This window comes from Cerasicoccus arenae (assembly GCF_014651635.1).
Lineage (GTDB): Bacteria > Verrucomicrobiota > Verrucomicrobiia > Opitutales > Cerasicoccaceae > Cerasicoccus > Cerasicoccus arenae.
Genome location: NZ_BMXG01000020.1, coordinates 1 through 56,344 on the forward strand (window position 1 = coordinate 1; position 56,344 = coordinate 56,344).

The 56,344-nt window shown below is 51.9% G+C and carries 59 protein-coding genes, 1 tRNA gene and 1 pseudogene (1 of these 61 cut by a window edge); 48 read left to right on the plus strand and 13 right to left on the minus strand.

Translation table 11 applies throughout. The annotated features are described in order from the left end of the window. Nucleotides 1-181: 181 nt before the first annotated feature. From IE065_RS14030 to IE065_RS14065, 8 genes and pseudogenes are all read left to right on the plus strand, one after another. Nucleotides 182-445, plus strand: a pseudogene (locus IE065_RS14030) (integrase core domain-containing protein); the annotation flags it as partial. A gap of 276 nt (nt 446-721) precedes the next feature. Continuing rightward, nucleotides 722-1,213: a flavodoxin domain-containing protein gene (locus IE065_RS14035; protein WP_189516180.1), complete on the plus strand. Its 492-nt coding sequence runs from the start codon at nt 722-724 to the stop codon at nt 1,211-1,213. 2 nt (nt 1,214-1,215) lie between these two features. Further along, the gene (locus tag IE065_RS14040; RefSeq protein WP_189516183.1) at nt 1,216-2,184 is read left to right on the plus strand and encodes a ChuX/HutX family heme-like substrate-binding protein; all 969 of its coding nucleotides are present in this window, start codon (nt 1,216-1,218) and stop codon (nt 2,182-2,184) included. Nucleotides 2,185-2,735: 551 nt separating this feature from the next. Then, nucleotides 2,736-4,565, plus strand: coding sequence for a polysaccharide biosynthesis protein (locus tag IE065_RS14045; protein ID WP_189516185.1), 1,830 nt, complete (start codon nt 2,736-2,738; stop codon nt 4,563-4,565). A 176-nt stretch (nt 4,566-4,741) separates the two neighbouring features. Beyond that, nucleotides 4,742-6,721, plus strand: coding sequence for a cyclic nucleotide-binding domain-containing protein (locus tag IE065_RS14050; protein WP_189516187.1), 1,980 nt, complete (start codon nt 4,742-4,744; stop codon nt 6,719-6,721). Nucleotides 6,722-6,770: 49 nt separating this feature from the next. Beyond that, nucleotides 6,771-8,696, plus strand: coding sequence for an acyltransferase family protein (locus tag IE065_RS14055; RefSeq protein ID WP_189516189.1), 1,926 nt, complete (start codon nt 6,771-6,773; stop codon nt 8,694-8,696). Nucleotides 8,697-8,845: 149 nt separating this feature from the next. Next, nucleotides 8,846-10,330, plus strand: a complete 1,485-nt coding sequence (gene gntH, locus IE065_RS14060; protein ID WP_200163440.1) for a guanitoxin biosynthesis MBL fold metallo-hydrolase GntH — start codon at nt 8,846-8,848, stop codon at nt 10,328-10,330. A gap of 3 nt (nt 10,331-10,333) precedes the next feature. Next, nucleotides 10,334-11,386, plus strand: a complete 1,053-nt coding sequence (locus IE065_RS14065; RefSeq protein WP_189516191.1) for a CobW family GTP-binding protein — start codon at nt 10,334-10,336, stop codon at nt 11,384-11,386. Here IE065_RS14065 and IE065_RS14070 read toward each other — a convergent pair. The 5 genes from IE065_RS14070 to rho form a co-directional block, all read right to left on the minus strand. Then, nucleotides 11,351-11,851 carry a hypothetical protein gene (locus IE065_RS14070; protein WP_189516193.1) on the minus strand — a complete coding sequence of 167 codons (501 nt, stop codon included), beginning with the start codon at nt 11,849-11,851 and terminating at the stop codon, nt 11,351-11,353. The genes IE065_RS14065 and IE065_RS14070 overlap by 36 nt on opposite strands. 96 nt (nt 11,852-11,947) lie before the next feature. Continuing rightward, a complete protein-coding gene (locus IE065_RS14075) occupies nt 11,948-12,604 on the minus strand; it encodes a hypothetical protein (RefSeq protein ID WP_189516194.1) in 657 nt (218 codons plus the stop codon). A gap of 72 nt (nt 12,605-12,676) precedes the next feature. Continuing rightward, nucleotides 12,677-16,108 carry a hypothetical protein gene (locus IE065_RS14080; protein WP_189516196.1) on the minus strand — a complete coding sequence of 1,144 codons (3,432 nt, stop codon included), beginning with the start codon at nt 16,106-16,108 and terminating at the stop codon, nt 12,677-12,679. Between the two features lie 230 nt (nt 16,109-16,338). Continuing rightward, entirely contained in the window at nt 16,339-17,370 is a 1,032-nt protein-coding gene (locus IE065_RS14085; protein ID WP_189516198.1) for a LacI family DNA-binding transcriptional regulator, read from the minus strand. Nucleotides 17,371-17,936: 566 nt separating this feature from the next. Further along, nucleotides 17,937-19,091: a transcription termination factor Rho gene (gene rho / locus IE065_RS14090; protein WP_189516201.1), complete on the minus strand. Its 1,155-nt coding sequence runs from the start codon at nt 19,089-19,091 to the stop codon at nt 17,937-17,939. 263 nt (nt 19,092-19,354) lie between these two features. On the opposite strand from rho, the gene IE065_RS14095 reads away from it, so the two are divergent. From IE065_RS14095 to guaA, 35 genes are all read left to right on the plus strand, one after another. After that, the gene (locus IE065_RS14095) at nt 19,355-19,855 is read left to right on the plus strand and encodes a DUF3859 domain-containing protein (protein WP_189516202.1); all 501 of its coding nucleotides are present in this window, start codon (nt 19,355-19,357) and stop codon (nt 19,853-19,855) included. A gap of 86 nt (nt 19,856-19,941) precedes the next feature. Continuing rightward, nucleotides 19,942-21,009, plus strand: coding sequence for an acyltransferase family protein (locus tag IE065_RS14100; RefSeq protein ID WP_189516204.1), 1,068 nt, complete (start codon nt 19,942-19,944; stop codon nt 21,007-21,009). Nucleotides 21,010-21,052: 43 nt separating this feature from the next. Further along, nucleotides 21,053-21,382: a hypothetical protein gene (locus IE065_RS14105; RefSeq protein WP_189516206.1), complete on the plus strand. Its 330-nt coding sequence runs from the start codon at nt 21,053-21,055 to the stop codon at nt 21,380-21,382. A 96-nt stretch (nt 21,383-21,478) separates the two neighbouring features. Then, nucleotides 21,479-21,862 carry a 30S ribosomal protein S12 gene (gene rpsL, locus IE065_RS14110; RefSeq protein ID WP_189516208.1) on the plus strand — a complete coding sequence of 128 codons (384 nt, stop codon included), beginning with the start codon at nt 21,479-21,481 and terminating at the stop codon, nt 21,860-21,862. Between the two features lie 12 nt (nt 21,863-21,874). Further along, nucleotides 21,875-22,348: a 30S ribosomal protein S7 gene (gene rpsG / locus IE065_RS14115; RefSeq protein ID WP_189516210.1), complete on the plus strand. Its 474-nt coding sequence runs from the start codon at nt 21,875-21,877 to the stop codon at nt 22,346-22,348. A 48-nt stretch (nt 22,349-22,396) separates the two neighbouring features. Beyond that, on the plus strand, nt 22,397-24,556 hold the full coding sequence (gene fusA / locus IE065_RS14120) for an elongation factor G (protein WP_189516212.1): 2,160 nt from the start codon (nt 22,397-22,399) through the stop codon (nt 24,554-24,556). Between the two features lie 35 nt (nt 24,557-24,591). Further along, nucleotides 24,592-24,900, plus strand: coding sequence for a 30S ribosomal protein S10 (gene rpsJ, locus IE065_RS14125; RefSeq protein WP_189516214.1), 309 nt, complete (start codon nt 24,592-24,594; stop codon nt 24,898-24,900). 141 nt (nt 24,901-25,041) lie between these two features. Beyond that, nucleotides 25,042-25,683: a 50S ribosomal protein L3 gene (gene rplC / locus IE065_RS14130; protein WP_189516216.1), complete on the plus strand. Its 642-nt coding sequence runs from the start codon at nt 25,042-25,044 to the stop codon at nt 25,681-25,683. 25 nt (nt 25,684-25,708) lie between these two features. Continuing rightward, complete coding sequence (gene rplD / locus IE065_RS14135) at nt 25,709-26,338, plus strand: 50S ribosomal protein L4 (RefSeq protein WP_189516218.1); 630 nt, start codon at nt 25,709-25,711, stop codon at nt 26,336-26,338. Between the two features lie 25 nt (nt 26,339-26,363). Beyond that, the gene (rplW, locus tag IE065_RS14140) at nt 26,364-26,654 is read left to right on the plus strand and encodes a 50S ribosomal protein L23 (RefSeq protein WP_189516220.1); all 291 of its coding nucleotides are present in this window, start codon (nt 26,364-26,366) and stop codon (nt 26,652-26,654) included. A gap of 24 nt (nt 26,655-26,678) precedes the next feature. Next, entirely contained in the window at nt 26,679-27,536 is an 858-nt protein-coding gene (rplB, locus tag IE065_RS14145; RefSeq protein WP_189516222.1) for a 50S ribosomal protein L2, read from the plus strand. Between the two features lie 38 nt (nt 27,537-27,574). Continuing rightward, nucleotides 27,575-27,844 carry a 30S ribosomal protein S19 gene (gene rpsS, locus IE065_RS14150; RefSeq protein WP_189516224.1) on the plus strand — a complete coding sequence of 90 codons (270 nt, stop codon included), beginning with the start codon at nt 27,575-27,577 and terminating at the stop codon, nt 27,842-27,844. Between the two features lie 20 nt (nt 27,845-27,864). Beyond that, nucleotides 27,865-28,422 carry a hypothetical protein gene (locus IE065_RS14155; protein ID WP_189516226.1) on the plus strand — a complete coding sequence of 186 codons (558 nt, stop codon included), beginning with the start codon at nt 27,865-27,867 and terminating at the stop codon, nt 28,420-28,422. Between the two features lie 14 nt (nt 28,423-28,436). Then, on the plus strand, nt 28,437-28,790 hold the full coding sequence (rplV, locus tag IE065_RS14160) for a 50S ribosomal protein L22 (RefSeq protein ID WP_189516228.1): 354 nt from the start codon (nt 28,437-28,439) through the stop codon (nt 28,788-28,790). Between the two features lie 21 nt (nt 28,791-28,811). Then, nucleotides 28,812-29,447 (plus strand): 30S ribosomal protein S3, encoded by a 636-nt coding sequence (rpsC, locus tag IE065_RS14165; RefSeq protein WP_189516229.1) that lies wholly within the window; start codon nt 28,812-28,814, stop codon nt 29,445-29,447. Nucleotides 29,448-29,532: 85 nt separating this feature from the next. Further along, nucleotides 29,533-29,961, plus strand: coding sequence for a 50S ribosomal protein L16 (gene rplP / locus IE065_RS14170; RefSeq protein ID WP_189516231.1), 429 nt, complete (start codon nt 29,533-29,535; stop codon nt 29,959-29,961). A 36-nt stretch (nt 29,962-29,997) separates the two neighbouring features. Then, the gene (gene rpmC / locus IE065_RS14175) at nt 29,998-30,195 is read left to right on the plus strand and encodes a 50S ribosomal protein L29 (RefSeq protein WP_189516233.1); all 198 of its coding nucleotides are present in this window, start codon (nt 29,998-30,000) and stop codon (nt 30,193-30,195) included. Nucleotides 30,196-30,287: 92 nt separating this feature from the next. After that, nucleotides 30,288-30,572, plus strand: coding sequence for a 30S ribosomal protein S17 (gene rpsQ / locus IE065_RS14180; protein ID WP_189516234.1), 285 nt, complete (start codon nt 30,288-30,290; stop codon nt 30,570-30,572). Nucleotides 30,573-30,624: 52 nt separating this feature from the next. Then, entirely contained in the window at nt 30,625-30,990 is a 366-nt protein-coding gene (rplN, locus tag IE065_RS14185) for a 50S ribosomal protein L14 (RefSeq protein WP_189516235.1), read from the plus strand. Nucleotides 30,991-31,023: 33 nt separating this feature from the next. Further along, the gene (rplX, locus tag IE065_RS14190) at nt 31,024-31,269 is read left to right on the plus strand and encodes a 50S ribosomal protein L24 (protein WP_189516237.1); all 246 of its coding nucleotides are present in this window, start codon (nt 31,024-31,026) and stop codon (nt 31,267-31,269) included. A gap of 63 nt (nt 31,270-31,332) precedes the next feature. Next, nucleotides 31,333-31,926 carry a 50S ribosomal protein L5 gene (gene rplE / locus IE065_RS14195; RefSeq protein WP_189516239.1) on the plus strand — a complete coding sequence of 198 codons (594 nt, stop codon included), beginning with the start codon at nt 31,333-31,335 and terminating at the stop codon, nt 31,924-31,926. A gap of 26 nt (nt 31,927-31,952) precedes the next feature. Next, entirely contained in the window at nt 31,953-32,258 is a 306-nt protein-coding gene (gene rpsN, locus IE065_RS14200; protein WP_189516241.1) for a 30S ribosomal protein S14, read from the plus strand. Nucleotides 32,259-32,302: 44 nt separating this feature from the next. After that, nucleotides 32,303-32,701 carry a 30S ribosomal protein S8 gene (rpsH, locus tag IE065_RS14205; RefSeq protein WP_189516243.1) on the plus strand — a complete coding sequence of 133 codons (399 nt, stop codon included), beginning with the start codon at nt 32,303-32,305 and terminating at the stop codon, nt 32,699-32,701. 21 nt (nt 32,702-32,722) lie between these two features. Next, nucleotides 32,723-33,262 carry a 50S ribosomal protein L6 gene (gene rplF, locus IE065_RS14210; protein ID WP_189516245.1) on the plus strand — a complete coding sequence of 180 codons (540 nt, stop codon included), beginning with the start codon at nt 32,723-32,725 and terminating at the stop codon, nt 33,260-33,262. A gap of 35 nt (nt 33,263-33,297) precedes the next feature. Beyond that, the gene (rplR, locus tag IE065_RS14215) at nt 33,298-33,663 is read left to right on the plus strand and encodes a 50S ribosomal protein L18 (RefSeq protein WP_189516247.1); all 366 of its coding nucleotides are present in this window, start codon (nt 33,298-33,300) and stop codon (nt 33,661-33,663) included. A 20-nt stretch (nt 33,664-33,683) separates the two neighbouring features. Beyond that, complete coding sequence (gene rpsE, locus IE065_RS14220) at nt 33,684-34,325, plus strand: 30S ribosomal protein S5 (protein ID WP_189516336.1); 642 nt, start codon at nt 33,684-33,686, stop codon at nt 34,323-34,325. Nucleotides 34,326-34,380: 55 nt separating this feature from the next. After that, complete coding sequence (gene rplO, locus IE065_RS14225) at nt 34,381-34,857, plus strand: 50S ribosomal protein L15 (RefSeq protein ID WP_189516249.1); 477 nt, start codon at nt 34,381-34,383, stop codon at nt 34,855-34,857. Between the two features lie 102 nt (nt 34,858-34,959). Continuing rightward, entirely contained in the window at nt 34,960-36,471 is a 1,512-nt protein-coding gene (gene secY, locus IE065_RS14230; protein WP_189516251.1) for a preprotein translocase subunit SecY, read from the plus strand. Between the two features lie 29 nt (nt 36,472-36,500). Then, complete coding sequence (gene map / locus IE065_RS14235) at nt 36,501-37,292, plus strand: type I methionyl aminopeptidase (protein ID WP_189516253.1); 792 nt, start codon at nt 36,501-36,503, stop codon at nt 37,290-37,292. 73 nt (nt 37,293-37,365) lie between these two features. Next, on the plus strand, nt 37,366-37,734 hold the full coding sequence (gene rpsM, locus IE065_RS14240; protein WP_189516256.1) for a 30S ribosomal protein S13: 369 nt from the start codon (nt 37,366-37,368) through the stop codon (nt 37,732-37,734). A gap of 15 nt (nt 37,735-37,749) precedes the next feature. Continuing rightward, a complete protein-coding gene (rpsK, locus tag IE065_RS14245; protein ID WP_189516258.1) occupies nt 37,750-38,286 on the plus strand; it encodes a 30S ribosomal protein S11 in 537 nt (178 codons plus the stop codon). An 82-nt stretch (nt 38,287-38,368) separates the two neighbouring features. Further along, nucleotides 38,369-38,977: a 30S ribosomal protein S4 gene (rpsD, locus tag IE065_RS14250; protein ID WP_189516267.1), complete on the plus strand. Its 609-nt coding sequence runs from the start codon at nt 38,369-38,371 to the stop codon at nt 38,975-38,977. A 71-nt stretch (nt 38,978-39,048) separates the two neighbouring features. Continuing rightward, nucleotides 39,049-40,095, plus strand: a complete 1,047-nt coding sequence (locus tag IE065_RS14255) for a DNA-directed RNA polymerase subunit alpha (protein WP_189516269.1) — start codon at nt 39,049-39,051, stop codon at nt 40,093-40,095. Nucleotides 40,096-40,130: 35 nt separating this feature from the next. Next, nucleotides 40,131-40,661, plus strand: a complete 531-nt coding sequence (gene rplQ, locus IE065_RS14260) for a 50S ribosomal protein L17 (RefSeq protein WP_189516271.1) — start codon at nt 40,131-40,133, stop codon at nt 40,659-40,661. Between the two features lie 356 nt (nt 40,662-41,017). After that, a complete protein-coding gene (gene guaA / locus IE065_RS14265) occupies nt 41,018-42,559 on the plus strand; it encodes a glutamine-hydrolyzing GMP synthase (protein ID WP_189516273.1) in 1,542 nt (513 codons plus the stop codon). Nucleotides 42,560-42,620: 61 nt separating this feature from the next. Here guaA and IE065_RS14270 read toward each other — a convergent pair whose 3' ends face one another. Then, complete coding sequence (locus IE065_RS14270) at nt 42,621-42,992, minus strand: cupin domain-containing protein (RefSeq protein WP_189516275.1); 372 nt, start codon at nt 42,990-42,992, stop codon at nt 42,621-42,623. A gap of 132 nt (nt 42,993-43,124) precedes the next feature. Between IE065_RS14270 and IE065_RS14275 the strand changes: the two genes are divergently transcribed. The 3 genes from IE065_RS14275 to IE065_RS14285 all read left to right on the plus strand — a co-directional run bounded on the left by IE065_RS14275 (nt 43,125) and on the right by IE065_RS14285 (nt 46,766). Further along, nucleotides 43,125-45,254 carry an LptA/OstA family protein gene (locus IE065_RS14275; RefSeq protein WP_189516277.1) on the plus strand — a complete coding sequence of 710 codons (2,130 nt, stop codon included), beginning with the start codon at nt 43,125-43,127 and terminating at the stop codon, nt 45,252-45,254. Nucleotides 45,255-45,338: 84 nt separating this feature from the next. Beyond that, a complete protein-coding gene (locus IE065_RS14280; RefSeq protein ID WP_189516279.1) occupies nt 45,339-45,800 on the plus strand; it encodes a type II secretion system protein in 462 nt (153 codons plus the stop codon). 51 nt (nt 45,801-45,851) lie between these two features. Then, complete coding sequence (locus tag IE065_RS14285; protein ID WP_229792127.1) at nt 45,852-46,766, plus strand: segregation and condensation protein A; 915 nt, start codon at nt 45,852-45,854, stop codon at nt 46,764-46,766. Between the two features lie 46 nt (nt 46,767-46,812). Here IE065_RS14285 and typA read toward each other — a convergent pair whose 3' ends face one another. Next, complete coding sequence (typA, locus tag IE065_RS14290; RefSeq protein ID WP_189516281.1) at nt 46,813-48,654, minus strand: translational GTPase TypA; 1,842 nt, start codon at nt 48,652-48,654, stop codon at nt 46,813-46,815. A gap of 51 nt (nt 48,655-48,705) precedes the next feature. Continuing rightward, entirely contained in the window at nt 48,706-48,864 is a 159-nt protein-coding gene (locus IE065_RS18315) for a YqaE/Pmp3 family membrane protein (protein ID WP_189516283.1), read from the minus strand. 112 nt (nt 48,865-48,976) lie between these two features. Between IE065_RS18315 and IE065_RS14300 the strand changes: the two genes are divergently transcribed. Then, nucleotides 48,977-49,052: transfer RNA gene (locus IE065_RS14300), tRNA-Phe, on the plus strand. 269 nt (nt 49,053-49,321) lie between these two features. Here IE065_RS14300 and IE065_RS14305 read toward each other — a convergent pair. Beyond that, nucleotides 49,322-50,305, minus strand: coding sequence for a malate dehydrogenase (locus tag IE065_RS14305; RefSeq protein ID WP_189516285.1), 984 nt, complete (start codon nt 50,303-50,305; stop codon nt 49,322-49,324). Nucleotides 50,306-50,680: 375 nt separating this feature from the next. Here IE065_RS14305 and IE065_RS14310 point away from each other — a divergent pair, with 375 nt between their 5' ends. Continuing rightward, the gene (locus IE065_RS14310; protein ID WP_189516288.1) at nt 50,681-52,171 is read left to right on the plus strand and encodes a coiled-coil domain-containing protein; all 1,491 of its coding nucleotides are present in this window, start codon (nt 50,681-50,683) and stop codon (nt 52,169-52,171) included. 54 nt (nt 52,172-52,225) lie between these two features. On the opposite strand, the gene pyrH is transcribed toward IE065_RS14310, so the two are convergent. The 4 genes from pyrH to IE065_RS14330 form a co-directional block, all read right to left on the minus strand. Beyond that, nucleotides 52,226-52,975, minus strand: a complete 750-nt coding sequence (pyrH, locus tag IE065_RS14315) for a UMP kinase (protein WP_189516290.1) — start codon at nt 52,973-52,975, stop codon at nt 52,226-52,228. A gap of 107 nt (nt 52,976-53,082) precedes the next feature. Further along, a complete protein-coding gene (locus IE065_RS14320) occupies nt 53,083-53,793 on the minus strand; it encodes an SOS response-associated peptidase (RefSeq protein ID WP_189516292.1) in 711 nt (236 codons plus the stop codon). A 306-nt stretch (nt 53,794-54,099) separates the two neighbouring features. Then, nucleotides 54,100-55,674 carry a hypothetical protein gene (locus IE065_RS14325; protein WP_189516294.1) on the minus strand — a complete coding sequence of 525 codons (1,575 nt, stop codon included), beginning with the start codon at nt 55,672-55,674 and terminating at the stop codon, nt 54,100-54,102. Between the two features lie 72 nt (nt 55,675-55,746). Next, nucleotides 55,747-56,344, minus strand: the 3' end of a protein-coding gene (locus IE065_RS14330; protein WP_189516296.1) for a beta-ketoacyl-[acyl-carrier-protein] synthase family protein. Its footprint extends 656 nt past the window's final position; the window shows 598 of its 1,254 coding nt (coding positions 657-1,254); its start codon lies beyond the right edge, outside the window — the gene reads right to left on this strand; it ends in the stop codon at nt 55,747-55,749.

Below are 56,344 nucleotides of genomic sequence, written 5' to 3' on the forward strand. Positions count from 1 at the left end.
AAAGCTTGAGGATGAGAACCTAAGTTTACGCAAGCTGGTGGCTGACTTGAGTCTGGATAAACATATCCTCCAGGAGATCGTGTCAAAAAAGCTCTGAGGCCTGTACGTAAGGCGAAGTTGATCCGATAGGCATCTGATGTCTATGGGATCAGCGGCCGTCGCGGGTGAGGTTCAGCTTGATTTTATCCGACCAGGCAAACCAACCGAAAATGGCTATATCGAGTCCTTCAATGGCAAGCTTCGCGACGAGCTACTGAACACTGAGATCTTCTTTTCTCTGCCCGAGGCCAGGGAAAAGCTTGAAGAATACCGCCTCGATTATAATACCTATAGACCACACAGCTCGCTGGGCTATCGGCCTCCGGCCGAATACGCCCAGCAAGCTGCATCGAAGACAACAACAACCCAATCGAAACAGAAAATCCTAGCACTGCCGTTGGCATGAAGATTGGGAGCGGGTCAAAACAGCAAACGGTCAAATTATAGTCATTAAAACTGGACCAGAAGGTGGGACCCAAGCAACTGCATCCACTTTTTTGCGATTCAATTGGCTTCGGCGCAATACTCTGTCGCCCAGAAATTCATTCCAACGTTGATTCAAGATGAGTTGAGACGAAATCTCGATAATTGCGCGAAAAAACTTGATTAATTGAAAATGTGTCTCAATAACGAATGGAGTTTTGAGACTAACGACAGTAAAAATTAAACTCATATAACATTTATGAATAACTCTGTACGACCGCTTGATATCATTTTCGGCACTGTTACTGGCAACGCTCAGGCGTTGGCCGAACGTTTTTCTGATCAATGCGATCAGTTGAATATACCATGCACTTTGACTGCAGCGGAGGACTGGGCAATGGAGAGCTTTGGCGTTACGGGCCGCAACACTGTCCTCATCTTCTCTACATGGGGTGATGGCGAGCCGCCTGACGATGCGATTGAGTTCTGTGAAACGCTTTATGATCAAAAGCTGCCCGTCTCTCATTTGCACTATGCGGTTGTTGCGCTAGGCGACAGTGCCTACGACGATTTCTGTGGATGCGGTCGCCGCCTTGATGACGCGCTGAGCAATGCAGGAGCGACACGGATCATGGATCGCGTCGAATTGGATGTAGATTTTGATGATGGCTTTGATGCCTGGATGGAAAGTTTCTTTGAGCTGCGTTCGCTTCAGCAACTCAGCACAGTAACCACTAATCAGGTTGGATAAGTATGTCTTACGACGGGATTTCAAGTAACCGGCGAGATGGGCAAACCAACAACGATTCGCAGGAATGCGAGGGTTCCCGTTTTGGCGTAAACACGTATCCAGTTCACGTGACGGAGTTGGATTTTCGTTTGGGCCATTTATTGGAAGAACTTAGCCGATTGGGCATGTTGTTGATTTTTGTCCGCAACCGACACTGTATCAGCGGCATCGCTGGGTGCATGCCATCAATGTTTCCAACTGGCAAAACCTTCAGCGGCTCCACACATGAAGCGCATTTACACTTAAACCCTGATCGCTGGGATCATGCTTATGTGATCCACGAACAAGACGAGCGCAAGGGCGCATACATCGGCATTGAGTTTTTTGACGCGCGTCACAATGCGCTGTTCCGTGCTGCGCTAACGCCGAATTCGGAAGGCTGTGAAATGCAGCAAATTACCCAGCAATATTACCAACGATGTGTACCGGTGGAGGAAATGGCGGGCTGGACTCGTATGGCCGAGCTTTCTTGCCCTACGACCGCCAGCCATCTTCAGATCGATGATAATTTCATCCAAAAAGATCCCTGGAGTGCGCCCTTTGATATGGCCACGACTCCAATGGTAAAGTACGAAGCTGGCTTCTCAGGCGGGACCGCGTTGGCACGCACCATTTTGGAGGAGGCCAAGGAAGAAAAACAAGAGCTCATTTTGACCGTTGGCGGCGGCTTTGGCCGGATGAATATTCCTTTCTCACCCAGCGTTGTGGAGTCCGTTCAGCGTGGATGGAGTTTTGCGGGTGGCAATGGTGGTATGCTCAGGCTCAATCCCAGCGCCGTCGCCACATATTGGGTCGGCTCCTATGAGGACACAGATGAAAGATACAGCTACTTGGAAGCAGTTGATTGCTTTGGCGACCTAATCCTCCGAATCAACAGTTATAACCCAGACGCTTATCACTACTGGTGTGCCTTGGCGAAAGCCGCAGGCTGAGCATCCACCACTCGACTCATCGTCATAATTGGTAAAACTCTATCCGACGCTTATTCTTCGGCAGATATTTGGCATGGTAACGATAAATTGAGCGGTGGATGCCCAGCTCAGCATACCTGTGCCGGGACAAAACAACGCAGCGTACAACCTTCGCGACCGTCCTGCGCTGACGTTCTGAGCTTAGACGTTTTTTCTTGAAACGCACAGGGCTTTTTAGGCATAAAAGCCCCATGATCATACGCAGTCGCACCTGAAATGGACATCAACCGTCTGATTCTCAGTGACATGTGCCCCTTGTTGCCTCACTCTCGCGGCTGCCGCATGGAATATCAAAGTCTGCATCAATGAGGTTCTTTGGCCCCTTACCTAGTGGATTTTGAGCGCCTTCATTGAGACATTAGGGGCGACCCAGCCAAATCAATAATCAATACTCGGCCAAATTTGCCCTTTTAAGGGCCGACGAATTACGCGCACTAGCCCCTATGCAACGTGGTATCCGCAGAACACTCCTCATTCATTGGGCCCTTATAATTGGGGCAGGGGCTTTTTCATTGTATCTAGCCTACCAGATCCGCTTTGAATTTCACCTGCCGGAGGAGCCTATTAACTGGCAAGAGCGGATGTGGGAAACGATGCAATGGGTGCTGCCCTTCGAGTACATTCTTTTTTATTCGTTGGGGCTCTTTAGACCGCTTGTGGCCCGGTTTCGATGGCGTGATTTTCTTCGCGTTGTCATGGCCTTGGGCCTTGTTACGGGGTTTCTGCTGTATTTGTGGTTTATCTTTGCCGGTGAAAAAACGGCTCCGCGCTCGGTCATCTTAATTAACAGTTTGTTGCTACTGGTGTTCCTTTGCTTCATCGGTGCGCTGTCTTCGCACTTACGAATGATTCTGACGGGCAATTTGACCGAGTTACCAGTGCGAGCTTCGCGTGTGGTTGCTGTGGGGACTGGGTTCTTGACGTATCAATTGATCGATCAGACACGAAGGAGGACAGGACTTGGAATGCGCGTGGTGGGCATGGCTGTCACGAATGGATCCAAACGCGAAGGTGAGCATTGGCAGGGGGTGCCAGTTGGCGGTCCAGCTAGTCAAATCGAGCAAATTTGCCACCGCTTTGATCCTGACCGTATCATTATCACCGATCCTGAACTCTCCGATAAAGAAATTCGCTCTTTGTTGTGGAAATGCCGGGAGCTCCATGTGCCAGTTTACATTGTTCCGACGGCCCAGGAAATGTTTTACGGGGTTTTGCGGATGGAGACTATTCGCCCAGTTGGGCTGGACGATGTTCTAGGCCGCAATACACTGGAGATTAACCTGCCGCGCATTCACCAACTCTTGGTGGGGAAACGAGTGCTCGTGACTGGAGCTGGCGGCAGTATTGGCAGCGAGCTATGCCGCCAAATTCAGGTAATGAATCCTGAGAAGCTTCTCCTGCTCGACAGCTCTGAGGTCGCACTCTTTCAGATTGAGCAAGAGTTGCGTAGCCGGCCTTTGGGTGAACGGGTTCATGCTTTGTTGGTCAACGTTCGGGATCGCGCATCGATGGTCAGCGTTTTTGAGCGAGAAAAGCCTGATATTATTTTCCACTCTGCCGCCCTGAAACACGTGCCGATGGTTGAGTCTTTTCCGGGGGAAGGACTTATGACGAATACGTTGGCGACGAATCAAATAGCGGAGCTTGCCGCTGATTATGGCGTCGAGCGCATGGTATTCATTTCCACCGATAAGGCGATCAATCCGTCCAGTGTGATGGGCGCTTCCAAGCGCCTAGCCGAACTACTGTTGCAATCACGTCCGCGTGGCAATGGTATTACCAGCTTCGTCGCGGTTCGCTTTGGTAACGTGATTGCCTCATCGGGCAGCGTGGTTCCTATTTTTGAAAAACAGATTGCCGCTGGTGGTCCGGTTACAGTGACGCACCCAGACGTGACGCGCTATTTTATGTCGATTCCAGAGGCGGTCGGGCTTGTTCTCCAGAGCGCAACGCAGGGCAGCGGTGGCGAAGTATTCATGCTGGATATGGGGGAACCGCTCAAGGTTCTTGAGGTTGCTCGGCTGATGATCCAGATGCGTGGCCTTGAGCCTGACAAAGACATTGAAATCAAAATCATTGGCCTGCGTCCCGGCGAAAAACTATTTGAGGAGCTGCGATACGATGCGGAAATCCATGGGACAACTAGCCACCCTCGCGTTTATCGGTTGACTGCGCCTGCGCTGTCGCCGTCGGAAGCATCTGCTCTGCTAGCCCGAGTCAAGGAAGTGGCCCTACTTACCGATCCTGACGTTATTCGTGCCGCAGTCAAAGAATTGCTCCCAGAGTTTATTGGTGATGAAGCGACGATGGACGTCGATTCGGACGTACCAGCAAAAGCATAAGTGCGGGCAGGTTCTGCGTTTGCGACCAGAGACGACTCAATCGCGTCGGCCACCATTGGTCGTTGTTCAAAAATGCGTCCAAGTAAGACCACGACCGACCTTCGCAATGAAGTCTTGTGCATAGGGGATTGACCCTTTGCCGTGATATGATAGGCTGATTTATTCTACACGCACGCATGGATCAGTCTTATATTCTTACCCAAGCGCGGCTTTCGTTAGCCTATGACATCGAGGCGAGCAAACCGGAGCACGAGATACTTATTCTGAAGAATGTCCCGCTGAAGACTTATCTCGTGGTCGAGGAGGAGCAGTGGCGGATACTTAGACGTTTTAAGGATGGCATGCCGCTGCAGGAGCTGTTGCCGCTGCTGATTACCGAGCGGAAGAGTCCGCCCTTGCGCAGCCTGTATGAGCTGGTGATGAAGGCAGTGGTTGCGGGCATCCTGCTAGTTGATGGAGAGAACCAGGCCGCTCAGCAACAGAATCGTGCGGTAGAGTGGGACCATCGCCTGCGCTTTGGGATGGCGCATTGGTTTGGTGTGGGGGCGATACTGTTTGGATTTCTTGCGGTGCTTTTTCGCCCCTTGGGCACGCCGACAAACCTGATCGAAATATTGGTGGGCTGGCTGCTGATTTGTGGTTCGTTGACGGTTGGCTATTTCCTGTCCGCCTGTTTGCTCGTGGGCTTTGATCGTGAGGTCTATGATACTCGTTTTCGCTGGAAACACGTACTTCCGCACTTTCATTGCAACGTGGAAGACGGACGAATGGCTGGACGGATGTGTGAAATGTCGGTAGCGCTGATGCAACTGGCACCGATGTTTTTCACTACTGGGATCACGGCACTGTGGTTCACAGATTTGGTTTATCTGCTTTTGATGGGCGTGTTTTTTGTGACGTTGCCGAGTGGTCGAAGCCCAGCAAGTTTGCTTTTGAGGAGCCTATACAGACGCTATCCGCTTTCGACGGGGCACGACTTTATTTTTGTGCAAAATCGGTTGCTGTGGACGTTGATTAATTCGCGACTGAAGTTCACGGACAAGAGCTATCTACTCATCTTTGGTGCCTATACGCTGATCTGGCTGTTCACGGTTTTCATGGCTAACCTGAGCGCATTTGGCCTCAACGTGGGCGAGCTAAAAAACCTCTACCTGACGAGTAGCGCGGCGACGGTTACGGTGATCATCGTGTTATTGCAAATGGCCGCCACGATCCTTGGAAGTTTGGCAATGATCTCGTGGATTGTCGCGATGAATATCTTGCATGTGGTAGAGCAGTTGCGGATGCGTATGCAGTCTAAGCCAAAGCTGTTGAACCATGAGATGAGCGGCGAGGACATTGTTCAGTTCCTCAGCGGCACGCTATTGCTCAAAGGCGTGCGAGAAGAAATTCTGTATGAACTGGCAGAGCGTGTTCGTGGCGTGATTGTTGACCCCAAGCAGCATGTGTTTAAGGAAGGTGAGCCGGGAGACGACCTTTATTTTGTGCTCAATGGTGGAGTGGAAGTGCTGATGAGTCTGAAGTCCGGGCGCCCTTTGCGGGTCACGGAACTTGGGCCGGGCGATGTTTTTGGGGAAGTCGCGCTACTCCACAATGTACCGCGTACTCGGTCGATTCGCGCAGCTCGCAAGAGCCTGCTATTAGCCTTATCCCGTGAGGACTTCCAGAAGTTGATCGTGGGCAGTATTGGTGTACGTGACGTGGAAGCGATTATTCGCAAGCAGTCTTTCCTGCACCGTATTGAACTGTGTCGTAACTGGCATCCACAGGCGATGACGGCGTTCTCGCGTCTCGCCACACTGGCTGAGTTTCAACCGGGGGACGTGGTCATCAAGAAAGGCATGCGCAACCAGTTTTTTTATCTGATCTACGACGGCCTGTTGGAAGTCATTGTCGAAGGCAAGCGCGTGAGTACGCTAGCTACGGGCGAATTCTTCGGTGAGATCAGTTTGCTGCAAAATAGTACTGCCACAGCGGACATCGTGGCGATCACCGGGAGCCGATGTTTGGTCGTCCAGCGGCGTGACTTCCTGAACTTTATTGGCAAGGACTTCTTGGTGGGGCTACAGTTTGAGGACATCAGTTCAAAGCGTCTGAAGCATCCGATCTTCCCGTTGACGGGCGTTGCCTACGACGATTTTTCGGAGCGTTATTAACGGATTATCTGGTTGTGGTGCCGGGGCAATGCTCTGAGATTCTGAGACGATGCAATATCGAAGAGACGTGGATGGTTTACGTGCGGTCGCCATCTTGGCCGTAGTAGCTTTCCATGCCGATATTGGAGTGGGCGGTGGATACATTGGCGTGGATGTCTTTTTCGTGATCTCCGGTTTTCTGATCACCAAAATAATCTACGAGCAAATGCGTATCGGCGCATTTTCCATACTGGGCTTTCTCTCGCGCCGTATACGCCGTATCTGGCCCGCTCTGTTCGTGTTGTCGTTGGCGACGCTGGCGGCAGGCTGGTGGGTATTATTGCCTGAGGATTACGCTCATTTGTCCGAGGCGGTTGGTGCAAGCACCTTGTATTTCGCCAATATATTCTATTGGCTGACATCGGGCTATTTTCAGGAATCTGCGCAATCAGAGGTAATGCTTCATACGTGGACGCTGTCGCTGGAAGAGCAATTTTACCTCTTCTTGCCTCTGGCAATGATGGTGGTCTTGTGGCTCTTGCCACAACGCCGCCGAGTGATGTTTGGAGCGCTTGCACTAGGTTTGGGGCTAAGCTTTCTGATCAGTGTCTATGGTGTGGAGCACCATCCTCGTGCCGCCTTTTTTCTTCTGCCAAGTCGCGCCTGGGAATTCCTTCTAGGGTCGCTGCTGGCAATCACTCCGGCAACTCGGATGTATCGCTCGAATGTGTTGCGAGAGGTTGGTTCCTTACTTGGTCTGGCTGCCATTTGCTTCTCCGCATTCGGCTATAGCGAAGTAACCCCTTTTCCGGGGTTACATGCATTACTGCCATGTCTAGGCGCATTGCTGCTCATTGCCTGCAACGACGCTACAACTGGGTTGCCGTCGACATTGGTGGGCCGGTTGCTTTCGCTGAAGCCAATCGTTTACATCGGGCTGATCTCGTATTCGCTCTATCTCTGGCATTGGCCGATTTTTTGTCTGGCGAAATACTGGTCTACGGCACCGACGTCGCTTGATCAAAATCTTGTTCTGATTTTTGCATCCTTGGTGGCGGCGTCATTGTCCTATCATTTGGTGGAAGTGCCATTCCGCCGAGCGAAAGCTGCGTCGACATCCAGAGTGTTCCTGATGTACTTTGCCAGTGGCGCGTTACTGCTCGGCGGGGTGGGGGCAATACTGGCCTCAGATGGTTTTCCCAATCGATTTCCGGTGGAGGCGCAGCGTATTGCGGAGGCGCTGACTATGTGGAAGGAGCATCAGCCCTTAAATCGAGGGACAAACCGCATACCGGACGATCTTATTGAAATTGGAGAACCGTACGCCGAATTTGCTTCCACACCGCGCCCGTTGCTCTGGGGGGATAGCCATGCGGAAATTGCAGCCCTCGCGTTTCGGCAGGCATTGGCCGAAATGTCGCTGGATGGCTTTGCCATCGGTTATGCGGGTCAGCCACCGTTGATTCGCGTTATTGATCAGAAAACTGGTGAGATGCAGGAGTCCCGCAATCGCTCAATCATCGAATTTATCCGATCAGAGAAGGTGACCGACGTCTTCCTAGTTGCGGCTTGGTACTCATACTTACATGATGATTCTGCCGTTGAAGCGTTCCGCCAAACAATCGATGAAATTACCGCTGTTGGGGCCAAGGTATGGATCGTTGCTCAAGTCCCTGGCTACGATCATAGTATTCCTAAACTTTTGGCGAGGGAGGCACTGTTTAACGCAGACCTGTCGGCTTATCGACTGAGTCCGGAAGACTGGCGGCAGGGCTTTGGGTCGCGGTTCGAATCTATCTCAACCTTGATCGCTGCTTCTGATTTGACCTTATTGGACCCTTGTCCCTATTTTTTGACTGATGAAGGCTGGTATGGCATTGAGCAGGACGGATACCCGCTTTACTGGGATCATAATCACCTGACAAATGCTGCTGCAGAGAAGGCCTTTACCCCGCTATTTATCCAGGCCCTCCGTAGTAATGATGCAACGGATTAAGATATAGGAAAACGACTACGGTGATCAACGTTCGTAGTTAGCCAAAGATGGTTTTGGCACTCTCGTCTGGACGTCGCGCTCAGTTATGGTAGGGTTTCAAATTCATAACTGGAATCTGCTCCACCTACTAATCCCAAATAAGATGCATAATGAGTGATAGTGACGCCCAAGCCAACCCTAAGAATGATCCGGCCAATCCGGAGCTGAAATCCAATCGCCGTAATTTCATCAAAACCGGAGCCTTAGGAGCAGGCGCTGCTGCGGCGATGTCTCTTCCCAGTTCACTCAATGCGCAGGTTCCAGACAAGCCCGCTAACACTTGGCCCGGGCCGAAAACGGAAAGCAATCCCTACGGCAAACGTCCCGGTGGCGGCATTAGCTTGCCGGACTATTTTAAGCCTTGGCCAGCGATTAAGAACAACAACTTCTACATGCCGGGGATGGAAATTCTGCCGAAGAACGAGATGCGCATTTCGTTCCTCGGAAGTACCCCTTGGCCGCCAACTCGGTTGCAGTCGGGCACTTCGATTCTCGTTGAGCTCGGCAATGGCACGGCCCAGCCGCGTCGCTTCTTTTTCGATATGGGCAACGGCAGTATCCGCAACGCAATTGCCATGCAGGTGCCCGCACCGTTGATCAACGATGTTTTCCTGACCCACCTACACGCTGACCACTTCGCGGACTTGCCCTACATGTATCCGTTCCGCGCATTCGCTGGTGGGTTTGAACCGCTGCGCGTCTACGGACCATCGGGTCGTACGCCCGAGCTTGGCACCAAGCACATGATCAAGCACATGCGTGAAATGAACCGCTGGCATGAAGAGAACTTTCATGCTTGCCCGGTTGGTGACGGCTTTGAAATCGAAGTCACGGAATTCGACTGGAAGCAGCGTAATGGCATCGTCTACGACAAGGACGGCGTCAAAGTCCGCTCTTGGCCGCGTTCCCACGTGAAGGACGGTGCGGTGGCTTATCGCCTTGATTGGGAAGACGCGGATCTATCCTTTGTCTTCACCGGTGACGGCCGCCCCGACGAGCTTTCCGCCAAATATGGCAAGGGAGCTGACGTCTTTGTTTCTGAAGGCACCATCGATGCACCGACGCTATCCGCGATGAAGCTGGGCGCGCCGTCTGAACTCTGGGAATACACAATCGATATTTTCCACACCATGTATTATGCGGCGGGCTACCTCTTTAAGCAGACTCAACCGCGGATGGCCGCCATTTGCCACTATGAGTGGACGGGTGACGCGCTGGCGGCGGAATCGGTCGCTGAAGTCCGCGCTAACTGGGATGGCTTATTCATGTTTGGCGGGCCGGATGTTCAGGTGATCAACGTGAGCAAGGATGCGATCTGGGCGCGTGAAGCAGCGCTATCCGACGGAGCGGCACCAGCGGCAATGGACCCTCGCTGGTTGCTTAAGCCTGGCGAACCGTTGCCCGAAACAATGTCTTTGCCGACGCCCACCATGCCGCGTGAAATGCAGCAAGAGCAGTTCGTTCGCGACTTGGAAATCGACCCGAAGCTTTATTATCCAGAAGACGTTTACCGCAAGCCGGTGCAGAAGTGGCCAGGCGTTACGTTGAACCCACGCGAGATGCTCGCCGCTCGTGGCATCAAGGTCGATTCTTAAGCCATGGACACTAGCCAACGACCGATCCTCGCACCCGCTGCGAGGACGGAGCCAATATTTGTACCTGGACGCGATCCGGTGCCGGTCACGCTGCTGACCGGTTTTCTCGGCTCCGGCAAGACGACATTGCTCAACCGCATTCTCAACGGAGATCATGGCCTGCGTGTCGGCGTGTTGATCAATGATTTTGGCGCGATCAACATCGACGCTGAACTCGTGGACTCGATTGAAGAGAATACCATAAACCTGACCAACGGCTGTGTGTGCTGCGAAATTCGCGATGACCTAGTACGCTCGCTGGAGGAGTTGTTGTTACGCGAAAAGGCAGTGGATTACGTTATCCTCGAAGCCAGCGGCGTTTCAGACCCGTCGGGTATCGTAATGACTTTTCTCGATCAAAAATACGAAAAGCTCCTGCGACTCGATAGCATCACCTGCGTCGTCGACGCAGAGGCGATTTTTACGCATGGCGATGATCAGGAGCTCAACACATTGAAGATGCGCCAGATCAGCTTTGCGGATATGGTCATCCTTAACAAAGTCGATCTCGTTGGCCCAACGCATCTGGAAGTCATTCACGAGTGGATCGGACATCACTTAAAACGCATCCGCATTATTGAAGCCACTCGCTGTGACGCGCCGCTGGAAATCCTGCTCGCGGTCGGGCGTTTCGATCCAGTTCGTGCGATCGCAGCTCATCAGAAACCTTCAGAGGCACACGATCATCCTCATGAGGATGATGCTCATGGCCACGGCGAGGCACATTCCCAATTTCAGACTTGGAGCTATGAAACCGACCGTGCATTTGCTCAAGACGCGCTTGGTGAGATGGTTCGCCGAAAGTTGCCCGCAGAGATTTATCGCTGCAAGGGCATCGTCCATGTCGCCGACTCTCCGGGGGAACGCTTTAGCTTGCAGGCCGTAGGCAGGCGGACGGAGCTGACATCGCTCGGGCCGTGGGGTGAACAGGTGCCATGCTCGCGAATTGTCGCGATTGGTTCATCCATTGATGCCGCAGCACTAACGGCTTTGTTCGACAGCTGCTTGGCCGGGTGAATTCGCCAGGCGGTCCCGTAGCGCCTGTAGGGCATCGGCGATCCGTTGGAGGCGGGGCTGGGTGATCACGCTCAAGTCGTCGATGATCAGCATGTGTTGGCCTTGGTGAGCATTAGCGTAAATCGCGCGCAGTTCCCGGGCAATGGAAGCGTGGCTCTGGCTGAGCTCTGCAGTGGAAAACTTGTTGCAGAAATATTCGTAGCAGACCAGCGGGCGACCATGGTCAAGCTGACAGCCTTGGCCGGGGGTAAACCAGCCAGTCGCGTCATCATATTCGTCGGCACGTTGCCCAAGAATGAAGCGCAGGAATGCGCTGTCCACGCTCTCGCGGCAAAATGACTCCTTGCAGCAAACTGATGTGCAGACCGCACAGTGCGGCTGGGCGTTCACTTGCCCAATGTGCTGGAGCTGCCGCTCGATCTCGATGTGTAGGGCCCGAATTTTCTCCAGCAGAGCGTCGTTCATAAGATACGCTGGCACGCAAGATTGGGCAATGCACGTTCTTTCTTAGTGATCCATTTAACGGGCTAGCCGCCCTTGGCTAAACCTTGTGGAATCGATCTATGTCCGAAAGCGCACGATGCGGTATGTTTTACCGTCATCATCAGGCATGAGCAAGAAGACGTAGTAATTCCCCTTGCGAATGGTTTGAGAGCCGGAATAGACCAACGACCATTCATTATCAACCTGAATTGCGCATTTGATTTCAAATTGCAGATCGGACTTCACTGAACTCAGTGAAATGGTCTTGGACTGAAGCGGGTCTAGGTTAAATTGCTTTTCTCCAGCTTGGCAAACAATGGGCATGCTGCTCAAATTGAATATTAGAGCATTGTTTTTTTGTTCTTGGGCCTTGCTGAGGTCAATGGGGATCAATGAAAAGCGTGTTCCCTGATCGATCATGGAAATCATCATTCGCCTGATCCCAGGTAGGAGCTGATACTTACCTACAGGCGAGTAAATTGGCTGCCCGACATTGTCAGTCCCCGTTTTGCGGTAAAGTTTGAATTCGAGTGGCCCGACATAGCTGAATTCGGGTGTGCGTTGACCAGACTTGATCGTAACACCCTTCATCTGTCCGTTGGTCGAATAATAGAGGGTTTCAGAGGCACGCTCTCCTTCCTGCGCGACGGCTTGAGCTCCGCGAGCCCGGCCGCCAACGTAATAAAGACTCAACTGGCAGTCGACCATTGGCTGAGGCTCTTGAGCCCAAGTCATGCAGCTGCTGGCCAGAGTTATGGCGATAATAAGGATTCGATAAAGATGCATCGGTATCTCCGGTAGCTTTACTTAAGGGGCGTCGGGTGAATCCAACCAGCGGAAGCTGGTAACAACGAACCGGCGACCGCGGCCATTCGTGGGATCACCAAGTGCAATCGTTTCGCTTGCATCAAGCTTTTCAGGTGTGCGCTGGATGACTGCTTCGCACCAGGTCTCCCCAGTTTGCACGCCCATAGGATTGACCGATTCTGCCCAGACACGGATTCGAAAGGTATCGGATCGCACCGTTAGAACACTACCTAGTTGTGCGAGCAAATCGCCTTGAGTCAGATAACCCGGCGTATTGGCCGCTAAAGAGCCCTCCATCGCATCACGATTGAATTCGCGGAAGTAGCGGGTCGAAATGATGTTATCTCGATACAGGTTCTCCGGGTTTTCTACGCTGTAATCGTAGAGGTTGTCTGCGTCGAAAAATGTGTCATTGATTCCAGATTTATCAATGGCTGCTTGAAGAGCGCCTTTCTGCTGCCATTCAGTTGGGTTATCAATCGTCCTGTTCTGGTAGCTGGTTGGCACGGGAGACCGATTAACGAATTGAGCCAGAGACATAAATGGGCCCCGGGTTTTAACTTCTTCTACAATGGCTGTGGCCAAAAGATCGATTTCATCCGCGTCGAGTGTGCGAAAGCCTGTATAGGCTTCGTCATCTTCTGGCAGAGTATCTGATGCGGCGTTAATTTCACCAGTAAGAGGATAGGGGTGGCGCAGCCAGGGTGATTTGTCCACGAAAGTATTACTCGTGTCGCCAGCCGTTTCTACATCCGACCCGAAATAGGTACCAAGTAATGCCTTCCAAGCATCAACTGAAGTTGAATTTACGTTGAACGCGCCATGGACGAACAGTTCGCCCGCAACTTCGTCCGCAGAGTCGAGTTTAGCATCATCATAATTGCGTTTCGCGAAAATACGGGGATTTTCAGAGATGAAGTCCAAATTGCGGAAATTGGAATCAGCGACCGCTGAGAAAAAATAATCATCCCACAGCGCTGTGTTTAGATTCCAGGGCATGTCATAGTAGACTGGTGAGCCGGATGCTGGAGAGTTAAAGTCAGGCCAATTACTGCGGAAAATGGTATTAGGTTCGAGGTAAGGGCTGGCACTGCTGCTTCCGATGGCGTAGGCTGGCGATACATTTCCCCACTTCCAGTAATCTAGTGCCTGATTGTAGTCCCGAGCCAGACCTAATCGGGCGTGACGCAGATCAGCAATCGAGCGGAACTCGCGTGTAGAACGTGGTAGATGGAACAGTGGCGCGCGCAGATTGCCGGTTGAATCATCAATGAAGCCAACAAAGGCGTTATCACCAGAGTTGGGTATTTCGGCGTCGTTTGGATCGGCGCTCAATTCACTCGCGAAGAAGAACTCAGATATCCAGGAAGGGTTGTCACCCGTGCCACCATTACTGCTAGAACCTGCCTCATATTCCAGGGGGGAACGTCCAGAGTAGGCAGCAGTGGGATCGTAGTCTTCGAGCCATTGGGTCCGGAAATAATTAACGGACGAGGGCGTGCTGGATTCAAATTTCTGAAGGCGGCTCTGCGCGAATTTTAGCCCGGCGCGATAAGCGAAGTTTGCAGATATGTCTTCAATCGGCGGCGCGCTTGGTAGGCTAGGGGGGCCATAAATTTGCAACTGATCTCCACTGGCGTAAAGCTTGCCCCAATCAGATTCCTTATTGAAACCTGACATATTGAGCCGTTCAATGTGTTGTAATGGCTGTGTTGCGAGTTCGTTTGTATTGCGCGCGAGACGCACGATGCCGGATACACGCTGTTGGGATATTGTTTGAAGGGCACCCAAGTTATATTTTGAAGGGTCGATCGTCATTTCCGAATTTGGGACTTTGAACGCGTATGCAAAACCACTGCGATAGCCAGGTGAGAGTTCCAATGGAGTTGCCGCGCTGGTGATGACTTCTGCTGGAAGCGCCGGGGTGAATACAATGGCTTCACCGGGTTCCATATCTGAGCTCAGGTTCAAGCGGAAGGGGATGCGGCCATAGCTTGGCGTTTCTAAACCAACATATTGAAAGAGGTTCCCATCTTCGGTTGTGTCCCCTGAGTTGGGGAATTTGATGATCGGGTCGACAGTGTTGCCATGCTCATCTGGCAGGGGGTGCCATTCCACGCGGTGAAGCCATTTTAATTCAGGGGCAGAGCTATTGGATAGCTGGGAATCGACGACGAATGAGCCGTTCTCAATTGCCGCATCATACGGATTCCATAAGACGAACGCTGGCTGTAGGAAATACCAAATGGCATATTGATTCGGGGTGACGGGGTCCTTTAGGACGAGAACATTGACGTGTAATTGAACCAGCGTTAACACCGGTGTAATGGCGGGTGTCGTTGAAGAATAAGGAACCGGTTGATAGACGGCATTGGCGTCAAGATTGCCATTTGAAGGCGTAAGATTCATCCAAGCATGGAGCTGCTCCCAAGCTGGGCCACCCTGATCACCAGAGAGACCAGTCGCCGCTGGGAAAATTTGTTGGCCGGCAAGACTTGGATCGATCCCGTCAGGGCTCATCGCATTGGTCAGGTCGAACTTAAGTCCGCCCCAAAGGCCGGTGTCGGTATCATATGTTGTCTTTGAAAGAACCCCCATGCTATCGAAAGTGACGTCATGAAAACTCTGGGCAGCGAGGGAATCATCGCTGGCGGAAAAGGTATCCAACGTGGAAAGGCTGGTGGACTTCTGAATGTGCTCCCATGCCGGCGTTCCATATGTGAGGTGACTCATGCCCTCTAGCAACTCGATTCCGACTGTTTCAGGAGACGAAAGGGCTTGGTTGGCAAGTACCACGAGTGCTTGGGGGAGAGGGCGTTCGGATTGTGTATTAATATTCGCTTTAATGCCCTCATCGAGCACCGCCCATGCGTAACGGCCAGTGATGTTGCCATCCGGTCCAGTAATTGACTGTTTACGCGCAAAAATGTCATTTAGTGGATCTGATGGGTCGGAGTAAAGTAGGGCAATTGTATCGTCTGATGGGGGGGGGGGCAGTTGATCGCTGGTTTGATTTAAATAATTATTGGGGTAGTCCGTTGCTGTTAATGGGTCAAAATCAGCCTGCTCATTCCCGCTGATTAGATGGCGTGGAAGATTGGTCGGTGCGGAGCTATTCCAAACGGTCGTCAGCCAAGGGTTACCAGGGCCTTCAAGGTCGATGGTTGTCGGATCTAAATCAAATATTTCATTGCGGGCCGTGATGCGCGCATCCGGCCCAATGTATTGCTGGACTTCACTTCGGGCTTCCAGTAGGCCAAAAAGCGCGTTCTCACGCGTTGTTTCCAACTGCTTATTCTGAGTTGCGGATGACAACTCAACTGAAGTTAGTGAGGTCAGAGTGGTCATCAAAAGGACGATAAACGCCATGAAGACGAGTGCTATTACTAACGCGAAACCACGCTTTTTGGGGGTTGGTCTAATTTTTTTCATTGGACTAGAGGGGGGGAGATAGACGCTACTCAACTAAATTCAATAATTCAAATATAATAATAATTAAATGGCAGTTCTGCTATCGCCGGATTCATTTTCACCGATCAAAGCGAAGCGAATCCTCGATTACGGCGACGAAGATGCTCTATTAGGCAGGGGCTCGTAAATCAGCTCATTGCAATGGGCTGATTTAAAGCACCCTGCCAGTATGCAGAGCTATACGCCGGTTACTACCGACTGGATTCGCGTTCGATCACCGTGGGGGTGATCAATTGGCTTTCGGGTTTTTTTCCGTCGATGTATTGGACTAAGCTGTTAACCAGTCTACCGCCCACTTCTTGTAACTCAGCGGTTACCGAACTGAGTTGAATCGTGGAGGCGGTGCAGGTCGGAGAGTCGTCCGTGCCAATGACGCGGACCTGATTGGGGACGCTGATGTTGCGTTCACGCAGTACATTAATTGCGCCAATGGCTTGCTGATCGGATTGTGCGACGATGCCATCAAATTGTAGTCCATTGTCGAGTGCCTTGGTGATCACGGTGCGACCAGCCAAGAAGCGGTAGTCGATACCTGAGCCCATTCCTTCGAGGAGAAGGGATGGATCTACTGGTAAATTCGCTTCCTTCATGGCGTCCAGATATCCCTGCTGTCGGAGATCATCATCTCTTCGAATACAGAAGAAGGCCGGGCGCTTACAGCCTTTTTCAATCAAGTGAGCGGTTGCCAGCTTTCCCTGAAGGTAGGCATTGTAAACAATGTTTGCAATGCCTGAGGCTGGGTCGTGGTGGAAACTGGTAATGACGGGCAAGCCTTCCTTGTGAAGGTTCTCGATTAGGGAACGAGTCTCGCTCTGGGCTGAGCCAGCAACGATCAAACCATCCACCGAGCGGTATATCTCCTGATTGCAGAATTCCATGAATTGCTTGGAATCCTCATAGAATTGCAGCCACAGGCGAAGGCCATGTTGGTTCAAAGACTTGGACATGCCGATGAGCAACTTGTTGAACAGCTCACTGCCGGGCACGCCGATTGGGTGTACAATCAGGCCGATTGCTCCGAAACGACCACGCTTGAGTGCGGAGGACAGTGGGTTGGGCCGGAAATCCAGTTCCTTGGCGCGTTTGAGGATCTTTTCCTGCAGATCTGGGCGTACTTTGGTGGTGCCCAAATTTCCGCTAATCACTTTGGAAACAAGTGAATTAGAAACGCCAAGTTCAATGGCAATGTCTTTGATTTTTACGGTTTTTCTAGGTTTGTTCATCAGGGGGGGGGGGGATGAGTTTTAAGGAAAGAACAGAGGGGTAGGGGTACTAGGGGTGTTGTTTCAGATATTCGTTTTTAATCAATGAAAATCAACAATGTGATAGAATGCCATGAGATTTCACAATTGCGATGATCAATCGATTGTTCTTTCTTTAAATGATGCCAGATAGGCTGCATGCCTCGGTAGTTATCGCACTATCTGTTCGTCGCTTGGAGTGCTCAACTGTGGTGGCACACGTTTTGTCTTATTGCTTACCGAGGGCATCCGCTGTTAGTTGAAGCAATGAGTAGGAGAATGGTTTCGGCTAACTGAAACAGATGCCGGAACCTGTTCCTGCCCTAAATTTACCGATTCTCGCCTTAAATCCCGATTGAATGATACTGTACAGTATCCAGTGCACGGCTATCGGCTGCTGCTTATTGCTGCCCCATGTTAAGGGATCAGCGAGCTTTCCTGCTAATCACTAAGGTGATTTGGGGGATATGCAGGCATACCAGCAATATTCCAACTCTAGGTCTTCACCTCTAAGGATAATCTGAGGTGTTGGAGGGCTTGGTTGCTTTTTACATATCCAGCAGGCGGAGGAACTCGGCGTTGCTGCTGGTTTTGCTCATGCGTTCGACTAAAGTCTCAGTGGCGTCTAGCGGCTTCATTGGAGAGAGGGCGCGGCGGAAAAAGCCGACTTTGTCTAAGGTGTCAGCGTCTAGAAGTAGCTCTTCCTTACGAGTACCGGAGGAATTGATGTTGATGGCGGGCCAGAGGCGAAGCTCGGAGGCTTTGCGGTCGAGAACCATCTCCATGTTGCCCGTGCCTTTAAACTCTTGGAAAATCAGGTCGTCCATCCGGGAGCCGGTTTCAATCAACGCCGAGGCGATGATGGTCAGGCTGCCGCCTTCTTCGGTGTTACGGGCGGAGGAGAATAGTTGCCGTGGCTTTTCGAGGGCGCGGATGTCCAAGCCACCGCTCATGGTGCGGCCGCTGCTCTTAGCGGAGTTGTGGGCGCGGGAGAGGCGTGTAATACTGTCGAGGAGCAAAATAACGTCTTTGCCAACTTCCACTTGGCGCTTGGCCCGCTCGATGGCGATTTCAGATACGCGAATGTGGTTGTGGATGTCTTCGTCGTTGGATGAAGCGTAAATTTCGGCGAATTCCAGATCGCGCTTGAAGTCGGTGACTTCTTCTGGGCGCTCATCCACGAGCAGCACCATGACAAGCATTTCGGGGTGGTTTTCGTGCACGCCCTCCGCAATGTCTTTTAAAAGGGTCGTCTTGCCGGTGCGGGGCGGGGCGACGATCAAGCCGCGTTGACCTTTGCCAATAGGACAGAAGAGGTCGATTACGCGGGTGGTCAGGCGGTTGTCCTTGCACTCGAGCTTGAGCTTGCTGTCCGGTGCTACGGTTGTCAGCTGCTGGAAGGTGTAGCATTGCTTGCGGGCGTCTACGCTAAGGCCGTCCACCTGCTCAATAAAGCGTATTTTGGGATTGGGGTAGCGATCGTCGTGCAGGGCGCTGGCGGTGATCCAGTTGCCTCGCTTCAGCTTGAAGCGACGGATCATTTCGCGGGGAACAAAGGGGTCCGTTTTGCGTGGGCGCCCGTTCTTGGCGGGGTCGAGGAGTTGCCCGGTCTTATTATTAGACGGTTCGAAGACGCCTTCCACGGTTACGGTATTATCCGAACGGTCGTTGGCTTCATTGGTTTGCACTTCTGATTCGCTCATACAGGCAAGGCGAAAGGCAGGCGGAGCCCCGGAGGGGTTTGAACATGGGCCAAAACTGGCCGTTGTGTAGGAAGCAGGGCGTAATTTGATCGAGCAAACTAAATGCCGCGCTACGGTGGGACACCGCTCTCGCTATCGTGCCACCTTTCTAGGAGCGGTATCGGGCTCTGCGCAAGCATTATTTTCAGAGCCTATTTCCAGCAGGAAAAGACAGGAATGCATTTTGGCTGGTCAATAGCGGGAATTCGTTATGATAAATAACCATGCGCTTCTATAGCATATCCGGGTTCGCCTTTCTCTTGCTCGCAGCTTTGTTGCACAAACCGTCGCTTGAGGTGGTGCCCATGTTTTATGGCCATGTGATGCGTACGACTACGGGTGAGACGACCCTCGCGCCTGATTCTCCCAGTGGTTTGAGTATGGATGGTGATTGGGTGGTTCTCGAGGCGGATACCTGGATCATTCCCAATTGTATGGCCCACGGACTGGGACTCGAAATCGGTATAATGAATGTTCCTGACGGCATTGAGGAACTGCGGTTGGAGGTCGATTTTCCGCCAATGACACTGCCTTCGGGCAAGATCAATTCCCACATGGAGAGCATGCAGCCTATTTATACGTCGGACGGCTTTGGCTACTTTGACTTCTATTACTTTTTCGACGAAGAGTTTGAACGCGGCCTCGGCGAATGGCGTTTCAAGCTCTACCACGAGGATCGCTTGCTCTACGATCAGGCCTTTACTGTCGTAGCGTGCCCGGAGTAGGGCGCTTGTAGATAGATATTGTCTAATCGGCTTTCTTTCCCAGCATTCGCCGGATGAAAGGTGGAGCCATTGGATATATGCCATGTTTGGACGGACTCCGGTTCGTTGCAATCGGTATGGTCTTGTTCGAGCATTTTGGAGGCTATCCTGTCAAGTACCTCTCCACCGGCTATTATGGCGTCGACCTTTTTTTGGTTATCAGTGGATTCCTGATCACTACAATCCTGCTTAAGGATAAGCAAGAGCGTTTCTGGGATAGCTACCGAATATTCATGGGGCGTCGTTTCCTGCGTATCTTCCCTCTTTATTATGCGGTGATCGCCTTTATTCTCATTGTTAATATAACGGGGGCCCGGGATCTCTCCATCTGGCTGCTGACTTACACTTTTAACTATGGGGCAGTGATCTATAATGAAACTCACGAAAACAACCCGATTTTCTATTTATGGTCACTTTCGTTGGAGGAGCAGTTTTATCTGTTTTGGCCTCTGATCGCAATTTGCCTTAAAAAGAAGCCACGAATTCTTTTTGGGGTGACGTTCGGCATTGTCTGTATCGGATTTCTCCAGTCCACCCATAGTATCTTTCCGGGACTGGCTAAATTCAATTACACGGGTCTAGTTAGTCGAATGGGATCGCTTGGCCTTGGGGCTTTGGCAGCAACCTATTTACGCATTGGGACATTGCCGACTGCTTTTTTTCGGAATCGATTAGTCGAATTACTGGCCTTTGGGCTACTGGCTTTCAGCCTGTTGGCGTCGTATCCATATCCTTACCGGCCAGTTTTTCTTGGGCTGGTTTCGCTCTATCTGGTGATCAAGGCCACGCAGTTTGAATTCCGCCTACCCGGTGTCCAGCGAGCGTTGACGCATCGTGCGGTCGTTTACATTGGCTCGATTTCATACGGCATCTACCTCATGCATATGCCGTTTGGTGCACTAATGACTGAGTATGTCTTTGATCCGCTCTGGAACAAAATCCCTTTTGCGTCGGCGGGGCCACTGGCGGTTATCCAGTATCACTCCTGGCTGCTGAAGCTGCCTCTGTATTCAGGAGTGTCGATCCTGATGGCTGCGTTGTCTTTTCGATATTTTGAGCAGCCAATCCTGAAACTGAAGGATAAGTGGTTTCGCTATCCGGCGAAAAATCGCTGAAAACACGTCAATCGCGCTGATTTACCAAATTGTTTCAATCGCGATGATGCCAAATCCAAGAATGCATGATGGTATCGGGATCAATTTCTTCACCGGATTTTTCGGATTCGGTGCGCTGGTGGCGCTTTATCTGATCGCGTTGTGCCTCAATAAAGTGAAAAAAGCTGGACCGATTGATGTCAAACGGGACATTTTGGCGCTTTTCGGGCAAATTATGAGGTGTTGGAGGCATTGGAGAATCGTTCTTATAAGTATATTATCGACAGTCCGTATTGATCACTTAGTATATATATCAATTCCGCTGCTAAGCTTGCCGGAAAAACAGGCAAAATTTTTCAAAAAAATCGCTTGCATTGAGGTAGGCGAAGCGTAATCTCGCTCCCTTTCCCTGAAATCCCGCTGATTCAGGCACATGTGTGTTTTGAGTCCGGCGGGTCTTTCTATTTTCTGGAAATCCCATTTCATTTTCATGCCTACAATCAATCAGCTCGTCCGGAACCCCCGCGTTCTGCAGAAAACCAAGTCGAAATCGCCGGCCATGGCCAGCAATCCATTTCGTCGTGGTGTATGCGTGCAGGTCATGACCCGCACACCTAAAAAGCCGAACTCCGCTATCCGTAAGGTTGCAAAGGTTCGACTGACCAATGGTTACGAAATCATCGCCTACATTCCAGACGAAGGCCACAGTTTGCAGGAGCACAGCGTTGTGCTTGTTCGCGGCGGTCGCGTTAAGGACCTTCCCGGCGTTCGCTATCACATTGTCCGCGGGACGCTTGACTGCCAAGGCGTAGAAAAACGTCGTCGCAGCCGCTCCAAGTATGGAGTTAAGCGCCCTAAGGAAGCCAAAAAGTAATTTAAAACCACCATGTCACGTCGTCGTAGAGCCGTAAAGCGGAATGTTCCCGCAGATCCTCGTTACCAGAGCCAACTGGTGGCTGGTTTGATCAATCTTGTCATGCAGCGCGGGAAGAAATCCGTTGCTGAACGCATCGTATACGGCGCTTTCGAGCGCGTTTCCGAAAAGCTTGAAAAGGGTGATCCTGTAGATCTCCTCCTTGGCGCGTTGGAAAACGTTCGCCCGAAACTGGAGGTTAAGAGCCGCCGTGTTGGGGGTGCAACCTATCAAGTGCCTGTTGAAATCACTTATGAGCGTCAGCAGAGCTTGGCCTTCCGTTGGATGGTCGATGCTGCTAAGAAGCGCAAAGGCGTCCCAATGGGCGAAGCACTCGCTCAAGAAATTATTGACGCGTATAATAATACCGGCGGCGTCGTGAAGAAAAAAGAAGAAACGCATAAGATGGCCCAAGCCAATCGCGCGTTTGCTCACCTCCGCTGGTAAATCTGACCCTTTAAACCCTCAACCGTCGTTCTTTGAACCAAACAAGCAATGTCTGCCACGCTCCAGTTGTCTACCTCGAATGCTTCCGATCGGAAGTATCCGTTGGAGTATACCCGGAACATTGGCATTGCGGCTCATATCGACGCGGGTAAAACCACGACTACCGAGCGAATTTTGCTCTATTCGGGCGTGGTGCATAAGGCGGGTGAAGTCCATGACGGCACAGCAGTGACTGACTGGATGGAGCAAGAGCGTGAGCGTGGTATCACGATCACTTCCGCTGCAATCTCCTGTCAGTGGACGACTAAAGAAGGCATTTACAGCGACATCGAACAGCGGATTAATATCATCGACACCCCCGGGCACGTCGATTTTACCGCAGAAGTCGAACGATCTCTACGCGTCCTTGATGGCGCGGTTGGCGTTTTCTGCGCCGTCGCAGGCGTCCAGCCTCAGTCCGAAACTGTCTGGCGGCAGATGGATAAATATCATGTCCCCCGTATTGCGTTCATCAACAAGATGGACCGGACGGGGGCCGATTTTTTCTCGGCTGTCGCTTCTATTCGGGAAAAACTTGGCGGAAACGCCCATCCAATTTATCTGCCGATCGGTGCGGAAGACCAATTGCGCGGCCTCATTGATTTGGCTCGCATGAAGGCGGCCATCTACGATCAATCGGACGCCACTGGCGTTCAGTTTGATTGGCAAGAAATTCCAGCCGAAGAACTTGAGCAAGCAGAAGCTCATCGCGAAAAATTGATTGAAGCCCTCTGCGACTTCGACGACCAGCTCGCCGAAAATTACCTCGGTGGCGAAACGATCTCTGCAGACGACCTGCGCCGCGCTATCCGCACCGCGACAATGAGCCTTGAGTTCATTGGCGTTATTCCTGGTTCCGCTTTTAAGAACAAGGGTGTGCAGATGCTTATGGACGCCGTGGTCGATTACTTGCCCAGCCCACTCGACGTGAAGCCTATGCCGGCACACGAAGAAGATGGTGAGGGTGAAATCGAGCCAATCGTTGCCAATGACGCAGGAAAACTTGCTGGCCTTGCCTTCAAGCTGATGAACGATTCCTTCGGGAAATTAGTATTTTTCCGCGTTTATCGTGGCACGCTCCGTAAGGGCATGCAGCTTTACAATCCCCGTACCCGCAAGTCTGAGCGTGTTTCACGCCTCATGATCTTGAAAGCGGACGCTCGCGAAGACATCGAAGTGGCCTATTCCGGAGACATTTGCGCTCTGGTGGGTGCTAAGGATGTCAAGACTGGCGATACTCTTTGTGAAAAAGACGCCGTGCTCGTGCTCGAGCCGCCGTCGTTCCCGGATCCGGTTATCTCGATGTCGATCGAGCCGAACACCAAAGCGGACCAAGAAAAACTGTCCCTCGGCCTGCAACGCCTTTCCGACGAAGATCCAACCTTCCACGTTTCCTCCAACGAAGAAACTGGCCAGACCATTATTTCTGGCATGGGCGAATTGCACCTTGAAATCATTCGCGACCGTTTGTTCCGCGAGTTCAAGGTGGAAGCGGAAGCTGGTAAACCGCAAATTTCCTATCGCGAGACGATTACCGTTGCCGCTGATGGCGACGGTAAGTTTGTCCGTCAGTCTGGTGGCAAGGGCCAATATGGTCATGGCGTCATCAAGCTGGAGCCTCAGGAATCGGGTAAAGGTATTGAGGTTGTCAACGCGATCGTGGGCGGCGCTATTCCTAAGGAATACATCAAGCCCTTCAGCGATGGTATCAAAGAAGCCGCAAATTCAGGCACCGTTGCTGGTTACCCGGTAGTGGACTGGAAGGCGACGATTCTTGATGGTTCGTTCCACGATGTAGACTCTTCCGAAATGGCCTTTAAGATGGCCGGCATTTTTGCTTTCCGTGACGCGATGGACAAGGCCTCCCCGGTTCTGCTTGAGCCAATCATGGAAGTCGAAGTCGCTGTGCCGGACGAATATCAAGGCGACATCGTTGGCGACATTAACCGTCGTCGCGGCCAAATTCAAGGCATTACCTCGAAAGCGGGCATCGCCAATATTGAGGCCAAAGTGCCTCTGATGACGATGTTCGGCTATTCCACCGATGTGCGTTCACTCTCCAAGGGGCGTGCCAATTACAGTATGGAGCCGCTCAGTTTCGAGCAGGTGCCCAGCAGTGTGCTCAAGCAAATCACCGAATCCTCGGGCCGTATGCCCGCCCGCGCTTAATCCAATCCAATTTCCATCCTTAATTCTTTTTCATCATGGCAGGTCCTAAAATTCGCATTAAACTCCGTGGCTACGACTATCGTATTATCGATCAGTCGGCAGCGGACATTGTGGACACCGCGAAGCGCTCCGGCGCTCGTGTTAGTGGTCCCGTACCCATGCCCACGCGCATTGAAAAAGTGACGGTAAACCGTTCACCTCACGTCGACAAAAAGTCGATGGACCAGTTTGAAATACGCACACATAAGCGTCTTATTGACATTATTGAGCCCACCGCTCAGACAGTGGACGAGCTGAAGAAGCTCAATCTGCCGGCTGGCGTTGACATCAACATCACCGTTTAATCGCACGAAACCCTTAATTTGACTCAATCGAATCCGTTAGGAAGCGATTCCGATAATTTAACTGACAGTTTTAACCCTCACGCAGGTCTCTCGAAAACGGAGACAAGGCCAACGCCAAGTTTCCACCTGCCTCTGTAATTTATGAGCTTTACCCTAATTGGTAAGAAAATTGGGATGACCCAAATATTCGACGGCAACCAGCTTGTTCCGGTGACCGTCGTCGAAGCAGGTCCTTGCCCAGTCGTACAAGTCAAGTCGTCCGAAAAGGATGGCTATGAAGCCGTGCAAATTGGCTTTGGCGTTCAGAAGTTGCATCGCATCTCTAAGCCAATCCAAGGACACTTCGCGAAGGCGAAAGTCGAACCTGTGCATCAATTGCGCGAGTTTCGTGTTGGCGCAGATGACGCTGAATACAACGTGGGCGATGTGCTTACAGTCTCCAAGTTTGAGGCTGGCCAACGCGTCGATGTCATTGGTATGACCAAGGGCAAAGGTTTCCAAGGTGTTATGAAACGCTGGAACTTCGCTGGTGGCCCCGCTTCGCACGGTCACATGACTCACCGTCGCGGTGGTTCTTATGGCCAGTGCCAATGGCCTGGTGAAGTCTGGAAGGGCAAAAAGATGCCTGGCCACATGGGCAACGCACGCCGCACCACTCAAAACCTCACCATTGTGAAGGTGCTTGAAGATAAAAATTTGCTCCTGATCAAGGGTAGCGTTCACGGATCCATTGGCGGCACGGTTTACGTCCGCACTGCGGTCAAGAAAAAGCGCTCCGCTTAACCCTTAGACTGAGAGGAACAACAACATGAAGCTCAAAGTATTTACTGCCAACGGCGCCTCCAGCACTGAGAAGGAGTTTGCCATCCCCACTTTCGAAGACGACAAGGGCCTGCAAGCGCTCAAGGATGTCGTAGTCGCTTACCAGTCGAATCTTCGCCAGGGCAACGCGAAAGCGAAGACCCGGGCTGAAGTCCGCGGCTCCGGTAAGAAGATTTATCGCCAAAAGGGCACCGGTAATGCCCGTCATGGTGACCGCCAAGCCCCGATTTTCGTCGGTGGTGGCGTGGCGCACGGCCCAAAGCTCCGCGACTGGACCAAGCATACCAATAAGAAGGTAAAGCAACTGGCTATGCGCCGAGCGCTCTTCGACAAGGTGAACGATGGTGAAATCTCCCTGATTGAGAAGTTTGAAACTTCCGCGATCAAGACCAAGGATTTCGATACGCTGCTCAAGCTCATCCAGCCCAAGGGCAAGGTTCTGATTGTTGATCAACAATTCGACGACAATACCGCACTTTCCGCGCGCAACATCGCCCGCGTCCATATCACCGATTCTGCCTCGCTCAATGCTTGGGATCTCGTTCGTTTCGACAACGTGGTCATCAGCGAAAAAGGCTTCGAACAAGTCCTCGCCCGCACTGGCGCTGGTGAGTAACCGTTAATTTCTATACCGGCGAACCATGTTTTCTCCCGATACCATTATCAAGGAATACCGCGTGACGGAAAAAGCGGCCGATCTGACCGCCCACACCAACAAATACACGTTTGAAGTATCCACCACCGCCAATCGTCGTGAAGTCGCCTCCGCAGTGGAGAAGATCTTTGACGTGAAGGTTGTTCGCGTAAACATTATCAATCAGCGGCCGAAGACCAAGCGTAACCGTATGGCCAAGGGCCGTCCCGGTCACACTGCCGCTGTTAAAAAAGCGATTGTCACTCTTGATGAGGGACAGAGCATCGAACTTGTATAACTTTTATAGGAGCTTAGTAGAGAAATGCCTCTCGTAACCACCAATCCAACCACTCCGAGCCTTCGCTTCCGCGTCCAGAATAAGCAGGACGTGGCTCCGAATAATCCGGAGAAGACGCTGACCCAGTCCCGGCACCGCGCCAAGGGCCGTAATTGCTACGGCCGTATCACGACGCGTCACCGTGGGGGCGGCCATAAGCGCCTTTACCGTCAGATCGACTTCAAGCGTGAAAAGCTGGAGATGCCCGCCACCGTTCAGACGATCGAATACGATCCGAACCGTTCGGCTAATATCGCTTTGGTAAAGTACGAAGACGGTGAACTCCGTTACGTTCTTGCCTGCCGCGGTATGAAAGTAGGGGACACGATTCTTAACACCAATGAGAAGGTGGAAGAATTTACTCCTGGCCTTTGCCTCCAACTACGGAACATCCCACCTGCAACTTTCATCCATGCGATTGAAATGCAGCCAGGGCAGGGTGCTCGTATTGCTCGCAGCGCAGGTCAGTCAGCTCAATTGATCTCACTTGATGGCAACTATGCTACGTTGAAGATGCCGTCCGGCGAAATTCGTAAGCTACACTCGTCTTGCCGCGCCACCATTGGCCGTGTCGGTAATGAAGAGCATGGCGACGAAGTGATCGGTAAGGCTGGCCGCACACGTTGGAAGGGTATCCGCCCGACCGTCCGCGGTATGGCAATGAATCCAGTTGACCACCCAAATGGTGGTGGTGAAGGTCGCTCGAAGTCCGGTGGTGGTCGTCAGCACCCATGTTCCCCTTGGGGGCAGCTCTCAAAGGGCTTCCCAACCCGCAAGAAGTCCAAGACTTCCAATGCTCTTATCGTTGTGCGCCGCAATGGCCGCAAAATGAAGAAGCGCTAAGCAATCTCTACTTGATTATAAATCAGAATTAATTACTCATGGCACGTTCGATCAAAAAAGGCTTCTTCGTTGACCCGAAGCTGATGGACAAAATTGAAGCAGCGCAAGCCGCTGGCTCCAACAAACCCATCAAGACTTGGTCGCGCCGCTCGACGATTACTCCGGAATTTGTCGGTCTCAACATGTCGGTTCACAATGGCAAGAGCTTTATGCCTGTCTATGTGACCGAAAACATGGTTGGCCACAAACTGGGTGAATTTTCGCCGACGCGCACCTTTAAGGGACACCAAGGCGTAGGCAAAAAATAAACCTCTCTAATTAATCCACGATGATCCGCTTCCTCCAACGCACGCTTCTTGTCTCCAGTCTATTGGCTGGCTGCTTGCTGCATGCGAAGGTCGAGACCGAGGCTCGCTTCGATCTGCGCGTTATTGCGCCAGATTTTGAGGGCAAATGGGCGGAAATCGAAGTGGAAACAGAGAAGCCGACTGCGCCGATCCAGACTTACACCGCGCCAGTTCAGGAAGAAGTTGTCGTCTATAATGACCTGACTTCCACTGAGGCCGCTATGCTCCGCTCTAATAACCAAAAAGAGTTTGTGGGCCCGGAGTTCGCCGCTAGCACAATTTACCCCTCTGGCCAAGCTGTTGTCTTTGGGGTGACAGAAAACAAGGCCGCCGACATCGTCATTCTTGACGACGGACTCGACCAAGGATTTCGCGTTGGCATGCTTTGCGACGTAATCCGAGGTGACACCGTTATCGGTGCCATCATTCTCGTGGCCGTGGAAGCAGACCGCTCCGCTGGCCTCATAGTAAATCTTCAACCGGGCCGCAAAATTGTTTTTGGCGACCTGGCCCGCATCAAGACCGTTCAATTTTCCTAACCGAATCAGATATCATGGAAGTTTTGGCTTTAACCAAATACGCGCGCATGTCGCCAATCAAGGTACGTGAAGTAGCCCGCGAAATCCAGGGCCTTCCCGCCAATGAGGCGATGGACCTCCTCAAGTTTATTCCGCGCAAGTCAGCGCGCCTGATCAGCAAAACGCTGGCCAGCGCGATTGCCAACGCGGAGAACAATAACAATCTCTCATCCGACGATCTCGTGGTCAAAAGCGCGATCATTGAGCAGGGCCCAGCGTTCCGCCGTTTTCAACCGGCTGCCCGTGGTTCCGCTCACCCCATTCGTAAGCATACCTGCCATATCCGCATTATCCTCACCGACGAGGTGAAGGAAGCCGTCGCCAGCTAAACCTTTTATTGTAATTCCATCATGGGTCAGAAAGTAAATCCGAAAGGCTTCCGCCTCGCAGTCCGCCGCGACTGGGACAGCCGTTGGTTCGCCGACAAAAAGCAGTTCCCCGCGTTCATCAACGAGGACAATAAGATACGCACGTTCTTGAACGAGCGTCTGCGCTTTGCGTCCGTGCCCAAGATCTACATTGAGCGCGCTGGGCAGCGTGTTCGCGTTAAGATTTACACAGCGCGTCCTGGTATCGTGATTGGCCGTAAAGGTGCTGAGCTTGATAAGCTGAAGGCTGACCTCTCCAAGCTAGTGAACCGCGACGTCCTTCTTGACATTGCTGAAGTGAAGAAGCCTGATCTCGTAGCACAGCTCGTCGCCGAGAACGTAGCTCTTCAGCTTGAGCGTCGCATTTCCTTCCGCCGTGCCATGAAAAAGGCTGTGCAGACGACCATGCAAATGGGTGCTGACGGTATTCGTGTCCAGTGCTCTGGCCGTCTCGGCGGTGCTGAAATTGCCCGTACTGAGCAACAGCGTCAGGGGCGTGTGCCTCTACATACGCTCCGCGAAAACATCGATTACGGTTTTGCTGAAGCTCGCACACTTTACGGCATCATCGGCATTAAGTGCTGGATCTGTAATTCCGAACCAGAAGAAAGCATTTAAATTTGTGATTTGGCGCCCGGTTGTTCATTGAACCAAAGAAGCGCCAATAGCTAAAAACTTAAGAACTCGAAAACTTTTTTGACCAATGGCAAAACTCCTTCCAGCCAAAACCAAGTACCGCAAGGTGCACAAGGGTCGTATTCGCGGACGCGCCAAGGGCTGTGACACACTCGCCTTCGGTGAGTTTGGACTACAATCACTCGGTCGCGGTCGTCTGACTGCCGCCCAGCTTGAAGCCGCTCGTGTAGCAATTAACCGCTACCTGAAGCGTCGCGGTAAGCTTTGGGTCCGTGTGTTTCCACACAAGCCGGTGACCAAGAAGCCTCAAGAAACCCGTCAGGGTAAGGGTAAAGGCCCAGTTGAATACTGGTGTGCAATCGTTAAGCCAGGCACGATGGTATTCGAAGTGTCTGGTTCCGGTTCGCAAGCCGCTCGTGAGGCCATGCGCCGTGCTGATGGCAAGCTACCTTTTCCTTGCCGCTTCGTCAGCCGCGAAGAACTCGAACAATACTAATTTACGCCGTCAAAGCGCCGACAATATACGCTCGCCATGAACGCCAAAGATATCCGTGAACTTTCCCCAGAGGAACTCAACAAGAAGCTCCGCGAGTCCCGCGATGAGCTCGTCAACCTCCGCGTGCGCAAGCAAGTAGGCCAAGTCGAAAACCCGGCCCAATTGCGCACTATCCGCCGCGACATCGCACGGATCGAAACCATCCTTCGCCAGAAAGGGGCGGCTGTCGCCTAGCGACGGTGTTTTAAGTGTTAGGCATTAAGTTTTAAGTCCAAACACTTCCTAAAACTTAAAACCAAAACCTAAACTTTAAACTCATACAAGCAATGTCCGAATCACAGACTCAGGCTCGCAGCAGCCATCGTAAGGACCTCGTAGGCGTCGTCACCAGTCGTACTGGCGATAAGTCCATCAAGGTAACTTTTTTTTACAAGATCCCGCACCCTCTTTATAAGAAGGAAATTAAGCGCAAGACCGTTGTCCACGTCCATGACGAGAGCAATGAATGCGCTGTCGGCGACAAGGTCGAGATCATGGAAACCCGCCCGCTGAGCAAGCTCAAGCGTTGGCGTGTCGTGAAAATTTTAGACAAGGCACCGATCGTCGGCTAGCGCCGACGAACTAAGCGGAAGCCGCTTTAACCATTAAAGGGAACCCGTTCCAATGATTCAGCCAGAAAGCAGATTAGAAGTCGCCGATAATACCGGTGCAAAGGAAGTCTTGATGATTCGTCGTCTGGGCCAAGCCAAAGTAACCGCCTCAGTGGGCGATGTCATCGTGTGCACCGTTAAGGAGAGCACGCCGGAGGCCTCGGTCAAAAAGGGCACTGTGGTCAAGGCCGTGGTCGTTCGCACCAAGGCACCGATCCGCCGCGCCGATGGTAGCTACCTTCGCTTCGACAAGAACGCCTGCGTTGTCCTCGACAGCAATAGCAATCCACGTGGCACTCGCATATTTGGGCCGGTCGCACGTGAGCTTCGTTCCAAGAAGTTCATGAAGATCATCTCTCTTGCGCCAGAAGTTCTTTAATATAGAACTTAGAACTCTGAACTTAGAACCAAAATGAAATTCAAAATCAAACGCGGCGACGAAGTCGTTGTGATTTCGGGAGCGCATAACGGACAGCGCGGCAAAGTGCTGCAAGTTCTGCGTGAGAAACAGCGCGTCATCGTCGAAGGTGTGAACATGATCAAGAAGCACCAAAAGGCGACTCAAGAAACTCCTGATGGAGCCATCATTGAGCGTGAAGGATCGGTGCATTACTCAAATGTAATGTTGGCCGAGCGTTTCGACAAAAAAAGCGCTTAAACACACTTTAATATAATCTTAGCCAAGACCTAGGGGGACGGAAATCTCCAGGCGTAAAAACCAATGAGCCAAGAAACACCATATCTTAAAAAACACTACACGGAAGTCGTGGTTCCTGAATTGACCAAGACACGTGGCTACAAGAACGCGCATCAGACTCCGAAGGTCACCAAAATTGTGATCAACTCCGGCTTCAATGCTACCAAGGACAAGAACTGGGCCGCAGAAGTACAGAAGGAAATTTCCTCGATTGCTGGTCAACATGCTGTGCTGACTAAGGCTAGCAAGAGCGTCTCGAACTTTAAGCTACGTGAAGGCATGCCGATTGGCGTGAAAGTCACATTGCGCGGCGCACGTATGTATGACTTCCTGTTCCGTTTACTTGCAGTTGCTTTGCCTAATATCCGTGACTTTCGCGGTGTTTCCCGCAAGTTGGATGGCCAGGGCAATTATACCCTCGGCATTACGGACAGCACTATCTTTCCAGAAATTAGCGCTGACACTGGTGGCCGTGAATCGATTGGTATGGACATCACCATCGTAACGTCTGCTGAATCTGACGACGAAGGACGCGATTTGCTTCAGCTCATGGGCATGCCCTATCGCAAACCGACTAACCCGAAGCCGGCCGAAGAATCGACCACGCAGGCTGCATAATTTCATCCATTCATTTTTTCTAAGTTATGGCTAAAAAAAGCTCAATTGCTCGCAACAAGAAGCGTGAACGCACGGTAGAGAAATTTGCCGCTAAGCGCGCCGAACTCAAGGCAACCATTCGCAATCCCGAGAGCACTGACGAAGAGTTCTTTCAGGCACAGCGTAAATTGGCTCTTCTGCCTCGCAATGCTTCACCGATCCGTGTTCGCAATCGCTGCTCAGTCACCGGTCGTCCACGTGCATTTATCCGCAAATACGGTCTTTCACGTCTTACTTTCCGCGAACTTGCTCTTGCCGGCCATATCCCCGGCGTGACCAAGTCCAGCTGGTAATTTCACTCATCACAACTATAACAACCAATATAACCCTATAAGTCATGGCATCCCACGATACTATAGGAGACTTCCTCACTCTCTTGCGCAACGCCAGCATTGCTGGCCAAGCATCCTGCAGCTCTCGCTTCTCCAAGTTGAAGGCGGGCGTAGCCAGCATCCTCAAGGATGAAGGCTATATTCAGGATTTCGGCATTCGCGAGGAAGGCCCCGGACACAAATACATCGACATCGCTCTTAAGTATGTCGGTGGTCAACCCGCGATTGTCGGCATTGAGCGCTTTAGTAAGCCCGGCCGTCGCTTGTATTCCGGATACGAAGAAATACCGAAAGTTCTCGGTGGTCTCGGCGTCTCCATCCTCACTACTTCCAAGGGCATCCTTAAGGACCGTGACGCCCGCCGCGCCAAAGTTGGCGGCGAGGTAATCTGCAAGGTCTGGTAACCCAATAAAGGAAACATTACGATGAGCAGAATTGGAAAACTCCCCGTCCCAATCGCGGACAAAGTCAAGGTCACCGTAAATGGTCAGACCGTGAACGTAGATGGCCCTAAAGGCAAGTTGTCGAAAGTTTTCGACCGCGATGTCAAGATTAGCCTCGAAGAAGGCCAAATCGTCGTTACGCCGAACAACAGTTCCCGCCAGGCCAAGGCCATGTGGGGGACTGCACGCTCGATTATTAGCGGAATGATCATTGGCGTCACCGAGTCCTACAAGAAGTCGCTGGAAATCGAAGGTGTTGGCTTCAAGGCCAATCTTCAAGGTAAGATCTTGGATCTTGCACTCGGTTATTCGCACGAAATCAAGTATCCAGTGCCAGACGGCGTCACCGTAACGGTTGACAAGAGCGGTACGAAGCTTGATGTTGAAGGCCCAGACAAACAAATGGTAGGCCAAGTTGCTGCCGATATCTTCGGTTATAAGCCGGTTGAGCCTTACAAGGGCAAGGGCGTCCGAATCGTCGGTCGTTATGTCCGTCGTAAGGAAGGCAAGAAGACCGGTTAATATACACAATTAAAATTTAGCTGGAATCTAGCAGTATGAAACTTTCAGAAAAACTTCGAGTTAACCTCCAAAAACGTCGTTGGCGTATTCGTAAGCGCGCCGTTGGTGACGCTCTTCGTCCACGTTTGGTTGTTACCTTTACCAATCAACATATTCATGCACAGTGCATCAATGACGTCGAACAGCGTACGCTCGTTTCGGCCTCGACACTGAGCAAGGATCTGCGCGAGCAGAGCCTGAAGCCGAATACCACAGGCGCATCCACTCTTGGAAAACTCATTGGTGAGCGAGCTAAAGCCGTTGGCGTCGAAAAAGTCGTCTTCGATCGCGCTGGCCGTCGTTACCATGGTTGCGTTAAAGCATTTGCAGACGCCGCTCGCGAAGCAGGCCTTAATTTCTAATTATCCGGATCATGAGCAATATGCCAAATAATCAAGGTCGCCAAGGTGGCGGCAATCGTCCAGGCGGTGGCAATCGCCCAGGTGGCGGTAACCGTCAAGGTGGCGGCGAACGTGGCGGACGCCGTCGCGATCGTAATGACCGCAATCGCGGCCAGCAGCAAGAGCCAGAAGGTCCAGAGTACATTGAGAAGGTGGTTCACATCAATCGTTGCGCTAAGGTCGTTAAGGGTGGCCGTCGCTTTAGCTTTGCCGCACTCGTTGTGTGTGGTGATGGCAAGGGACAGGTTGGACTCGGCTACGGGAAAGCGAAGGAAGTGCCAGAAGCCATTCGCAAGGGTACAGAGCGTGCACGCGCTAGCATGGAAAACATGCGTCTGAAGGGCACCACTATCCCCCACGAGTGCGTGGGCGTGAAGGACGGTGGCCGAGTGATGCTTCGTCCGGCTACGGACGGAACGGGCGTTATCGCAGGGGGCGGTGTTCGCGCAGTGCTTGAAGCGGTAGGCATTCATAACATCTTGTCCAAGTCACTGGGCTCGAATACACCGTTCGCCATGGTGAACGCCACGATGGCCGCGCTACGCCAGCTACGTTCCGCTGAGGAGATATCTCGCTTAAAGGCCAAGGAAACTGAAACTGCTCCTGCAGCATCTCTTGTTTAACTTTATGAACAACGGGAGGGTATAAAAATTACCCAGTTCCCGTGAAAACCAAGTCATGAAACTTCACACTCTGAAAAACGTCCCAGGCGCCCGCAGCCGTCGCAAACGCGTCGGTATCGGGGAAGGCTCTGGACGTGGCAAAACATCCACCCACGGTCAAAAGGGTCAAAAGGCCCGCTCCGGCGGTAGTATCCGTATCGGTTTTGAAAGTGGTCACATTCCGCTCTATCGTCGCTTGCCGCAGCGCGGGTTTAATAACTACCGATTCCGTAACGACTACGCCATTGTTAACTTAGGCGACCTAGAACGCGTCGAAGGCGATGTCGTTGATCGTGATGTTTTGGTTAACTCTGGCCTGGTTCGTTCCAGTGCCAAACAGATCAAGGTACTCGGCGACGGTGATCTTACTCGCGCACTGACCGTATCGGCGGATAAATTTTCCGGTTCGGCCCAGAGCAAAATCGAAGCTGCTGGTGGCAAGATAATTGTCGTTGGCGAATCTGCCGAGAAGGCTCCGGAATCCGCCGAGTAATTTATTCGTTCTCTCGAATTCCGGAGTAACCGGGCTTGACGCGGATTGACCGGTGCATTTTATCGGCCCATTCGCGTCATTTTATTTCGACCGCTGTCTCCAATGTTCAACGCTTTCGTAAACTGCTTTAAAATTGCCGAACTTAGGACTAAGATCCTGTTCACGTTCGGAATGATATTCATCGCCCGCGTGGGCGCGAACATCCCGCTACCCGGGGTGGATCCGCGTCCATTGCAGCAATATTTCGCTGATGCGGCGGATGGGGGGCTATTCGGCCTCTATAACATGTTTACCGGGGGGGCGTTGCTCAATGGAGCAATTTTCGCACTCGGCATTATGCCGTATATTAGTGCGTCTATTATTTTGCAGCTCATGGGGGCTGTAGTGCCGACACTCGCTCGTTTGCAGCAAGAAGGTGAATCTGGCCGCCAGAAGATTACGCAGTACACGCGTTACTTGACCATAGCTATTGCATTGGTGCAATCCGTTCTCTTGAACCTGACGTTGCTGCGTAATCCCGGTGAGTTCTTTCAGGGGTTCTCTGTAGAGCAGTATGGCAGTATTGTGGTGATCAATCCGACCATGTTCTTGATCACCTCAACAATCTTCCTGACCGCAGGCACTGTCCTGCTCATGTGGATTGGTGAGCAGATCACCCAGCGAGGCATTGGCAACGGTATTTCTTTGCTGATCACGATTGGTATTTTGGCGGATCTTCCGTCTGCTGTTAGCTATGCGTTTAATGGACTCTTTGCTCCAGCCGGTGCTGCGGTTACTATTTCCATCCCACAGTTTGTGGCGATGATTACCTTCTTGGTGGCGGTCATTGCGGCCATTGTGTCGGTGACGCAGGCCACGAGGAAAATTCCGGTACAATACGCGAAACGAATGGTAGGTCGGCGCGTGATGGGAGGGCAAAGCTCTTTCCTCCCCCTCAAGGTCAACTATGCGGGTGTGATGCCAGTCATTTTTGCGAGTGCTATTTTGATGTTTCCAACCTACCTTCTGGGTGCGCTTGCAGGTGCGACAGGACAAGATTTTTTCCGTGACATTGGCGCATGGCTCAGCCCAGGGCACTGGTTCTATTATTTGTTCTATAGTATGTTGATCATGGGCTTCTCCTATTTCTGGGTGTCCATTATGTTCAAGCCGATCCAGATTGCCGATGAACTCAAGCGCAATGGCGGCTATATTCCTGGAGTTCGTCCTGGTGAGCCTACCGCTAAGTTCCTCGACTTTGTAATGACGCGTCTGACTCTTGCCGGCGCAATCTTCCTGACAATCATTGCTATTATGCCATTGCTTTTGGGTGAGTGGTTGAAAATTCCATGGAAGGTTACACAATTCTTTGGTGGTACTGGCACACTGATCGCCGTAGGCGTTACTTTGGACACGATGCGCCAGATTGAGACTTTCCTGCTTAATCGTCACTACGATGGCTTCCTGAAAAAGGGTAAGGCACGCAATCGTTCAAAGACTTCACGCACACGCCAATTGGTGGATGTATCTGAAGTTAAAACCATGAATGTGGGAATGCTTTGGACCGCTTGTGGTGTTCTGCTTGTGGTTGGCTTGGTTTCTTGGTTGCTGCTTCAACTTGGCATCGTCAAGTAGGCAAATTCGCTTCGATTAAACCAATTCACATGCTTCGACGTCGTCACACCAGCTACCGATCCTCACGCCCGGATGAAGAAGTTCAGGGGGTGCGGGAAGCTTGCGTTGTGGCTGCGACAGTACTCGATAAGTTGTGCAAAATGGTGGCTTCAGGTGTTTGCACCTATGATATCGATCTAGCTGGTAAAAAACTGATTGCTGATATGGGGGCCCAAAGCGCTTGTTATAACTATCAGGCCGAGAACAAAATTTATCCTGCCCACACTTGCCTTTCCGTAAATGACGAAGTCGTGCACGGGATTGGAAAGCTCGATGTTGTCCTTAAAGAGGGTGATAATATTACAGTGGACGTTTGCGTGAAATATAAAGGCTTCGTTGGTGATAACGCTCGTACCTTGGTCATCGGCGAAGCTAGTGAGGAGATGAAGCTACTGGTGGATCGGACCCGAGAGGCACTTGATTTGGGTATTGCGCAAGCGCGCGCCGGTAATCGGGTAGGGGACATTTCTCATGCCGTCCAGAGTTTTGTCGAAGGACACGGCTACAGCGTGGTTCGTAATTTCGTAGGCCATGGAGTCGGGCGCAGTATGCATGAAGATCCGCAGATACCAAATTTTGGCCGGAAGAAGTCTGGCGCAAAGCTATATCCTGGCATGACACTCGCAATTGAGCCAATGGTACTCGCCGGTCGTCATGAAATTGACATCGATGATGATCAATGGACAGCTCGTACTCGAGACCGAAAACCAGCGGCACATTTTGAGCACATCGTCCTCGTGACCGAGGACGAACCCGAAATTTTAACAATTCCTGAAAAATAAGCTTTTCATTGCGGGCTAATTTGCTATTTTCTCCGCTTTTCCCTGTTTACACATCCAACATATTTAACAAGAAATGCCACGTTTACTTGGAGTCGACATCCCCAGCGGTAAGAAGATAGAATACTCGCTGCAATATATTTATGGCGTCGGTCCGACCCGCGCTAAGAAACTGTGCGAACAGACCGGTATTGATCCTGACCGCCGGACCCATGAACTCAGCGAAGAAGAACTGAATAAGTTTTCCCAGCAAATCCAGGAAGATGGTTATCCGGTAGAGGGTGACCTCCGCCGCGAAGTCATTGGTAATCTCAAGCGCCTGCAGGCCATTCGCTGCTACCGTGGTGCTCGTCATCAGCGTGGTTTACCGGTTAGAGGTCAGCGTACTTCGACCAATGCACGTACCCGCAAGGGCGGTCGTAAGACTGTAGGCAGTAAGAAATAGTAACTTTTAAAAACGATGAGCGAAGAAGAACAAAAGCAAGCAGCAGAGGCTGTCGCCGCGACCCAGGAAGTTGCGGAAGTTAAGCCTGTTGACGCTGAAGCACCTGCCGAAGGCGAGGAGAAGAAATCGGGTCAGCCCAGTGCGAAGGATTTGTTGACCGAAGATCTCGGTATCGGCAAAATCCGCAAGGCAAAGGGAAGTAAGAACATCCACTCGGGTGTTGTGCATATTTTAGCGACCTTTAATAATACAAAGGTTACGTTCACTGACACAAACGGCAACGTTATCTCTTGGTCAAGTGCCGGTAAGATGAATTTCCGTGGTTCTCGCAAGTCCACCGCTTATGCCGCACAAGTTGTTACACAAGATGCTGGCAAGGTTGCACTTTCACACGGTTTGAAGGAAGTTACCGTTAAGGTTAAAGGTCCAGGAATGGGCCGCGATTCAGCTATCCGTGCTCTTCAGAGTCTGGGCTTGGTTGTCACTGGCATTACGGATGTGACTCCAGTCCCTCACAACGGCTGCCGCCCACCAAAGCGCCGCCGCGTCTAATTTTTTCTTTTTTCTCAGCTTTTCGGTGATGGCAATCCGGGAAGCGTTATTCAACGAGACTGCCAACCAAAATTAACCAATTATGGCTCGTTATACCGGACCAACTACACGAATTAATCGCCGCTTTGGGCAGGCAATTTTCCCGCCCAACAAGGCATTTGAGCGCAAGCCTTACCTTCCTGGGCAGCATGGCCCACGCCTGCGTCGCAAGTCATCTGATTACGCAATCGGCCTGAACGAGAAGCAAAAGCTTCGCTACATGTTCGGTTTGACTGAAAAGCAGTTCCGCCTGACTTTTGCTAAGGCAAAAGCACAGCGTGGCGTTACTGGTGAGATTTTCCTACGTTTGTTGGAAATGCGGCTAGACAATGTTGTTTATCGTCTTGGCTTAGCTAAGACACGCAGTGCATCCCGCCAATTTGTTAATCATGGACACATTAAGGTTAACGGCCACAAGGTCGATATCCCTAGTTTTTCGGTTCAGCCTGGTGACATTGTAGAAGTGCGTGAACGCACTTCCTCGCGCCAACTCGCTACCCGTTGCTTGGAAGAGACACAGTTCCGCACCGTCCCAGCATGGATGACGATGGAGCGCGATGCCATTCGCGGCACCGCTAATCGCGAGCCAGCAGTCGATGAGATGGAGCAGGACATCAATCTGCAGATCATCGTTGAATACTATAGCCGATAACATTTCAGAGGAGACTCGTTTTCCTTTTTCCAATTTCGCCCGCGGCCTATCACACAATCAATCCGGAAGCAATGAGCACTGTCGAAGAAGCACCAGCCACCGACACCCACTTCAATTCGCGCACTAAACGTCTCGGTAAGTTCGAGTTGCCCAAGCGTCTCGTCAAAGACGAGTCGACGGCCACAGAAACTTACGCGTCGTTTGCCGCCGAGCCATTTGAAACAGGTTATGGTCACACCATTGGCAATAGCCTACGCCGCATCTTGTTGAGCTCAATCGAAGGCGCTGCCTTTAGCTCGGTCAAGATCGACAACGTCGATCACGAATTCCAAAGTTTGGACGGAGTTGTCGAAGACATCACCGACATCGTCCTGAATCTCAAGAAGGTACTCCTGGTTTCACACAAGCGTGAACCCGTCAAGCTTCTGCTTGACGTAAATAAGGAAGGCGTCGTCACAGCAGGTGACATTAAGCCTGACTCTAACGTAGAAGTACTCAACCCAGACCAAGTAATCTGCACGCTGGATAAACCCATGCGTTTCTTGGCAGAGTTTGAGGTGCGAGTTGGTCGTGGTTACGCAACGGCTGAGCAGAACAAGCCTGAAGAGCAAATTATTGGATTAATTCCGATCGACTCTCTTTTCAGTCCGGTTCGCTTAGTTAAATACTATGTCGAGCAGACTCGTGTTGGTCAAATGACCGATTACGATAAGCTAATTCTTGAAATCACGACTGACGGTCGAGTAACTCCAGACGACGCACTTAAGGAATCCGCAGCGATTTTACGTCACCACTTGGATGTATTCGACCAAGTAAGCCGCGAAACGGTTGAATTCGATCACGAGACGAAGGAGATCAGCGAAGAGCAAAACCGCCTCCGCAAGCTTCTGAACATGAGCGTGAATGAAATCGAGCTCTCAGTTCGCGCTGCTAACTGCCTCAACAACGCCAATATCACAACAGTTGGTGAGCTGGCGATGAAAACTGAGCAGGAAATGCTCAAATATCGCAACTTCGGTAAGAAGTCGCTCAATGAAATTAAGGCCAAGCTCGAGCAGCTTGGATTGTCCTTGGGTATGAAGCTTGACGAGCGTTTGCTCGAAAAAATCGGCGACTAATTCCCACCTTACTAATAACAGAAATATTTTAGACAATGCGTCACCGCAATCACCGTCACAGCTTGGGCGTTACCAAGGAGCACCGCGAGGCGCTCATGGCAAATCTCGCCGCTGCGCTATTCCGCCACGGCCGGATTGAGACCACCTTGGCCAAGGCCAAGGCTCTACGTCCGTTCGCTGAAAAACTTATCACTCTGGCTAAGAAGGCCGCCGCAACGGACGATACCGCCCGTAAGCTGCATTGTCGCCGTCAGGCAATTGCACGCGTGCGTGATAAAGCTGCTGTGAAGCAGCTCTTCGACGAGCGTGCAAGTGAGTTCACCAACCGCACAGGCGGCTACATCCGCATCTATAAGCTGATCCAGCGCGAGAGCGATGGCGCAGCCATGGGGGTGGTCGAACTGATCGCTGGAAGCGACGAAGGCTACACCAAACCGAAGCGCACCCGCAAGCCTGCCAAAAAGGTTAAGACTGAAGCGAAGGCCGTTGAAGCCGAAGCATCAGTAGCAGTTGAGCCAGAGGTAGCCGACAGCGCCGTGTCGACTGAAGAGGAGAAGAAGGACTAATATTCCCGACTCTTCAGAGCCTTGAGTTTACGGATCGGCGCGCACCTGCCAGCAGGGCGCGCCATCTTGTTTACTTTTTCAATGATATCCCCAGCCCAGCATGATCGATATTGGATTTTCCTGGTTCACTTTGCTCTATGTGGCAGCGGGATTGCTTACAGTATTCGGACTCTGGCTCTACTATGACTGGCGCGACAAACATCTTTACGAACGGGAGCGCGCTCGCGTGGCCTTCCATTGTATTAAATGTGGCCAAGTCTACTCTGCTCGGAAACGGGCGGAGGTGGCTGCTTGCCCCTCTTGCGGTTATGAAAACCATAAACTAAAGTTTTAATTTAGCACCAACTACTTTTATTATGTCTCAACAGACGCTCGCCGTTCTCGATTTTGGCTCCCAATACACTCAGGTGATCGCACGTCGCATCCGCGAATGCCAGGTTTACTCCCGGATTTATCCTTATTCGGTCACCGCGGCGCAGCTGAAGAAAGATGGTGTCTGTGGCATTATCCTTTCAGGTGGGCCTAGTAGCGTCTTGGCAAAAAATGCGCCATTGCCCGACAAGAAACTCTTCAAGCTAGGCGTACCTGTCTTGGGTATTTGCTACGGTGTACAATTGATGGGTAAGCTTCTGGGGGGGGAGGTTGCTCGCAGTGAGCGTCGCGAATATGGCCGAGGTGCCATGACGGTGAAGAAGAAAGGCGCTCTGCTTAAGGGCTTACCTAAAAAGCTTCAGGTTTGGAATTCCCACGGTGATAAGTTGACAAAAATCCCGGCAGGTTTTGAGGTCATTGCCTACACTGAAAACAGTGAAAACTCAGTTATTGCAGACGAAAAGCGCGGCTTTTACGGCATCCAATTCCACCCCGAAGTACACCATAGCGAGCGTGGCGTGGAAATTCTGCAAAACTTCCTATTTGGTGTTTGTAAGTGCAAGGCCGATTGGAAAATGGCTAACTATATCGAGGAAGCAACACAGTTGATTCGAGATCAAGTGGGTAACAAACGTGTGATCCTTGGTCTTAGCGGTGGTGTGGATTCTTCTGTGGCTGCAGCGCTCATTCATCGAGCAATTGGAGACCAACTGACTTGCGTCTTCGTTGACAATGGTCTGCTACGTTTGAAAGAGCGTGAGCGCGTAGAACAAGTTTTCCGAGACCACTTCCATGTAGATTTGCGCGTGATCAAGGCGGGGAACCGTTTTTTGTCTGCGCTCAAGGGGGTTACCGATCCCGAGCGTAAGCGTAAGATCATCGGCAAGGTATTCATTGATGTCTTTGAGGATGCCGTGAAGAGTATCGGCGAAGTCGATTTTCTTGCTCAAGGAACGCTTTATCCAGACGTCATCGAGAGCGTTGCAATCGACGGCAACCCTGCGGCGCTCATCAAGAGCCATCACAATGTTGGTGGCTTGCCGAAGCGCATGCGTATGAAGCTGTTGGAGCCCCTCCGTGAACTCTTTAAGGACGAAGTCCGTCGCTTGGGTGAAGAACTAGGCTTGCCCAAGGAAATGATCTGGCGTCATCCTTTCCCAGGACCAGGTCTTGGTGTCCGCGTGATGGGAGAGATCAAGCGTAAGTATCTGACAATCCTCAAGCAGGCCGATGCTGTCTTGCTCGACGAAATGAAGCGCACCGGCCATTACGAGAAGGTTTGGCAGGCTTTTTGCGTTTTTCTGCCTGTGAAAACGGTGGGTGTCATGGGCGACGAACGTACCTATGACTATGTTGTTGCACTACGTATTGTAGAGAGCCAAGACGCGATGACAGCTGACTGGGCGCACATCCCGCACAACGTGCTTGGTGTCATCTCGAACCGCATTATTAATGAGGTCGAGGGCGTGAATCGCGTTGTGTTAGATATCAGCTCTAAGCCACCCAGCACGATCGAGTGGGAGTAATCTCCTGTCTAAGGGGGGGGCGGGGGCAGGATTATACGGAGCGATTGAGTTGGCCTGAGAGCTACTCTGATCCAATCTCAGTAAGGTGTTCTTCGCTCGACGATGTTTGCCACCAGACGGCTAGCCAAACGGTGGCTTGGGCAGGGGCGGTCCAGTCGACGCGGTGCCGTTGGTGGGCGGGGATGAAGCAATGATCGCCGGGGCATAGTTCGAGCTTTCGTGGTCCGTCGGTCTCGATAATTTCTAAGCGAGCAGCACCAGAGAGGAGTAATACCCACTCGTTTTCAGTCTGATCGTACCAGGTGTCGGGGGGGGAGTCTTGGCCAGTGGAAATGATTCGCTCGATACGGATGCCATCTGCGCAGACGAGGTCTTGCATTAGCTCTTGGGGGAGGTCGGTCGGCAGATCAGACAGTAGATTTTGACAGTTCACGGGTGCTAACGAAGTCCTTTGACCATGAAGTTGCAACAATTGCCTTGTGAAACGCGCTGCGCGTGCCCTATTTTGCCCCGCGTGCTGCATATACTGAGAGGGAAAAGCCCCCTGCTGTTGGGCGTGTTATTAATGAGCGGACTCTGGGCGCAATTGCCCGAGGTCGGCGTTGAGCTACCCCAATTGGAATCTGACGAGCAAGAATTTGACGCGGACACGAATTCCCTCGTGGCCAAAGGTAATGCCGAGCTCAGCCACGGGAATATTTTGCTCAAAAGCGACGAGATCGTGTTTGAGCAAGATAGTAACACACTTAAGGCTCACAGTCAGGTGCAATTGACGCAGGAGGCCTTCCGCATCCTCAGCGACGATGCTAAGTACGATTACTTCCACCAGAGCTTTGAGGCAGGCAATTTTCGACTAGGACGTCAGCCGGTTTTTCTCGAAGGAAAGCACATCCAGGGGAACAACGACGAGATTGAGGTGCAGGACGGCACTATCTATTTTCAGGAGCCTGATGCATATGCCTTTAATATTCACGCTGATCAGTATTTAGTGAAGAATTCCGAGACGCTGGTAGTGGACGGTGCGACGTTCCGTATTGGCTCGTTTCCTTTTTTCTACCTGCCTCATTTCGAGCAGAGCTTGGAGGATGATGCGCCAATCTCGTACAAAGGTGATGCGGGTTTTCAGAACAATCTGGGTGGCTTTGTGCAAAATCAGGTGTTGGTCAGGCTTTATCCAGAAGTGAAGCTCGGTGCGAATCTGGACGGTTACACGAAACGAGGCTTCCTCGGTGGTCCGGTTGGCGAGTATAATTGGTCTTGGGATGAGGGGCCAAATTACATGGCGGGCTCGATTGACACTGGTTTTATCTATGATTTGGGGTCCGTCAGCGATCGGGGGCTCAACTCTCTGGGGCAGCAGATCGGGCCGAATCGTAATTTCATTGAATGGCGTCATCTCGGTGAAATCGACGGCAAGATTGATCTTGTCAGTTCTTTAAGCTGGTGGAGTGATTCTGAGGTGACGCGGGATTTTCGCCCAGGTCTTTTCTATGATAATCAAGTGCCGGACAGTTTCGCGTCTGCCTCGTTCAGAGGGGACATTTATGTGTTTTCTGCGTTTCTGCGCTATGAGCCGAACGACTGGGAGCTTGTGGCTCAGCGGCTGCCCGAAGTCAGCTTTAACCTCCAGCCCTCGGAAATTTTCGAAACAGGGGTTTACCAGCGCTTTTCAGCGGATTTTGTGCTGCTTAAAGAAAAATCACCGACCGGTCTCTTTAAAGAAGCGGAGTCGAATCGCCTCAATGTGTATTATGGTTGGTCCCGCCCCACAAAAATTACTGATTGGATGACTGCGACGCCGGTCGTTGGCGGTATGGTTACCAACTATTGGGACGCCTACTACCGAGACGGTCCCTATACACGCGTGCTTGGCGAAGTAGGCATGGACTTGGAGCTGCTCGCAACGGGTGTTTGGGATGTGAAGGACGAGTTTTGGGACATTGACGGTCTACGCCACATCTTCCGTCCAGTGGTGCAATATCGCTACATTCCGGCGGCTCAATCGGGTAACACCATCATTCCTCCGATTGATGTAAGGGCACCGTTCCAGACATACATGGAACCTATCGGGCTAGCGAATAAGCGTAACATCGACGATCTCTATGCAGAGAACACACTGCGGTACGGGATCGAAAACACCCTGCAGACCCGAGCCAAGGGCTATGGCTCTTATGATATGGCGGAGTTCAATATCTACCATGAGTTACATTTCGACGAACGCCCAGACGAGTTAATCATCAATCCACCGTACCGTCCATTCTATCGGAAGGGACAGCGATTCGCTTCGGATATTTTTACGGAGTTTACGGTGCGTCCAGCCTACTGGCTGAGCGGATCCGTGTTTGTCCGCGTTGACCCGAATACGCCGACAATCAGTGAGGTTAGCTCCCGCACTCGGATTGTTGACGGCGAGGAATGGTCCATTTATTGCGGTAACAACTTGGTGCGTGATGTGCCCGGCGCGAACATCAACCAGTACATCGTGGGGGGGGACTATCGGATCAATGAACGTAATTTCCTGCGGGCTGAATGGCGTATCGATGCTGAGCTGGGCGAACTTGTGGAGCAGTATTACAGCTGGCAAACACGCTTCGCTAATTCTTGGGACATCGAATTGCAGCTTGGGTATCTTCAAGGCGCGACACGAGAAGATGGGATTCAGGCCAAAGTCCGTGTTCGTTTGCTGACGTTTTAGTTTTTGGTTCCCAGTAGGGAAATAGGCTCGACATCTCTACGGGTTTTACCTTAGATTGGTAAAATACTCGTTTAGATGACAGCCATGAAGACTATACACCATTATCCGCGCCGCGGTTTTACGCTTTTAGAAATCATGGTGGTGGTGATTATCATTGGCGTGATGCTGGCAATGGCGATTCCTGGCTTCAAAGCTGTGCGTGAGCGCACTCGGGTATCTGCGTTTTTAAATGACTTTCGTGCGGTGAAAGAAGCAATTAACCGCTATAATCTTGCTGAAGGGGTCTATCCGATCGGTACTGGCAGTGGGCCGCCCGCTGATTTTTTTGAGTATATTCGTGCTGACGTCATTACCTCTACAACAGTCATTGGTGGAAATTGGTCGGTTGATGCGAGTAGCTACACGTTTGCCATTGGTGTCGATGGATACGAAGTCGACGATGAGCTCCTTACGCAGATCGACAGTGGCGTGGATGATGGCAACTTGACCACTGGAAATATGATTAAGACCGGTGGCTCTCAGTTCATGTATATCATTGAGGAATAAGCGTGTTGCTTTCCCATTGATCTCAGGACGGGTTTTCGCTCCACTTGCCGCGTGTCCGACATTAGCGCCCAAGTTCAAGATGACGCCCTAGCCCCGAATCAGGAATTATCCATACGCCTGCCTGCATTTGAGGGGCCTCTGGACCTGCTCCTGTTCCTGATTCGCAAGAACGAAATCGATATCTACGATATCCCGATTGAGCGGGTGACCCGACAATACCTTGACGTGCTGCATTCCATGGAGCAGCTCAACCTGGAGGTTGCGGGAGATTTCTTCGTGATGGCGGCGACGCTTATGTATATCAAGAGTCGGATGCTTCTGCCCACCAATGAACAGGTGAAGCAGGCGGCTGAAGAAGAGGAGGAGTCCGATCCTCGCTGGGAACTCGTCCAGCAGCTCTTGGAGTATAAGAAGTTCAAGGAGGCCGCTTACCAACTGCAGGACCTTGTGGAGACCCAACAGGACCTAATACCACGCATCTATCGCGAGTCTTCGGATCAGAAGGAGGCACGTCCGCTCAAGCCTACGGACAAAATCGAAATCTGGAACGGCTTCAATATGGTCCTTCGTCGTTTGGCAGAGGGCATGCGTAGCGGGGAAATCAATGATGAGCAGGTTTCGGTGGCGGACCGCATGGAATACATTTTGGAGATACTGGAAACACGTGATGACTTCCATTTCACCGAGTTATTTGAGGACAAGGCCTATGGCATGAATTTGCTGGTCTCTACTTTTTTGGCCGTGTTGGAGTTATCCCGCCTGAAAAAGCTCTTCGTGATTCAGGACGATACCTACGGCGACATCCGTTGCGAAAAGCGCATCATGACTCCAGAGGATGCTGAGGTCTTTGAGGAAGATGAGCCGGAAGAACCAGAGATTACCAATGCAGTGGCCACTGAAACTTCAGCAGTGGACGAATCAGTCGAAAAAAAATCAGCCGACGAAGATTTCTCGGATGAGAAATAGCTTCGGCGGCTGAATTGAAAACTTATCGTAGACGGCGCTACGTCGGTTAAGCGTTCTTTGCGCGCTTTGTAATGCGGCGGCGCTCTTCGGAATCGAGGATGCGCTTGCGTAAACGTAGGAACTTCGGAGTGGCTTCAACTAGCTCATCGGCAGCGATGTATTCGATCGCGCGCTCAAGTGAGAACTTGATCGGTGGTGCGAGCTGGACGTTGTCATCTTTACCCGCAGAGCGCATGTTATCGAGCTGCTTGGCTTTGCAAGGATTGACTGGTAGGTCTTCCTTGCGTGGGCATTCGCCGATGATCTGACCGTTATAGACATCTTCACCTGGTGCTACGAACAACTTGCCACGTGCTTGGATGAGGTTCAGCGAGAAGCCCATGCTCTTGCCCGTTGCGACCGAGCACAAGGTCCCCGTGTTGCGGGTGGTGATTTCACCGCCCTTGGGACGATATTCCAGGAACATGTGTGAGCATACGCCATGGCCGCTGGTCAGCGTTACTAAATCGCTCTCGAAGCCAATCAATCCACGGGTGGAAATGCTTGCCTCGATGGTGACGCCGGCATGGTGGTGTTCCATGTTGGTAATCTGAGCCTTTCGGTTGGAAAGGTTTTCCATGACCGAACCCAGCATGTCTTCGGGCACTTCAACCCAGACTTGCTCAAATGGCTCACAGGTAGTGCCATCGATTTCCTTATAGAGAACAGTAGGTCGGGACACCATGACTTCATAGCCTTCACGGCGCATAGTTTCCACAAGCACTGCAATCTGCATGGCACCGCGGGCATTGACCAAGAAACGGGTGCCATCGCTGGTGTCAGCGACTTTGATCGAAATATTGGACTTCGTTTCGTGGATGAGGCGTTCGCGGACTTGGCGTGATGTGACCTTCTTGCCGTCCTTGCCAGCCAGAGGACCGTCGTTGACATGGAATTCCATCTGCACGGTGGCTGGATCGATCTCCATGAAGGGAAGGGCTTCAGACTCTTTGTCGGCTGCAAGCGTATCGCCAATATCAATTTCGTCAAAGCCCGCGATGCCGACGATGTCGCCAGCACTGGTTTCATCAACAGGCATTACGCCCAATCCGGTGAAACGAATCAGCTTTGTGATTTTTACCCGCTCGACCTTGCCGTCCTTGCGCAGGGCGAAGATGGTGTCACCACTGGCGACCTTGCCTGAAAGGATACGGCCAATCGCGAGGCGACCCACAAAGTCATCCCAATCAATGTTGGATACCAACATGCGGAATTCACCGGCTTCGACGGTGGGGGGGGGGACATGCTCAACGATCGCCTCGAAGAGGGCGTCCATGTTTTCGCGAGGGCCATTGGCTTCACGATCCGCCCAGCCGTTTTTGGCAGAGGCGTAAAGGAAAGGGGCGTTGAATTGGTCTTCGGAGGCCTCAAGGTCGAGGAACAGCTCCAGCACCTTGTCGTGGACCCAGTCTGGGCGGGCGGTGTCACGGTCGACCTTATTAATGACGCACACGGTCTTGAGGCCATGGCCAAGGGCTTTGCGGAGCACCCAGCGGGTCTGTGCCTGCGGGCCGCCCACGGCGTCTGTTAGCAGGAGCACGCCGTCCACCATTTTCATCACGCGCTCCACTTCAGCACCAAAGTCAGCGTGGCCAGGGGTGTCGACGATATTGATTGTATAGCCTTTCCACTGGATGGCAGTGTTTTTGGCTTTGATCGTAATGCCCTTTTCACGTTCGAGGTCCATGCTGTCCATGGCACGGACTTGAACTTCCTGGTTATCCCGATAGGTTCCGGATTGTTGCAGCAAGCAGTCCACCAAGGTGGTCTTCCCGTGGTCAACGTGGGCAATAATTGCAATGTTGCGGATCTTCTCCGCAGTGCGAATGGGTTCGGCTAGCGCGCTCATAAGAAATTAAAAAGCGCGGACGCTGACAAAGTTTTTCCTAATAAGCGAGGCTCATTTTTGATTTAACACCCAAAATGCGTGAATTACGCCTCCGATCCAAAAAAAGAAACAGCAGATAATGTTGATGAGTAGGTCCAGACCGACTCCCTTTTTAATGGCCACTGCCACAGGCGGAAGAAAAATGCATAGTAGAATTTCAACAAGGCTCATGCACTCAAAATAGCACGCAAGAGACCAATGTCTACCCCTACTATAAAAATTAATTTTAAAATTCGCCTTGACCACACTTCACGAAGTGCAATTATCCCCGTTTTTCCAGATTGGCCAGATAGCTCAGTTGGTAGAGCAGAGGACTGAAAATCCTTGTGTCCCCAGTTCGATTCTGGGTCTGGCCACCATTTATAAATCCCGCTAAGTCAAAAACTTAGCGGGATTTTTAATGAGTGAATCAGAGTCTATGAAAGCCGCGTGTACTTTGTGTTGAAGATTCCAGCGTTTAGCCCATTCATGATAATTAGGCAGTTAGTGTCTTTTTCAGGCAAACTTGATCTTCTTAGGGGATGACTCGTTCTCGTTAACTCTTGCCCGGAGCGGATATGGAGCCGAGTCACAAAAAAGCCCGGCGCTAATGGCCGGGCTTTGACAATGCGTGGTGTGAAAACGGAGCTTACAGGGCCGCAAGAGCCATTTCTCGCTCGTCGAGGAGCTCTTGGTTGGACTTGGCGATCTGTTCCTTGGCGTAGTCGGTGAGCTGGACGCCCTTGACCACTTCCCACTTCTCGCCGTCACTCTTGATCGGTAGCGAAGTGATGATACCTTCTGGCACGCCATATTCGCCGCTGGAGAGCACGCAGACGCTGTGGAATTCGCTAGGGGCGGTTTTGGTAGTCAAGCTGACGACGGTGTCAACTACGGCGTTTGCAGCGGATGCGGCCGATGACGCGCCACGAGCAGCGATGATCTCAGCGCCACGCTTGCCAACCTTGGGGACGAATGTGTCCTTGAGCCATGTTTCGTCGCCAATGACGTCCAACGCGGGCTTGCCACTGATCTTGGCGTTGTAGAAATCCGGGAACATGGTCGGTGAGTGGTTGCCCCACACGCAGAGGTTGGCGATGTCTTTGACTGGCACGCTAGCCTTTTGAGCGAGTTGGGTCTTGGCGCGATTTTCGTCCAGACGCGTCATTGCAAACCAGCGCTCAGCAGGGATTTTTGGCGCGTGCTTCTGAGCGATGAGGCAATTGGTATTGCAGGGGTTACCTACAACGAGGATGCGGACGTCGGCTGCTGCGTTATCATTGATTGCTTTGCCTTGGCCAACGAAGATTTTGCCATTGATCCCAAGTAGGTCGGCGCGCTCCATGCCTTGCTTACGTGGCACTGAGCCAACGAGTAGCGCCCAGTTGACGTCTTTGAAGCCGACGTTCAGATCACTGGTCTGGACGATCTCAGTGAGCAGCGGGAAAGCGCAGTCGTCCAGTTCCATGGCGACGCCGCGGAGGGCGTTCATGCCGGGTTCAATTTCAATGAGGTTCAGCGCAACGGGCTGATCAGGGCCAAACATTTGGCCTGAAGCGATGCGGAACAGTAGGGCGTAGCCGATGTTGCCGGCTGCACCAGTGATGGCGACACGGATGGGTTTCTTGCTCATGCTTTGATTGCGATAAGGGTTTGTTTTATACAGGACGTAAGCGCTCATGGCCGGGGGGACTTGTTGAGAGATTTTGGACGAATATGAGAGATTTCTTTCGCATTTGTCAACTGCCCTCCGACTTGAAGTTCTGATTAATGCTGCTTATTGCTGAGGGGGCAAAGCAGAATCGCTGATGTTTGGCGGTTTATTAGGCTGCCTGTCATGGCGTGCAAGCGATTGTTCTAGCAAATGAACTACGGCTTGATTAATCACTCTGGTGGATTTTTATCGGAGCCATGGCAGACGCCTGCTCCACCGGTGGTGCAACGAGCTTGTGGCGGAACCCATTCGGCGGTTGCCTTGTCGCAAGCAAATCTGCCAGATTAAATTCCTATGAACCGTTCCCTCTTACTCGTCATATGCGACTTCCTGCTGCTCAGCTTGCTGGCGCTGGCGCGCTTTGATGAGCCGGCGGATCAGGCACCTGAGGCCGAACAGGCTATTGAGCAGGATGCCCAGGCTAATCAGGACCTTATTGACGTGCTCAAAATGTCGCTGGACGCCGAGCAGGAGAATCGCGCTGATCTGTCCACCGAACTTAAGGAGACACAGGAGGAACTGGAGGCGCGCGCCAAGGCTTTGGCCGAGCGCGAAGCGAAGCTTGAAGAAAGTCAGCAAAATGCCGAACAGCTTGCGGCCGAAAAAGCGCGTCTGGAGGAGCAACGCGCCACGCTTGCACTTGCCAATGAAGCCGCTGAAGCGGAACGTGCCCGTCTGGCTGAACAATCCGAGGCTGCTCGCCAGAAATTGGCCGAGGCCGAACGTGATCGAATTGAGCTGGCCAAGTCATTGGCCGAGGTCAAAGAAACCGCTGCGACGTCCACCGAGCGACTCCGAGCCATTCAAAGTGAACTTGAGGCTAAGGCCGCCGCGGTTGAGAAGTTGGATGAGGAGCGCCAGCGATTGGCCAGTGAGGTGAAAACTGCTGAGTTAGAAAAACAGACGCTGTCGACACAGTTGGAAGTTAGCCGAACAGAAGCCCGCACCGCCGCTGAGAGACTGGAAGTCGCGCAGCGCGATATAGAGATTACTCGGCGGGAAAAAGCCAGTATGCAGCAGACTACCCAAACGCTCGCGGAGGGGGTTGGTGCCTTGGCTGAGTCCACAGACCAGATTCGTGAAGAGGTTAAGCGTGCCCAGCCATTGTCCCTGAACACCATTTTCGATCGCTATCAGAAGAACAAGGTTCGTATCACCTTCGATGCAAAGGAGTCCGGGGTCTTCGGATCTTCGACCGAGCAATACAGCTTGGACACGGTCCTTGTGCGAGATGGGGCGAGCGTTTACGCACTTATCCCCGCCAGCAAAACGCCGTTTCGGAAAAGCGGCTTGCTGGGTGTCACTGGAATTATTCGTTTTGGCAGTCGGGCGGGGCGGTTTGATTCAGTCGGTTCGCTTTCAGCGGATCCGCGCATCCTTGCGTTACGTTTGTCAGAGAGCTTTCCAGCGAACTGGGGTGTAACGGCCTTCAATCTCGCCAAAGAACCACTTAAATATCCGCAGGCAATTTTAGTCAACGATCAGGGGAAATATGGGGAAGTCGGCTTTAAAATCGTCCCGGCGCACCCTGAATACCTCGACATGGATTCGTCGATTTTCAATGAGTTGTTTGGCGAGTTCTCCCCCCGCGAGGGTGATTTAGTGTTTTCGCAAACAGGTGATCTGATCGGTATGATGGTCAATGGGCAGTTCGCCGTGATTGCTCCCTCGGCCAACCTCTCTGCCAAACTTTCATTGGGAGATAGTTTCTCCGCTGCGCTCGTTAAGGCCTACCAGCAGCGGGTTCAAGCCAATGCCCAGTTGTTGCCGCCAGACCTTCGGTGAGCGAGGCATGCGAACAAAAAGATTCGCATCAACGGATGAATTCATCGCTGCCGATTAGCAGACCAAGGTCCCAATAGTCTCACCCATGACAGCACGACGAATGCTGTCGGACTCATTCATGTCGAAGACGATGATCGGCATCTCATTGTCGAGGCAAAGCGAGAATGCGGTGGAGTCCATGACGGCGTATTGATTTTTCAATGCGTCGATGAAAGTGATCTGATCAAATTTCTTTGCGCCAGAGTTTTTTACGGGATCAGCATCGTAGATACCGTCAACCTTTGTTGCCTTCATGATGACGTCGGCACCGATCTCACTAGCGCGTAGGGCAGCGGTGGTGTCCGTGGAAAAATACGGATTGCCGGTGCCAGCAACGAAAATCACGACACGGCCTTTTTCCAAGTGGCGAATCGCGCGGCGCAAGATGAAGGGCTCGGCTACTTCCTCAATGTGTAGTGCACTTTGAACGCGGACGGGGACGCCGTTTTTCTCCAGGCAATCCATTAAAGCTAGGCCGTTAATCATTGTGGCCATCATGCCCATGAAGTCGCCTGTCGTGCGGTCAACTTTCTGACTGCTGGCCGCGCCTAACTTGCCGCGGAAAATATTACCCCCACCAACAACCAAGCAAATCTGAACACCGAGGTCGTGGACTTTTTTGATTTCCAAGGCGATACGTTGCAAGATTTCTCCGCTAATCGTGTCGCCCGCAGTGCGGTCGCCCAAGGCTTCGCCACTGAGCTTCAGGACGATGCGTTTGTATTTCGGTTGGTTTTTAGAGTTAGCGGTAGTTTCTTCAGCCATAGCAGGAGATGTTTAAGGCGTAAACTAGCCGCGCCGTCAAATATTTTGGCGTGAATCTCATTTGTTGCCTCGACTAATGACTGACTAAGGGTGCATTACTACTGCAATTAAAAACCGAACCCAAGTTGGTTGGGGGGGGAGGGTGGCTCAACGGTTGGCATGATGCACTCTGGCATATCATTACGCACGCTGTTGACCAGTGGGGTGACGGGCTTGCGGATGAAGAAGTCTTCTGGAGCTGGCCGGAGTAGGTCCGCTAACTTGGCAGGTTGTTGTACCTTCGGGTCGAGCCAGCGGTCGTATTGACTCTCTGGGATGATCACTGGCATACGCTTGTGGATGGGGGTCATGAAGTCGTTTGCAGCAGTCGTGAGGATCGTGGCAGACTCGATTTCCGAGCCGTCGGGGGAGCCCCAATGATCAAATAATCCTGCGAAATAGAAGGGCTCGTGGTCCGGTCGGCGGATGTAGTAAGGTTGCTTCTGCCCTCCAATGGCCTTCCATTCATAGAAACCGTCGGCTGGAATGAGGCAACGATGGTGGCGCATTGGGCCACGGAAAGCGGGTTTAACCGCAGCGGTCTCTGAACGCGCATTAAGCAGTTGGTGTGCAATCGATGGCTCTTTGGCCCAAAAGGGTACCAGGCCCCAACTGAAGATCGCGAGCTCGCGATTTCCGCTGTTTTCATTGGCCCGGACGGCTGCGATGGGCTGCGTCGGGGCAATGTTGTAGCGCGCCTTCATTCGGGCGACTTGTTGGAGTTTTACGAGGCTGCCCAGAGCGGCTTTAATTTGGAACAAGGTGTATCGACAGCACATGGCGAAGGGGGGGGCACTGTTTTATAGAGCGAGATGACCTTGATGAAGAGTAGCCTGTCACTTGCAATAATCAAATTCTCATTCGAGATGGGCCATTGCTTGCTATGGGATTTATCGTTTTATGCGTTTTTTTTATTGTTAAACTATTGCGTATAAGCTACTTAAGTAATTTTATTGAACTTGGTTGGATGACGTGACTGCCTGAAGATTTGAGTTTGTGTAATGTCCGGTTGCCAATCGATGGTGGGAAATATTATGAAATAAAGGCTCTTTAATGAGGTCATGACCTCGGGGTTAGAGTGATCACTATTCGTAATGCAGGATCGCCAAGTCGTGTAGTCTGCGAACCAGTTTTAAATGCGCCCCCAGTCCATTACCAACCTTTGGGTGCCCGTTGAAGAGGCTGTCGCCGATGGGGATAATGGGAACTCCCTCGTAACGTTCGAGCTTTTTGCCGATTGTGCGCAAACGTGGTTCATAGAGAAACGGCGGTTCCACGCCCCACGAGCCCCACTCAGGCGAAAGCGATCGTATGTAGCGCACTAATTCGTAAATGCGTAGGTCCAGGTGGAGGCGCTTGAAGGTGGTTTTGCCAAAGGTTTTTGCGAAGGTGCTGGGGCGTGGTAAGCTTTCCGCCAATGCCCAGTAAGCCTCTTTAGTTAGGTTGATCAGTAATAATAGTTCGTTGATATCACTATGTAATTTACCCTCCCAAAGGTAGAATAAGCGATCCCGATTCCGTGGCGTAATCCATTTGAGCAACGGGTTGTAGAGCTCGACTGGGATTCCCGTCATTTTGAACATCGCAAGTTTCACTGGCCCGCCGTTCCATTGAGGGATGTGCCAATCGCCTTCACGGTTTGCGATGATTGCTTTATCGCGGCAGGCGTCGATACGCCGTATGCCCATTGGCGCAAGCTGCTCCACGGTGGAGTATGGCCGTATGGGCACGGCGAGTGACGCAGTCGTTGGCTGTTCTCGGACTTTGTTTGCCTCTCCTAAATTCAAACGTCCACCGCTAGCGTCAATATACAGATGTGGCTTTTGCTCAGCGAGCACATCCAATGGAGCCATTTCTTCAAACCAGAAAATCACCCCCTGTTGGTGGCAAGAGGACAAGAGAATCGTTTCCCAGACGCCGATCGTTGCCCCGACATATGCTTGATTACCCCAGCCTCGAAAAAGCTGTCGCACCACTGGCTCATATAGATCAGCAAGCATGTTATTGGAGATTTGGGTTAGCCATCGCCGCTTATAAGGGGCACGAAGTCCCGGTCGCTGCACGCGTGTATCCGTTACGAGTATATTAATCTGATGGCCAAAGCTGCGCTTGAGGGAGTTTGCCAAGGCAAGGCCGACGGGACCGGCACCAAAAATGACTATTTTCAAGCCATCACCTTGCAAACGCTTGATGAGCCGATGCCTAGTGTTTTTCCGAGACAGGCCAAAACTGTCGACGAGATGACCGCCGTTAGTTAATTCGGAGTGCCGTAGAGCTGCTCGCCAGCGTTTTTCGATGTTAGGATTCTTTAGTAATTCATCCAATGAGAATGGCTTGCCGACGGTATGGCTTCTGCTTTTAGGAATCCGTTCGCGAGGAAAACGCTGAATCGACGTATCCAGAAAACGCTGGTCGACCGAGACGGCGTAGTTCCAGCCGTGCCCAGCTGTTTCTAGCTGACTCGGAACCAACCCTAGGTAACTTTGCTCCATACGTCGCGCAAACGCGGTTAGCTTCGGCGAAGGAGTGATGGCTATCGTTTTCCGGAGTAATTCACGGGTCACGAAGTCCGCAGGGAATCGGCGCAAAGAATCATAAAGGAGGCGCTTGTCTTCAGCCAACTGTCCTTGGCGAATCCTTACTTTCGCCATTTTGCTCATTGGGGAAAGTGGAGCGCAGTGGTGTGCCTGTCCTGACACATGATGTGATGATTGTCTTGGCGGAGTCTGTGATCAGTCCATTGCTCGCATCACCAATGTCACGTTTGCTCCGCCGAAGCCGCTGCTGTTTTTCAGAGCAATTTTCGGTGCGGAGGTGTGAGTTTCGGTGAGAATATTGACGCCTTCAGTCTTGGGGTCGAGCGTCGTGATGTTTGCTGAGCCGGGCGTAAAGTTTTCGTGCATGCCAATGGCGGTGAAACCGGCTTCCATCACACTGGCGAGGGAAAGCCCATGGCCCGTGAGCGCCTTGGTGCTGCTGACGAAGGGGCGATGCTCAGGGAAGGCCTTGCGGAGTGCCTGGATTTCCGAGAGGTCGCCAATTTGCGTCGAGGTGGCGTGAGCATTGATGTATTCCACCTGCTCAGGGTTTACCTTGGAGGCATTCATGGCTCGCGTCATTGCTTCGGCTAGGCCGTGGCCTTCGGGGTGGGAAATTGCCACGTTGTAGCCATCTGAGGCCTGCCCCCAGCCGAGAAGCTCGGCGTAAATCTTGGCCCCGCGCGCCTTAGCGGCGTCGAGGTTTTCCAAGACCATTACTGCGCCGCCACCAGTACCAACAAAGCCATTGCGATTTTTATCGAACGGACGCGATGCAGCAGCGGGGTCCTTA

Excerpts from the sequence above, each read along its gene's own strand:
- rpsG (WP_189516210.1), top strand. The coding sequence starts at position 21,875 with ATGTCACGTCGTCGTAGAGCCGTAAAGCGGAATGTTCCCGCAGATCCT.
- IE065_RS14325 (WP_189516294.1), bottom strand. The coding sequence starts at position 55,674 with ATGAGCAAAATGGCGAAAGTAAGGATTCGCCAAGGACAGTTGGCTGAA.
- rplE (WP_189516239.1), top strand. The coding sequence starts at position 31,333 with ATGAGCCAAGAAACACCATATCTTAAAAAACACTACACGGAAGTCGTG.
- rpsL (WP_189516208.1), top strand. The coding sequence starts at position 21,479 with ATGCCTACAATCAATCAGCTCGTCCGGAACCCCCGCGTTCTGCAGAAA.
- rplN (WP_189516235.1), top strand. The coding sequence starts at position 30,625 with ATGATTCAGCCAGAAAGCAGATTAGAAGTCGCCGATAATACCGGTGCA.
- rplO (WP_189516249.1), top strand. The coding sequence starts at position 34,381 with ATGAAACTTCACACTCTGAAAAACGTCCCAGGCGCCCGCAGCCGTCGC.
- rpsE (WP_189516336.1), top strand. The coding sequence starts at position 33,684 with ATGCCAAATAATCAAGGTCGCCAAGGTGGCGGCAATCGTCCAGGCGGT.
- rpsN (WP_189516241.1), top strand. The coding sequence starts at position 31,953 with ATGGCTAAAAAAAGCTCAATTGCTCGCAACAAGAAGCGTGAACGCACG.
- map (WP_189516253.1), top strand. The coding sequence starts at position 36,501 with ATGCTTCGACGTCGTCACACCAGCTACCGATCCTCACGCCCGGATGAA.
- rpsD (WP_189516267.1), top strand. The coding sequence starts at position 38,369 with ATGGCTCGTTATACCGGACCAACTACACGAATTAATCGCCGCTTTGGG.
- IE065_RS14105 (WP_189516206.1), top strand. The coding sequence starts at position 21,053 with ATGATGCCAAATCCAAGAATGCATGATGGTATCGGGATCAATTTCTTC.
- IE065_RS14040 (WP_189516183.1), top strand. The coding sequence starts at position 1,216 with ATGTCTTACGACGGGATTTCAAGTAACCGGCGAGATGGGCAAACCAAC.
- guaA (WP_189516273.1), top strand. The coding sequence starts at position 41,018 with ATGTCTCAACAGACGCTCGCCGTTCTCGATTTTGGCTCCCAATACACT.
- rpsQ (WP_189516234.1), top strand. The coding sequence starts at position 30,288 with ATGTCCGAATCACAGACTCAGGCTCGCAGCAGCCATCGTAAGGACCTC.
- IE065_RS14155 (WP_189516226.1), top strand. The coding sequence starts at position 27,865 with ATGATCCGCTTCCTCCAACGCACGCTTCTTGTCTCCAGTCTATTGGCT.
- rplP (WP_189516231.1), top strand. The coding sequence starts at position 29,533 with ATGGCAAAACTCCTTCCAGCCAAAACCAAGTACCGCAAGGTGCACAAG.
- rho (WP_189516201.1), bottom strand. The coding sequence starts at position 19,091 with ATGAGCGAATCAGAAGTGCAAACCAATGAAGCCAACGACCGTTCGGAT.
- fusA (WP_189516212.1), top strand. The coding sequence starts at position 22,397 with ATGTCTGCCACGCTCCAGTTGTCTACCTCGAATGCTTCCGATCGGAAG.
- IE065_RS14280 (WP_189516279.1), top strand. The coding sequence starts at position 45,339 with ATGAAGACTATACACCATTATCCGCGCCGCGGTTTTACGCTTTTAGAA.
- rpsS (WP_189516224.1), top strand. The coding sequence starts at position 27,575 with ATGGCACGTTCGATCAAAAAAGGCTTCTTCGTTGACCCGAAGCTGATG.
- IE065_RS14065 (WP_189516191.1), top strand. The coding sequence starts at position 10,334 with ATGGACACTAGCCAACGACCGATCCTCGCACCCGCTGCGAGGACGGAG.
- secY (WP_189516251.1), top strand. The coding sequence starts at position 34,960 with ATGTTCAACGCTTTCGTAAACTGCTTTAAAATTGCCGAACTTAGGACT.
- IE065_RS14310 (WP_189516288.1), top strand. The coding sequence starts at position 50,681 with ATGAACCGTTCCCTCTTACTCGTCATATGCGACTTCCTGCTGCTCAGC.
- rpsC (WP_189516229.1), top strand. The coding sequence starts at position 28,812 with ATGGGTCAGAAAGTAAATCCGAAAGGCTTCCGCCTCGCAGTCCGCCGC.
- pyrH (WP_189516290.1), bottom strand. The coding sequence starts at position 52,975 with ATGGCTGAAGAAACTACCGCTAACTCTAAAAACCAACCGAAATACAAA.
- IE065_RS14050 (WP_189516187.1), top strand. The coding sequence starts at position 4,742 with ATGGATCAGTCTTATATTCTTACCCAAGCGCGGCTTTCGTTAGCCTAT.
- rplV (WP_189516228.1), top strand. The coding sequence starts at position 28,437 with ATGGAAGTTTTGGCTTTAACCAAATACGCGCGCATGTCGCCAATCAAG.
- rplD (WP_189516218.1), top strand. The coding sequence starts at position 25,709 with ATGAAGCTCAAAGTATTTACTGCCAACGGCGCCTCCAGCACTGAGAAG.
- rpsM (WP_189516256.1), top strand. The coding sequence starts at position 37,366 with ATGCCACGTTTACTTGGAGTCGACATCCCCAGCGGTAAGAAGATAGAA.
- IE065_RS14255 (WP_189516269.1), top strand. The coding sequence starts at position 39,049 with ATGAGCACTGTCGAAGAAGCACCAGCCACCGACACCCACTTCAATTCG.
- rplF (WP_189516245.1), top strand. The coding sequence starts at position 32,723 with ATGAGCAGAATTGGAAAACTCCCCGTCCCAATCGCGGACAAAGTCAAG.
- IE065_RS18315 (WP_189516283.1), bottom strand. The coding sequence starts at position 48,864 with ATGAGCCTTGTTGAAATTCTACTATGCATTTTTCTTCCGCCTGTGGCA.
- rplB (WP_189516222.1), top strand. The coding sequence starts at position 26,679 with ATGCCTCTCGTAACCACCAATCCAACCACTCCGAGCCTTCGCTTCCGC.
- rplR (WP_189516247.1), top strand. The coding sequence starts at position 33,298 with ATGAAACTTTCAGAAAAACTTCGAGTTAACCTCCAAAAACGTCGTTGG.
- rplX (WP_189516237.1), top strand. The coding sequence starts at position 31,024 with ATGAAATTCAAAATCAAACGCGGCGACGAAGTCGTTGTGATTTCGGGA.
- rplC (WP_189516216.1), top strand. The coding sequence starts at position 25,042 with ATGAGCTTTACCCTAATTGGTAAGAAAATTGGGATGACCCAAATATTC.
- IE065_RS14075 (WP_189516194.1), bottom strand. The coding sequence starts at position 12,604 with ATGACTTGGGCTCAAGAGCCTCAGCCAATGGTCGACTGCCAGTTGAGT.
- IE065_RS14070 (WP_189516193.1), bottom strand. The coding sequence starts at position 11,851 with ATGAACGACGCTCTGCTGGAGAAAATTCGGGCCCTACACATCGAGATC.
- gntH (WP_200163440.1), top strand. The coding sequence starts at position 8,846 with ATGAGTGATAGTGACGCCCAAGCCAACCCTAAGAATGATCCGGCCAAT.
- rplW (WP_189516220.1), top strand. The coding sequence starts at position 26,364 with ATGTTTTCTCCCGATACCATTATCAAGGAATACCGCGTGACGGAAAAA.
- rpsH (WP_189516243.1), top strand. The coding sequence starts at position 32,303 with ATGGCATCCCACGATACTATAGGAGACTTCCTCACTCTCTTGCGCAAC.
- rplQ (WP_189516271.1), top strand. The coding sequence starts at position 40,131 with ATGCGTCACCGCAATCACCGTCACAGCTTGGGCGTTACCAAGGAGCAC.
- IE065_RS14275 (WP_189516277.1), top strand. The coding sequence starts at position 43,125 with ATGAGCGGACTCTGGGCGCAATTGCCCGAGGTCGGCGTTGAGCTACCC.
- typA (WP_189516281.1), bottom strand. The coding sequence starts at position 48,654 with ATGAGCGCGCTAGCCGAACCCATTCGCACTGCGGAGAAGATCCGCAAC.
- IE065_RS14080 (WP_189516196.1), bottom strand. The coding sequence starts at position 16,108 with ATGAAAAAAATTAGACCAACCCCCAAAAAGCGTGGTTTCGCGTTAGTA.
- IE065_RS14035 (WP_189516180.1), top strand. The coding sequence starts at position 722 with ATGAATAACTCTGTACGACCGCTTGATATCATTTTCGGCACTGTTACT.
- IE065_RS14085 (WP_189516198.1), bottom strand. The coding sequence starts at position 17,370 with ATGAACAAACCTAGAAAAACCGTAAAAATCAAAGACATTGCCATTGAA.
- IE065_RS14320 (WP_189516292.1), bottom strand. The coding sequence starts at position 53,793 with ATGTGCTGTCGATACACCTTGTTCCAAATTAAAGCCGCTCTGGGCAGC.
- rpsJ (WP_189516214.1), top strand. The coding sequence starts at position 24,592 with ATGGCAGGTCCTAAAATTCGCATTAAACTCCGTGGCTACGACTATCGT.
- IE065_RS14305 (WP_189516285.1), bottom strand. The coding sequence starts at position 50,305 with ATGAGCAAGAAACCCATCCGTGTCGCCATCACTGGTGCAGCCGGCAAC.
- rpsK (WP_189516258.1), top strand. The coding sequence starts at position 37,750 with ATGAGCGAAGAAGAACAAAAGCAAGCAGCAGAGGCTGTCGCCGCGACC.
- IE065_RS14055 (WP_189516189.1), top strand. The coding sequence starts at position 6,771 with ATGCAATATCGAAGAGACGTGGATGGTTTACGTGCGGTCGCCATCTTG.
- IE065_RS14095 (WP_189516202.1), top strand. The coding sequence starts at position 19,355 with ATGCGCTTCTATAGCATATCCGGGTTCGCCTTTCTCTTGCTCGCAGCT.
- rpmC (WP_189516233.1), top strand. The coding sequence starts at position 29,998 with ATGAACGCCAAAGATATCCGTGAACTTTCCCCAGAGGAACTCAACAAG.